This is a genomic window from Nocardioides kribbensis (assembly GCF_015070375.1).
Lineage (GTDB): Bacteria > Actinomycetota > Actinomycetes > Propionibacteriales > Nocardioidaceae > Nocardioides > Nocardioides kribbensis.
The window spans coordinates 1,150,063-1,204,334 of sequence record NZ_JADCLL010000001.1 but is presented as its reverse complement, the minus strand read 5'-3'; the positions used below and the strand labels follow the sequence as shown (position 1 = coordinate 1,204,334).

The 54,272-nt window shown below is 73.9% G+C and carries 63 protein-coding genes and 1 tRNA gene (2 of these 64 only partly in view); 45 read left to right on the top strand and 19 right to left on the bottom strand.

What is annotated here, in order from left to right; genetic code table 11:
* On the top strand, positions 1-121 hold the 3' end of the coding sequence (locus tag IR170_RS05540; protein ID WP_193661472.1) for a cyclase family protein. It extends 839 nt beyond the left edge of the window; the window shows 121 of its 960 coding nt (coding positions 840-960); its start codon lies beyond the left edge, outside the window; it ends in the stop codon at positions 119-121.
* Positions 122-137: 16 nt separating this feature from the next.
* A complete protein-coding gene (locus IR170_RS05535; RefSeq protein WP_193661471.1) occupies positions 138-1,784 on the top strand; it encodes an AMP-binding protein in 1,647 nt (548 codons plus the stop codon).
* Positions 1,785-1,823: 39 nt separating this feature from the next.
* Here IR170_RS05535 and IR170_RS05530 read toward each other — a convergent pair whose 3' ends face one another.
* A complete protein-coding gene (locus IR170_RS05530) occupies positions 1,824-3,071 on the bottom strand; it encodes an acyl-CoA dehydrogenase family protein (RefSeq protein ID WP_251534250.1) in 1,248 nt (415 codons plus the stop codon).
* A gap of 163 nt (positions 3,072-3,234) precedes the next feature.
* Between IR170_RS05530 and IR170_RS05525 the strand changes: the two genes are divergently transcribed.
* The 4 genes from IR170_RS05525 to IR170_RS05510 are packed head-to-tail and all read left to right on the top strand — an operon-like array spanning position 3,235 to position 7,944.
* Positions 3,235-3,915, top strand: coding sequence for an ATP-binding cassette domain-containing protein (locus IR170_RS05525; protein ID WP_319804916.1), 681 nt, complete (start codon positions 3,235-3,237; stop codon positions 3,913-3,915).
* On the top strand, positions 3,912-4,706 hold the full coding sequence (locus IR170_RS05520) for a dipeptide/oligopeptide/nickel ABC transporter ATP-binding protein (RefSeq protein ID WP_319804915.1): 795 nt from the start codon (positions 3,912-3,914) through the stop codon (positions 4,704-4,706). The genes IR170_RS05525 and IR170_RS05520 overlap by 4 nt, the downstream gene beginning before the upstream one ends.
* Positions 4,703-6,223, top strand: coding sequence for an ABC transporter substrate-binding protein (locus tag IR170_RS05515; protein WP_193661468.1), 1,521 nt, complete (start codon positions 4,703-4,705; stop codon positions 6,221-6,223). Before IR170_RS05520 ends, IR170_RS05515 begins: the two co-directional genes overlap by 4 nt.
* Entirely contained in the window at positions 6,220-7,944 is a 1,725-nt protein-coding gene (locus IR170_RS05510; RefSeq protein ID WP_193661467.1) for an ABC transporter permease subunit, read from the top strand. The genes IR170_RS05515 and IR170_RS05510 overlap by 4 nt, the downstream gene beginning before the upstream one ends.
* Here IR170_RS05510 and IR170_RS05505 read toward each other — a convergent pair.
* The 3 genes from IR170_RS05505 to IR170_RS05495 are packed head-to-tail and all read right to left on the bottom strand — an operon-like array spanning position 7,931 to position 9,560.
* Positions 7,931-8,836 carry a WXG100 family type VII secretion target gene (locus IR170_RS05505; protein WP_056903533.1) on the bottom strand — a complete coding sequence of 302 codons (906 nt, stop codon included), beginning with the start codon at positions 8,834-8,836 and terminating at the stop codon, positions 7,931-7,933. The genes IR170_RS05510 and IR170_RS05505 overlap by 14 nt on opposite strands.
* Positions 8,836-9,141: a type VII secretion target gene (locus IR170_RS05500; RefSeq protein ID WP_193661466.1), complete on the bottom strand. Its 306-nt coding sequence runs from the start codon at positions 9,139-9,141 to the stop codon at positions 8,836-8,838. Before IR170_RS05500 ends, IR170_RS05505 begins: the two co-directional genes overlap by 1 nt.
* Positions 9,138-9,560 carry a YbaB/EbfC family nucleoid-associated protein gene (locus tag IR170_RS05495; protein ID WP_193661465.1) on the bottom strand — a complete coding sequence of 141 codons (423 nt, stop codon included), beginning with the start codon at positions 9,558-9,560 and terminating at the stop codon, positions 9,138-9,140. Before IR170_RS05495 ends, IR170_RS05500 begins: the two co-directional genes overlap by 4 nt.
* 165 nt (positions 9,561-9,725) lie before the next feature.
* Between IR170_RS05495 and IR170_RS05490 the strand changes: the two genes are divergently transcribed.
* The 6 genes from IR170_RS05490 to IR170_RS05465 all read left to right on the top strand — a co-directional run bounded on the left by IR170_RS05490 (position 9,726) and on the right by IR170_RS05465 (position 15,489).
* The gene (locus IR170_RS05490) at positions 9,726-10,259 is read left to right on the top strand and encodes a hypothetical protein (RefSeq protein ID WP_193661464.1); all 534 of its coding nucleotides are present in this window, start codon (positions 9,726-9,728) and stop codon (positions 10,257-10,259) included.
* Between the two features lie 85 nt (positions 10,260-10,344).
* Positions 10,345-11,535, top strand: a complete 1,191-nt coding sequence (locus IR170_RS05485; RefSeq protein ID WP_193661463.1) for a glycerophosphodiester phosphodiesterase — start codon at positions 10,345-10,347, stop codon at positions 11,533-11,535.
* An 88-nt stretch (positions 11,536-11,623) separates the two neighbouring features.
* Positions 11,624-13,027, top strand: a complete 1,404-nt coding sequence (locus IR170_RS05480; RefSeq protein WP_193661462.1) for a M15 family metallopeptidase — start codon at positions 11,624-11,626, stop codon at positions 13,025-13,027.
* Entirely contained in the window at positions 13,024-13,440 is a 417-nt protein-coding gene (locus IR170_RS05475) for an HIT family protein (RefSeq protein WP_319804914.1), read from the top strand. The genes IR170_RS05480 and IR170_RS05475 overlap by 4 nt, the downstream gene beginning before the upstream one ends.
* Before the next feature lie 90 nt (positions 13,441-13,530).
* Positions 13,531-14,292 (top strand): SDR family NAD(P)-dependent oxidoreductase, encoded by a 762-nt coding sequence (locus IR170_RS05470; protein WP_056863638.1) that lies wholly within the window; start codon positions 13,531-13,533, stop codon positions 14,290-14,292.
* A 156-nt stretch (positions 14,293-14,448) separates the two neighbouring features.
* A complete protein-coding gene (locus tag IR170_RS05465; RefSeq protein WP_193661460.1) occupies positions 14,449-15,489 on the top strand; it encodes a DUF3048 domain-containing protein in 1,041 nt (346 codons plus the stop codon).
* Between the two features lie 30 nt (positions 15,490-15,519).
* Here IR170_RS05465 and IR170_RS05460 read toward each other — a convergent pair whose 3' ends face one another.
* Complete coding sequence (locus IR170_RS05460; RefSeq protein ID WP_193661459.1) at positions 15,520-16,224, bottom strand: TetR/AcrR family transcriptional regulator; 705 nt, start codon at positions 16,222-16,224, stop codon at positions 15,520-15,522.
* A 166-nt stretch (positions 16,225-16,390) separates the two neighbouring features.
* Here IR170_RS05460 and IR170_RS05455 point away from each other — a divergent pair, with 166 nt between their 5' ends.
* The 5 genes from IR170_RS05455 (at position 16,391) to IR170_RS05435 (ending at position 20,318) form a co-directional block, all read left to right on the top strand.
* Positions 16,391-16,927, top strand: coding sequence for a hypothetical protein (locus IR170_RS05455; RefSeq protein WP_193661458.1), 537 nt, complete (start codon positions 16,391-16,393; stop codon positions 16,925-16,927).
* Positions 16,928-16,960: 33 nt separating this feature from the next.
* On the top strand, positions 16,961-17,515 hold the full coding sequence (locus tag IR170_RS05450) for a YqgE/AlgH family protein (protein WP_193661457.1): 555 nt from the start codon (positions 16,961-16,963) through the stop codon (positions 17,513-17,515).
* A 25-nt stretch (positions 17,516-17,540) separates the two neighbouring features.
* Positions 17,541-17,810: a DUF3039 domain-containing protein gene (locus tag IR170_RS05445; RefSeq protein ID WP_056863643.1), complete on the top strand. Its 270-nt coding sequence runs from the start codon at positions 17,541-17,543 to the stop codon at positions 17,808-17,810.
* 110 nt (positions 17,811-17,920) lie between these two features.
* Positions 17,921-19,618, top strand: a complete 1,698-nt coding sequence (locus IR170_RS05440) for a DEAD/DEAH box helicase (protein ID WP_251534353.1) — start codon at positions 17,921-17,923, stop codon at positions 19,616-19,618.
* A 37-nt stretch (positions 19,619-19,655) separates the two neighbouring features.
* Complete coding sequence (locus IR170_RS05435) at positions 19,656-20,318, top strand: IclR family transcriptional regulator (protein WP_056863645.1); 663 nt, start codon at positions 19,656-19,658, stop codon at positions 20,316-20,318.
* On the opposite strand, the gene IR170_RS05430 is transcribed toward IR170_RS05435, so the two are convergent.
* Positions 20,315-20,803 carry an Lrp/AsnC family transcriptional regulator gene (locus IR170_RS05430; protein ID WP_251534233.1) on the bottom strand — a complete coding sequence of 163 codons (489 nt, stop codon included), beginning with the start codon at positions 20,801-20,803 and terminating at the stop codon, positions 20,315-20,317. The genes IR170_RS05435 and IR170_RS05430 overlap by 4 nt on opposite strands.
* Positions 20,804-20,885: 82 nt before the next feature.
* On the opposite strand from IR170_RS05430, the gene hppD reads away from it, so the two are divergent.
* Together hppD and IR170_RS05420 are read left to right on the top strand one after the other, a co-directional pair.
* Entirely contained in the window at positions 20,886-22,115 is a 1,230-nt protein-coding gene (hppD, locus tag IR170_RS05425) for a 4-hydroxyphenylpyruvate dioxygenase (RefSeq protein WP_193661454.1), read from the top strand.
* 128 nt (positions 22,116-22,243) lie between these two features.
* On the top strand, positions 22,244-22,912 hold the full coding sequence (locus tag IR170_RS05420; RefSeq protein WP_193661453.1) for a hypothetical protein: 669 nt from the start codon (positions 22,244-22,246) through the stop codon (positions 22,910-22,912).
* Between the two features lie 106 nt (positions 22,913-23,018).
* Here IR170_RS05420 and IR170_RS05415 read toward each other — a convergent pair whose 3' ends face one another.
* From IR170_RS05415 to IR170_RS05395, 5 genes are all read right to left on the bottom strand, one after another.
* A complete protein-coding gene (locus tag IR170_RS05415; protein ID WP_082502737.1) occupies positions 23,019-24,227 on the bottom strand; it encodes an MFS transporter in 1,209 nt (402 codons plus the stop codon).
* A 38-nt stretch (positions 24,228-24,265) separates the two neighbouring features.
* Entirely contained in the window at positions 24,266-24,739 is a 474-nt protein-coding gene (locus IR170_RS05410) for a MarR family winged helix-turn-helix transcriptional regulator (RefSeq protein WP_056864533.1), read from the bottom strand.
* A 147-nt stretch (positions 24,740-24,886) separates the two neighbouring features.
* The gene (locus tag IR170_RS05405) at positions 24,887-25,639 is read right to left on the bottom strand and encodes an amino acid ABC transporter ATP-binding protein (protein WP_193661452.1); all 753 of its coding nucleotides are present in this window, start codon (positions 25,637-25,639) and stop codon (positions 24,887-24,889) included.
* Positions 25,639-26,433, bottom strand: a complete 795-nt coding sequence (locus IR170_RS05400; protein WP_193661451.1) for an amino acid ABC transporter permease — start codon at positions 26,431-26,433, stop codon at positions 25,639-25,641. Before IR170_RS05400 ends, IR170_RS05405 begins: the two co-directional genes overlap by 1 nt.
* A gap of 49 nt (positions 26,434-26,482) precedes the next feature.
* Complete coding sequence (locus tag IR170_RS05395; RefSeq protein WP_193661450.1) at positions 26,483-27,292, bottom strand: transporter substrate-binding domain-containing protein; 810 nt, start codon at positions 27,290-27,292, stop codon at positions 26,483-26,485.
* Positions 27,293-27,363: 71 nt separating this feature from the next.
* On the opposite strand from IR170_RS05395, the gene IR170_RS05390 reads away from it, so the two are divergent.
* Positions 27,364-27,897: a DUF1697 domain-containing protein gene (locus tag IR170_RS05390; RefSeq protein ID WP_193661449.1), complete on the top strand. Its 534-nt coding sequence runs from the start codon at positions 27,364-27,366 to the stop codon at positions 27,895-27,897.
* Between the two features lie 150 nt (positions 27,898-28,047).
* Positions 28,048-29,907 carry a bifunctional metallophosphatase/5'-nucleotidase gene (locus tag IR170_RS05385; protein ID WP_193661448.1) on the top strand — a complete coding sequence of 620 codons (1,860 nt, stop codon included), beginning with the start codon at positions 28,048-28,050 and terminating at the stop codon, positions 29,905-29,907.
* A gap of 39 nt (positions 29,908-29,946) precedes the next feature.
* On the opposite strand, the gene IR170_RS05380 is transcribed toward IR170_RS05385, so the two are convergent.
* The 3 genes from IR170_RS05380 to IR170_RS05370 are packed head-to-tail and all read right to left on the bottom strand — an operon-like array spanning position 29,947 to position 32,596.
* Entirely contained in the window at positions 29,947-30,735 is a 789-nt protein-coding gene (locus IR170_RS05380) for an enoyl-CoA hydratase (RefSeq protein WP_193661447.1), read from the bottom strand.
* On the bottom strand, positions 30,728-31,282 hold the full coding sequence (locus IR170_RS05375) for an isochorismatase family protein (protein ID WP_193661446.1): 555 nt from the start codon (positions 31,280-31,282) through the stop codon (positions 30,728-30,730). The genes IR170_RS05380 and IR170_RS05375 overlap by 8 nt, the downstream gene beginning before the upstream one ends.
* Before the next feature lie 9 nt (positions 31,283-31,291).
* Positions 31,292-32,596, bottom strand: a complete 1,305-nt coding sequence (locus tag IR170_RS05370; RefSeq protein WP_319804913.1) for a nicotinate phosphoribosyltransferase — start codon at positions 32,594-32,596, stop codon at positions 31,292-31,294.
* A gap of 34 nt (positions 32,597-32,630) precedes the next feature.
* On the opposite strand from IR170_RS05370, the gene clpS reads away from it, so the two are divergent.
* From clpS to IR170_RS05325, 9 genes are read left to right on the top strand one after another with little or no spacing between them, the layout of a single operon-like run.
* Positions 32,631-32,927 (top strand): ATP-dependent Clp protease adapter ClpS, encoded by a 297-nt coding sequence (gene clpS, locus IR170_RS05365; RefSeq protein WP_082502739.1) that lies wholly within the window; start codon positions 32,631-32,633, stop codon positions 32,925-32,927.
* On the top strand, positions 32,924-33,508 hold the full coding sequence (locus tag IR170_RS05360; RefSeq protein ID WP_056863657.1) for a DUF2017 domain-containing protein: 585 nt from the start codon (positions 32,924-32,926) through the stop codon (positions 33,506-33,508). Before clpS ends, IR170_RS05360 begins: the two co-directional genes overlap by 4 nt.
* Positions 33,509-33,515: 7 nt before the next feature.
* On the top strand, positions 33,516-34,778 hold the full coding sequence (locus IR170_RS05355; RefSeq protein ID WP_193661444.1) for a hypothetical protein: 1,263 nt from the start codon (positions 33,516-33,518) through the stop codon (positions 34,776-34,778).
* A gap of 22 nt (positions 34,779-34,800) precedes the next feature.
* Positions 34,801-35,259: a Mov34/MPN/PAD-1 family protein gene (locus IR170_RS05350; RefSeq protein ID WP_193661443.1), complete on the top strand. Its 459-nt coding sequence runs from the start codon at positions 34,801-34,803 to the stop codon at positions 35,257-35,259.
* Between the two features lie 40 nt (positions 35,260-35,299).
* Complete coding sequence (locus IR170_RS05345) at positions 35,300-35,572, top strand: MoaD/ThiS family protein (protein WP_056863660.1); 273 nt, start codon at positions 35,300-35,302, stop codon at positions 35,570-35,572.
* A 19-nt stretch (positions 35,573-35,591) separates the two neighbouring features.
* Positions 35,592-36,146, top strand: coding sequence for an NYN domain-containing protein (locus IR170_RS05340; protein WP_193661442.1), 555 nt, complete (start codon positions 35,592-35,594; stop codon positions 36,144-36,146).
* Positions 36,147-36,168: 22 nt separating this feature from the next.
* Positions 36,169-37,116: a PLP-dependent cysteine synthase family protein gene (locus IR170_RS05335; protein WP_056863662.1), complete on the top strand. Its 948-nt coding sequence runs from the start codon at positions 36,169-36,171 to the stop codon at positions 37,114-37,116.
* 49 nt (positions 37,117-37,165) lie between these two features.
* Positions 37,166-37,984 carry a glutamate racemase gene (gene murI, locus IR170_RS05330; RefSeq protein ID WP_193661441.1) on the top strand — a complete coding sequence of 273 codons (819 nt, stop codon included), beginning with the start codon at positions 37,166-37,168 and terminating at the stop codon, positions 37,982-37,984.
* Positions 37,985-37,989: 5 nt separating this feature from the next.
* On the top strand, positions 37,990-38,757 hold the full coding sequence (locus IR170_RS05325) for an MBL fold metallo-hydrolase (RefSeq protein WP_193661616.1): 768 nt from the start codon (positions 37,990-37,992) through the stop codon (positions 38,755-38,757).
* A gap of 17 nt (positions 38,758-38,774) precedes the next feature.
* On the opposite strand, the gene IR170_RS05320 is transcribed toward IR170_RS05325, so the two are convergent.
* Both IR170_RS05320 and IR170_RS05315 read right to left on the bottom strand, forming a co-directional pair.
* Positions 38,775-39,449 carry a response regulator transcription factor gene (locus tag IR170_RS05320; protein WP_308196139.1) on the bottom strand — a complete coding sequence of 225 codons (675 nt, stop codon included), beginning with the start codon at positions 39,447-39,449 and terminating at the stop codon, positions 38,775-38,777.
* A complete protein-coding gene (locus IR170_RS05315; RefSeq protein ID WP_193661440.1) occupies positions 39,437-40,609 on the bottom strand; it encodes a sensor histidine kinase in 1,173 nt (390 codons plus the stop codon). The genes IR170_RS05320 and IR170_RS05315 overlap by 13 nt, the downstream gene beginning before the upstream one ends.
* 127 nt (positions 40,610-40,736) lie before the next feature.
* Between IR170_RS05315 and IR170_RS05310 the strand changes: the two genes are divergently transcribed.
* From IR170_RS05310 to IR170_RS05290, 5 genes are read left to right on the top strand one after another with little or no spacing between them, the layout of a single operon-like run.
* Complete coding sequence (locus IR170_RS05310; protein ID WP_193661439.1) at positions 40,737-41,663, top strand: ABC transporter ATP-binding protein; 927 nt, start codon at positions 40,737-40,739, stop codon at positions 41,661-41,663.
* Positions 41,660-42,460, top strand: coding sequence for an ABC transporter permease (locus IR170_RS05305; protein WP_056863667.1), 801 nt, complete (start codon positions 41,660-41,662; stop codon positions 42,458-42,460). The genes IR170_RS05310 and IR170_RS05305 overlap by 4 nt, the downstream gene beginning before the upstream one ends.
* Positions 42,461-42,481: 21 nt before the next feature.
* Complete coding sequence (gene rph, locus IR170_RS05300) at positions 42,482-43,204, top strand: ribonuclease PH (protein WP_193661438.1); 723 nt, start codon at positions 42,482-42,484, stop codon at positions 43,202-43,204.
* Positions 43,201-43,839 (top strand): non-canonical purine NTP pyrophosphatase, encoded by a 639-nt coding sequence (locus tag IR170_RS05295; protein WP_193661437.1) that lies wholly within the window; start codon positions 43,201-43,203, stop codon positions 43,837-43,839. Before rph ends, IR170_RS05295 begins: the two co-directional genes overlap by 4 nt.
* Positions 43,836-44,411, top strand: a complete 576-nt coding sequence (locus IR170_RS05290) for a 1-acyl-sn-glycerol-3-phosphate acyltransferase (protein ID WP_193661436.1) — start codon at positions 43,836-43,838, stop codon at positions 44,409-44,411. Before IR170_RS05295 ends, IR170_RS05290 begins: the two co-directional genes overlap by 4 nt.
* Before the next feature lie 23 nt (positions 44,412-44,434).
* Here IR170_RS05290 and IR170_RS05285 read toward each other — a convergent pair.
* Positions 44,435-44,507 (bottom strand) — tRNA-Leu (locus IR170_RS05285).
* Between the two features lie 31 nt (positions 44,508-44,538).
* Positions 44,539-45,027, bottom strand: a complete 489-nt coding sequence (bcp, locus tag IR170_RS05280; protein WP_056863671.1) for a thioredoxin-dependent thiol peroxidase — start codon at positions 45,025-45,027, stop codon at positions 44,539-44,541.
* 151 nt (positions 45,028-45,178) lie between these two features.
* Here bcp and IR170_RS05275 point away from each other — a divergent pair, with 151 nt between their 5' ends.
* The 6 genes from IR170_RS05275 to IR170_RS05250 are packed head-to-tail and all read left to right on the top strand — an operon-like array spanning position 45,179 to position 48,304.
* Entirely contained in the window at positions 45,179-45,877 is a 699-nt protein-coding gene (locus IR170_RS05275) for an energy-coupling factor ABC transporter permease (RefSeq protein ID WP_193661435.1), read from the top strand.
* Positions 45,874-46,230: a PDGLE domain-containing protein gene (locus tag IR170_RS05270; RefSeq protein ID WP_193661434.1), complete on the top strand. Its 357-nt coding sequence runs from the start codon at positions 45,874-45,876 to the stop codon at positions 46,228-46,230. Before IR170_RS05275 ends, IR170_RS05270 begins: the two co-directional genes overlap by 4 nt.
* 1 nt (position 46,231) lies before the next feature.
* On the top strand, positions 46,232-46,900 hold the full coding sequence (gene cbiQ / locus IR170_RS05265) for a cobalt ECF transporter T component CbiQ (protein ID WP_193661433.1): 669 nt from the start codon (positions 46,232-46,234) through the stop codon (positions 46,898-46,900).
* A gap of 28 nt (positions 46,901-46,928) precedes the next feature.
* Positions 46,929-47,687 (top strand): energy-coupling factor ABC transporter ATP-binding protein, encoded by a 759-nt coding sequence (locus IR170_RS05260; RefSeq protein ID WP_193661432.1) that lies wholly within the window; start codon positions 46,929-46,931, stop codon positions 47,685-47,687.
* 9 nt (positions 47,688-47,696) lie between these two features.
* Positions 47,697-47,954, top strand: a complete 258-nt coding sequence (locus tag IR170_RS05255; protein WP_056863675.1) for a DUF3618 domain-containing protein — start codon at positions 47,697-47,699, stop codon at positions 47,952-47,954.
* A gap of 26 nt (positions 47,955-47,980) precedes the next feature.
* Entirely contained in the window at positions 47,981-48,304 is a 324-nt protein-coding gene (locus tag IR170_RS05250) for a GroES family chaperonin (RefSeq protein WP_425572641.1), read from the top strand.
* Here the strand turns inward: IR170_RS05250 and IR170_RS05245 are convergent.
* Positions 48,301-49,749, bottom strand: coding sequence for an MFS transporter (locus IR170_RS05245; RefSeq protein ID WP_193661431.1), 1,449 nt, complete (start codon positions 49,747-49,749; stop codon positions 48,301-48,303). The two genes, IR170_RS05250 and IR170_RS05245, sit on opposite strands and share 4 nt — an antisense overlap.
* Positions 49,750-49,941: 192 nt before the next feature.
* Between IR170_RS05245 and IR170_RS05240 the strand changes: the two genes are divergently transcribed.
* The 4 genes from IR170_RS05240 to kdpC all read left to right on the top strand — a co-directional run.
* The gene (locus tag IR170_RS05240; protein ID WP_056904218.1) at positions 49,942-50,202 is read left to right on the top strand and encodes a GlsB/YeaQ/YmgE family stress response membrane protein; all 261 of its coding nucleotides are present in this window, start codon (positions 49,942-49,944) and stop codon (positions 50,200-50,202) included.
* Between the two features lie 238 nt (positions 50,203-50,440).
* Complete coding sequence (kdpA, locus tag IR170_RS05235) at positions 50,441-52,105, top strand: potassium-transporting ATPase subunit KdpA (RefSeq protein WP_319804912.1); 1,665 nt, start codon at positions 50,441-50,443, stop codon at positions 52,103-52,105.
* Positions 52,102-54,105 (top strand): potassium-transporting ATPase subunit KdpB, encoded by a 2,004-nt coding sequence (gene kdpB / locus IR170_RS05230; protein ID WP_193661429.1) that lies wholly within the window; start codon positions 52,102-52,104, stop codon positions 54,103-54,105. The genes kdpA and kdpB overlap by 4 nt, the downstream gene beginning before the upstream one ends.
* Before the next feature lie 12 nt (positions 54,106-54,117).
* Positions 54,118-54,272, top strand: partial view of a potassium-transporting ATPase subunit KdpC gene (kdpC, locus tag IR170_RS05225; RefSeq protein WP_193661428.1) — the 5' portion only. The gene runs 481 nt beyond the window's last position; only the first 155 of its 636 coding nucleotides appear in the window; the start codon lies at positions 54,118-54,120; the stop codon falls past the right edge of the window.

Below are 54,272 nucleotides of genomic sequence, written 5' to 3'. Positions count from 1 at the left end.
CCTCGAGGGGCTCGCGGCCGACTGCGCCGAGGACGGTCGCTACGAGTTCTTCTACGCCGCCGCCCCGCTCAAGGTCGCCCAGGGCAGCGGCGCCCCGGTGAACCCGATCGCGATCAAGTGAGGGGCACCGAGACCCGATGAGCGTCTACGACGAGCGCCCGTGGCTCGGGCTCTACGCCGGCGAGCCCGCCGACCTCGAGCCCGAGCACACCGACGGCCTGGCCATGTTCCGCGCCGGTCTCGCCGCCGACCCGACCGGTGACGCCGTGCGGTACTTCGACGGGGTGCTGACCCGCGAGGAGCTCGACGCCCAGAGCGACGCGCTCGCCGTGGCCCTGCTCGACAGCGGCTTCGAGCGCGGCGACCGGCTCGCGGTCTACCTGCAGAACGTGCCGCAGTTCGTGGTGTGCCTGCTGGCGACCTGGAAGGCCGGCGGGGTCATGGTCTCGATCAACCCGATGAGCCGGGCCCGGGAGCTGACCTACCTGCTCCAGGACTCCGGGGCGCGGGTGCTCGTCGCGCTCGAGACGCTCTACGACGAGGTGGCGCGCGACGTCGTGCCGGCATCCTCGGTCGAGCTGGTGCTCACCACCAGCGAGCTCGACTACCAGACCCGTCACGACCCGCGGCTCTTCGCCGGCGTCACCCGCCAGCGCCACGCCGGCACCGACGACCTCGTGGAGTTCCTCGAGGCCCGCCGGGGCCAGCGGCCCCCGCCGGTGGAGCTGGCGCCCGACGACGTGGCCTTCCTGACCTACACCTCGGGCACGACCGGGGTGCCGAAGGGGGCGATGAACACCCACCGCAACGTCGTCTTCACCGCGCGCGTCTACCGCGACCGGGCGCGCTTCGCCCGCGGCGGCTCGGTCTTCGGCATCGCCCCGCTCTTCCACATCACCGGGCTGATCGGCCACATCGCGATCAGCTTCGCCGCGCCCCTGCCGCTGGTGCTGGCCTACCGCTTCGAGCCGCAGGTCGTGCTCGACGCGCTGCTGGAGCACCGGCCGACGTACACGATCGGGGCGATCACGGCCTTCAACGCCCTCTTCAACTCCCCGGACTTCACCGAGGACCACTTCGCCTCCTTCACCTCGGTCTACTCCGGCGGCGCGGCCATCTCGCCGACCGCGGAGCGGGCCTTCAAGGCCCGCACCGGGCTCCAGGTGCACAACGCCTACGGCCTCACCGAGACCACCAGCCCGATGACGCTCACGCCCTTCGGCGCCCCCTCGCCGGTCGACCCGACCTCCGGGGCGCTCTCGGTCGGCGTGCCCGTGCCGAGCACGGTCGTGCGGATCGTGGGGGAGGACGGCGAGGACCTGCCGCTGGGCGAGGTCGGCGAGATCGTGGCCGACGGGCCCCAGGTCGTGGCCGGCTACTGGGGCAAGCCCGAGGAGACCGCGGCCAACCTGCCCGGCGGGGCGCTGCGGTCCGGCGACGTGGGGTTCATGGACCCCGAGGGCTGGATCTTCATCGTCGACCGCAAGAAGGACATGATCAACGCCTCCGGCTACAAGGTCTGGCCGCGCGAGGTCGAGGACGTCCTCGCCGAGCACGAGGCGGTGCGCGAGGCCGCCGTCGTGGGGGTGCCCGACGAGGTGCGGGGGGAGACCGTCAAGGCCTTCGTCAGCCTCAAGGCCGGCGCGAGCGCCACTCCCGAGGAGCTCATCGCGCACTGCAAGGAGCGGATGGCGGCCTACAAGTACCCCCGCCAGGTCGTCGTCATCGACGAGCTGCCCAAGACCGTCACGGGCAAGATCCTGCGCCGCGAGCTGCGGGGCTAGCCGGCGTCGGCCGGCCCCGCGGCCGGCCCCGCAGCCGGCTCAGACCCGGGTGGAGCCCGGCGGCAGGACCGGCTCGCGGCCCAGCTCGGCCTTGGCGATCGAGCGCAGGTGGACCTCGTCGGGCCCGTCGAAGAGCCGCATGGCGCGGTGCCAGCCGTACATCGCGGCCAGCGGCGTGACGTCGGTGACGCCGGCCCCGCCGTGCACCTGGATGGCCCGGTCGATGACGGCGGTGGCGGCACGGGGCACCGCGACCTTGGCCATCGCGACCAGGGAGGCGGCCGCCTTGTTGCCCTGGGTGTCGATGACGTGGCAGGCGCGGTGGCACAGCAGGCGGGCCTGGTCGATCTCCAGGCGCGACTCGGCGATCTGCTGACGCACCACGCCCTGGTCGGCCAGCGGCGAGCCGAAGGCGACGCGCTGCTGGGCGCGGGCGACGAGCAGCGCCAGCGCGCGCTCGGCGGCACCGAGGGCGCGCATGCAGTGGTGGATCCGGCCGGGGCCGAGCCGGGCCTGGGCGGCGGCGAAGCCGCCCCCCTCCTCGCCCACGACGTTCGCGACCGGCACCCGGACGTCCTCGAAGGTGACGACGGCGTGGCCGTGCTGGTCGTGGTGGCCGAAGACGGGCAGGTCGCGCACCACGGTGACCCCGGCGGTCTCCCGCGGCACGATCACCATGGTCTGCTGGCGGTGCCGGACGGCCTCGGGGTCGGTCTTGCCCATGACCACGAAGAGTGCGCAGCGGGGGTCCATGGCCCCCGAGGTCCACCACTTGCGGCCGTTGATGACGTACTCGTCGCCGTCGCGCTCGATGCGGGTGGCGATGTTGGTGGCGTCGCTGCTGGCGACGTCGGGCTCGGTCATGGCGAAGGCCGAGCGGATCTCGCCGTCGAGCAGCGGGCGCAGCCAGCGCTCCTGCTGGGCCTCGGTGCCGAGCAGGTGCAGCAGCTCCATGTTGCCGGTGTCGGGCGCCTGGCAGTTGATGGCCTCGGGGCCGAGGTCGTTGCTCCAGCCGGACAGCTCCGCGATCGGGGCGTACTCCAGCTGGGTGAGCCCGGACTCGTGGGGGAGGAAGAGGTTCCACAGCCCCTGCTCGCGGGCGGTGCGCTTGAGGTCCTCGATGACCGCCGGCACGCGGTGGTCGTCGGGGCCGCCGGCGAAGGCCTGCTCGGCGTAGGTGGTCTCGGCGGGCAGCACGTGGTCGCGCATGAACGCGACCATCCGGTCGTGCAGCTCGACGGCGCGGGCCGAGGGGGCGGGCAGGACGAGGTCGGGGTGATCGGACACGAGGCTCCTGAACGTGGGCCGAGCGATCGCTCGGGGCTGCTTCACCATGCCACCCGCCCCGGGGCGGCGCAAGGCCCGATGTGACGGGTGGGGGCGCGGTCTGGCAGGCTTGTTGAGAACGATAATCATTGCGCCTGGTGGCGCCGAAGGGCCGGGGGGCGCCGTGCTGGAGCTGGAGGGACTCGACGTGCGCGTCGGGACGCGCACGCTGGTGTCGGGCGTCGACCTCGCCGTGGCGGCCGGCGAGCGCGTCGGGCTGGTCGGCCCGTCGGGCTCGGGCAAGAGCCTCACCGCCGCCGCGGTACTCGGCACGCTCGGCCCCGCGTACGCCGCCTCCGGGCGGCTGCTGCTCGAGGGGCGCCCGGTCGACCTGCGCCGCCGCCTCGGCCGCACCCGCCGCGAGCGCGCCGGCCTGGCCGCGGTGCACCAGGCCTCGGCGACCGCGCTGAACCCGTTGGTGCGCGTCGGGGCGCAGCTCGTCGAGGCCGCCCGGGCCCGCCGTGGCCTGACCCGCGCCGCCGCCCGCGACCTCGTGCTCGACCTGCTGGGCCAGGCCGACCTGGCCGACCCCGCGGCGCTGCTCGGGCGCCACCCCGCCGAGCTCTCGGGCGGACAGCTCCAGCGGGTCTGCACCGTGCTCGCGCTGGTCTGCGCGCCCCGCCTGCTGGTGGCCGACGAGCCCACCACCGCCCTCGACGCGGTGGCCCGGGCCCGCGTCGTCGACCTGCTCGAGCGCCACTGCGCGGACACCGGCGCCGCCCTGCTGCTGGTCACCCACGACCGCGAGGTCGCCGCGCGGCTCTGCTCGCGCACGGTGGCCCTGGCCGAGGGGCGCGTGGCGTGAGCGGCCTGGAGCTGCGCGGGGTCACCCACCACCACGCGGGCCACCACCGCGGCGCGAGTGCGCCGGCGCTCGACGACGTCACGCTCCGGCTCGCTCCGGGGGAGCGGGTGGGCCTGGTCGGCCGCTCGGGGGCGGGCAAGACCACGCTGCTCCAGGTCGCGCTGGCGCTGCTGGCCCCCGGGCGCGGCGAGGTCTGCCTCGACGGGCGCGCCGTGCGACCGGGGTCCCTGCGCTCGCTGCGGTGGTACCGCCGCGCGGTGCAGTACGTGCCCCAGCACCCGGCCGCCTCCCTCGACCCCCGCCACCGCGTGGAGCGCCTGGTCGCCGAGCCGGCGCGCCGCCTGGGCGTGCCCGGCGACCCGGTGGGCACCGCGCGGGCCGCCCTGGCCCGCGTCGGCCTCGACGAGGACCTCTGGCGCCGACGCCCCGGCGAGCTCAGTGGCGGCCAGGCCCAGCGGGTCGCCGTGGCCCGCGCCCTGGCCTGCGGGGCACGCCTGCTGCTGGCCGACGAGCCGGTCAGCGGCCTCGACCACGACCTGCGCGACCACGTGCTCGACGTGGTCGCCGGGCTCGACGGGATCGGGCTGCTGCTGGTCTGCCACGACCTCGAGGCCGTCGAGCGGACCTGCGAGCGCGTCGTCGTGCTCGACGCCGGCCGCGTCGTCGAGGAGGGCCCGACCACCCGCCTCCTCGCCAGGCCCACCCACCCCGCCACCCGCGCCCTCGTCGGCGCCCGCGACCTGTCCTCACCCACCACCCGAGAAGCCACCCGAGAAGAGAGCACCGCATGATCCGCACGCCCCGTCCTTCCCACCTCGCCGCCGCAGCGGTGCTGCTGGCCTCCGTCACCGCCTGCGGCGGAGCCCCGGGCGCCCAGGACGCCGGGGCCGGCGGGGGCGCCGACGACCGGATCCGCCTAGCCATGCTGCAGCCGCCGCGCTCGGGGCTGAGCCCGCTGTCCGACGACGCCTTCAAGCTCTCGCGCTGGAGCACCGCCGAGACGCTGGTGACCCTCGACGACGAGGGCGGCGCCCTCCCGGGCCTGGCCACCTCCTGGGAGCAGGCCGACGACCTCACCTGGCGCTTCGCGGTGCGCGACGGCGTCACCTTCCACGACGGCACGGAGCTGACCGCCGAGCAGGCGGCCGCCTCGCTCACCGCCGCGGCCGAGGCCAGCCCGCCGCCGCGGATCCTCGACGGGGTCACCCTCACCGCCGAGGCCGACGGCGACACGCTGGTGGTGACCACCGGCGAGCCCGACCCGCTGGTGCCGCAGCGGCTCTCGAGCCCGCAGCTGGCGGTGCTGGCGGCCTCGGCGTACGCCCCGGACGGGACGGTGTCGCCCGTGGGCACCGGCACCGGGCCCTACGAGCTGACCGAGGTGGCCGGCACGGCGGGCGCGACGCTGGAGCGCTTCGACGACTACTGGGGCGAGCCGGCGCAGGCCGCGGGCCTCGACGTCTCCTACGTGCCCGACGGCACCGCGCGCGCCGCGGCGCTGCGCACCGGGGAGGCCGACGTGGTGGAGGCCGTGCCGGTGGGCCAGCTGACGCAGATCGACCCCGCGCTCATCCACGAGGTGCCGATGCCGCGCACCAACACGCTCTACCTCAACACCTCCGAGGGCCCCTTCGCCGACCCGGCCGTGCGGGCCGCGGCCCGCGAGGCCATCGACCGGGCCCGGCTCGTCGCCGACGTCTACGAGGGCCGGGCCGACGAGGCCGAGGGCCTGCTCGGCCCCGCGATCCCGTGGGCCGCCGACCTGCGCGACGACACCTACGCCGAGCTGCTCGGCGAGCGCCCCGAGCCGGCGCAGGTCGACGGGGTGGAGATCAGCCTGGGCACCTTCACCGACCGCGCCGAGCTGCCCGAGGTGGCGGTGCTGCTCGAGCAGGAGCTGGAGGCGGCGGGCTTCGAGGTCGAGCAGGACGTGCGGGAGTACCAGTTCATCGAGGCCGACGCCCTCGACGGCGCCTTCGACGCCTTCATCCTCTCCCGCGCCACCGTGCTCGACTCGGGCGACCCGGTGGCCTACCTCTACAGCGACTTCGCCTGCGAGGGCTCCTTCAACATCGCCCAGCTCTGCGACGAGGACGTCGACGCCGCTCTCGAGGAGGCCGCGGCGCTGCCGGTCGGCCCCGAGCGGCAGGCCGCCACCATGGCCGTCGAGGCCCTGGTGCTCGGCGCCGACGCCGTCGTGCCGCTGCTGCACGAGCGGGTGGTCCAGGGCGAGTCGGAGCGCGTCGAGGACGCCCTGCGCGACCCCCGCGAGCGCGCCCTGGTGGACGCCTCGACCTCCGTCGGATGACGCGCGCGGCGGCCCTGGTCACCGCCTCGCGCCTGGGCGCCGGGCTGGGCGTGCTCGTGCTCGTGGGTCTGCTGCCCTGGCTCTCGGGGCGCTCGGCGGAGTACACCGTCCTGCGCGCGCGGTACGCCGAGCTCGAGGCGACGCCCGCGGCGCTGGCCGCGGTGCGCGCCGAGCTCGGCCTCGACCGTGGACCGCTCGCGGTGCTGGGCGACTGGGTGGCGGGCCTGGCGCGCGGCGACCTCGGCACGTCGTGGATCTCCGGGCGCCCGGTCGGCCCCGGGCTGCTGTCGGCGGCCGGCGTCTCGCTGACGCTCATGCTCGCCGCGCTCGTGGTGGCGCTGGTCGTCGCGGCCGTCGTGGCGGTGCCCGCGCTGGTCGGCGGGCTGCGCGGCGACCGCGGGGCGGGCGCCGGCGTCGGCGCGGTGGCGCTCACCGCGCTCCCGGAGTTCGTGCTCAGCGCCGTGCTGCTGCTGGTGGGCGCGGTGTGGCTGGGCTGGCTGCCGCCCTACGGCTGGCAGGGCCCCGAGCACCTCGTGCTGCCGGCGCTCGCGCTGGGGCTGCCCGGCGGGGGACTGGTCGGCCGCCTGCTGGCCGACGCGGTGGGCGCGGTGGTGGGGGAGCCGTGGGTGCACACCTGGTTGCTGGTCGGGCGCTCCCGGGCCCGGCTGGCCCTCGCCGTGCTGCGCCGTGCCCTGCCGTCGGTCGTGGGCCAGGTCGGCCTCGTCGTGGTCGGGCTGCTCGGGGGCGCGGTCGCGGTGGAGGAGGTCTTCGCCGTGCCGGGGCTGGGCCGGGCGGTGCTGGGCGCGGCGAGCGCGCAGGACGTGCCGGCGCTCCAGGCCGGCGTGCTGCTGCTGGTCGTCGTGGCCGTCGCGGTCGGCCTCGTCGTGACGCTGCTGCGGCGCGCCCTGCTCGGACCGGCCCTGCGGCTGGCCAGCGTGCCGAGCGCCGCGCCCGCCCCGCGGGCGGGCCGGCGCGCCCTCGGCGTACCGCTCCTGGCCGGGGGGCTGCTGCTGGTCATGGTGCTCGCCGGGCTGCCGGGCGATCCCTACGCGTCGGCCCACGAGCGGCTCGAGGCGCCGCGACCGGGGCTGTGGCTCGGTGCCGACGCCAGCGGACGCGACCTGCTCGCCCGCCTGGCCCACGGGGCGCTCAGCACGGTCGGCACCGCCCTCGCCGTGGTGGCGGTGTGCCTCGTGGTGGGCCTCGTGGTCGGGCTGGCGCCCCGCCTCTCCGCGGGCCCGGTCGAGGTCACCAACGCCGCCCCGCCCATCGTGGCCGGACTGCTCGTGGCCGCCCTCGCCGGACCCTCGACGCTCGGTGCGGCGGTGGCGGTGGCGGCCGTGAGCTGGGCGCCCCTGGCCGCGCACACCTCGGCCCTCGTCACCGAGGCCCGCGGCCGCCCCCACGTCGCGGTGCTCCCCGTGCTGGGGGTCGGGCCGCTGCGACGCACCTGGTGCCACTTGCTGCCGGGCGCCGTCGGCCCCGTCGTGCGCCACGCCGCGCTGCGCGTGCCGGGGGTGACCCTGGCGCTGGCCTCGCTCGGCTTCCTGGGGCTCGGCCCGGGCCAGCCCTCGCCCGAGTGGGGCCTGCTGCTCGCCGAGGGCATCGGCTACGCCGAACGGGCCTGGTGGGTCGTCGCCGCGCCCACCCTGGCCCTCGTGCTCGTCTCCGTGCTCGCGGTGTCGGTGGCCTCCGCGAGCCGGGGCCTCACTCGTCGCTGACGTACTTGGTGGACTCCGTCAGACCGTCGTAGGTGACCTTCGCGAGGGTCGGGATCCCGCTGCTGAGGCCACCGCCCCCGGGTGACACCGAGCTCACCAGTCGGTCCATGTCGAACCCGGGCTCGACGACCGAGAGCTGACCCCACCGCCCCAGCACCTCCGACACCTTGGCGCCGCCGTCGCCCATCGAGGCGATCAGGTCGTTCATGCGGGTGCCGAGCTGGCTGACGGTCGACACCAGGTCGTCGAGGAAGCGCCGGACCTTCGCGACCCACTCCACGACGGTGGAAGCCAGCTCCTGCAGGCCCTTGGGGAGGTACGGGGTGGTGAACTTCCAGATCGCCCCGAGGATCCAGCTGACCACCTCGACGATGGCGTCGCGCACGAGGGCGCGCACGCCGGCGACGATGCCGCCGGCGAGCTCGGTGGCGCCGCCCACCCCGCGGATCGCGGTGGCGAAGGCCTTGAGGATGTCCTCGAGCGCGTCCGCGGCGGCGGTGTAGGCGTCGACGGCGAGGCCCTCCCACCGACCGGCGTCGCGTCGGACGGTGGCGAGGAAGTCGTCGGCGTTGCTGTCGAGGTGGTCGGCGACGTTCATCCACGTGGTGGCGAAGGAACGGATCTCGTCGGGGTTGCCGGCGAGCTGGTCCAGCCACTCGGGGAAGGGGGCGACGTGCTCCATGATGAAGCCGCCGATCATGCCGACGACGGCGCCGAAGGGGTCGGTCATGTCGGCGAGCGTCTCGAGGCCGCCGAAGACGCCGTTGACCGCGCCCTCGACCCAGTCGCCCTCCGAGAGCGCCACCCCGCTGGCCGCCAGGCTCTCCACCGGCCCGGCGCCGGTGTACCACGCCGTCGAGTCGACCTCGGGGGCCACGAGCGGATCGGTCATCACTGCCCCTTGAAGACGTTGAAGAGGTCGTTCACGACGTCGTCGGTCCAGCCGAAGATGTCGGCCAGGCCACGGACGGCGTCGGCGGTGCCGGACACGCCGGCGACCGCCGCCTTGGCCGAGTCGACGCCCACCGCCTGCACCGGCTCCAGCGCCTCGCCGATGAAGGCGCAGAGCAGGCCGAACGCGTCGCCGTGGATGGAGACGGCGCGACCGGCGTCGACACCCTCGGTGGCGGTCTCCGCGATGTCGTCGAGGTGCGAGGCGTGGGCCCTCATCTCACCCAGGGTGACGTCGATGCTCATCGCAGCACCCCACTGCCCGCCGAGCCCCGCGGCCCGTCCTCCGGCGGGGTCGCGGCCTGGTCGAGCATCGAGCCGAAGTGCCGGTCCATCTCCGCGGCCGACTCGCTGCGCTCACCCAGCCAACGACCGGAGACCTCGCGCACCTGCTGCTGGGCCTGCGCGCAGGCCTCGGCGTTGGCCTGCAGGATGGCGGCGCGGATCTCCTCGGCGGGGCGCTGCGCGAGCTTCGCGGTGACGTGCAGGTCGACCAGCACGCCCGAGGCGCTGACGGTGACCTCGGCCCCGCCGTCGCGGGAATGGCCCACCGACCTCACCTCGGCCAGCTCGCCGTTCATCCGCTGGGCCCGTCGCAAGTTGTCCTCCGCCTGGGCGGCGGCGCGCTCGATGCGGGCTCTCGCCTCGGATTCTCCGGTCAGCATGGCGGGTTCCTCTCGTCCGGCGTGGGGGTGGCGTCGACGGCACACTGCCCCCCGGCGCGCACCGCGAAACACCGCTGCCGAGCAGCGGCTAGGGTCGGGGAGCAGTCACCACCCGACCCTCCCGCCCCTCCCCGCCGTCGCGGGCGGTCACCCCTCGGAGGCACCATGAGCGACCAGACGATGCGGCCCTCGATCCTGTGGCGGCTGCTGATGACCGCCGTCGCCGCGCTCGTGGTCGCGGGCTTCGGGTGGAACCTGCTGCGCGTGGTGCGGGGCACCATGGACTGGACGCCGCTGACCGTCGTGGTCGTGCCCCTGCTCGGGCTCCTCTCGCTCGCGCTCCTGCTGGGCATCGGCATCGTGTGGACCTCGCGGGTCTGGATCGACCAGACCACCGGGACCTTCCACCAGCGGGCACTCTGGCAGCGGCGCGAGGCCCCGCTGGCTCCGCCGACGACCGTGCGGATCCACCGCTTCGTGTCGTCGTCGGCGCCCGGCAACACGGGGCGCTGGTTCCTCGACGTACGGCGGCCGGGCCAGGCCGACATCGGCGTCTCCACCCCGTTCGTGCCCCGCATGGACGTCCTGGCCGCCCAGCTGCAGCCCGCCCTGGCCGCGCACCCGGAGCTCGCCGCCGACGACGAGACCCGCCTGTGCATCGAGCGACCCGAGGTGATCTACGCCCCCGGGGTGCGCTGAGGGTCCCGCGCTGGACCGCTGCGCGTCGCCCGCCGTTCACGGCCGCCTCCCCGACCGGCCACCGGCGTCGTCCTACGGTGCGCCCATGACCTCTCGGAAGACCTCCCCCCGCACCCTGCTGCCCGTCGCCGGGCTCACCGCCCTGGCCCTCCTGGCCGGGCCCGGCCTCCTCGCCCCCGCCGGGGCCCGCCCCGCCGGCGGCGCCGGCGCGCTCGAGCAGGAGCGCGCCGCCCAGGCCCCTGCCGCCGAGCGGCCCGTCACCCAGCTGCGCACCCCGGTCGTCGTCGGCCACCGCGGCGCCTCGGGCTACCGCCCCGAGCACACGCTCGCCTCCTACCGCCTGGCCGTCCAGCTCGGCGCCGACTACATCGAGCCCGACCTGGTCCCGACCAAGGACGGCGTGCTCGTGGCCCGCCACGAGAACGAGATCAGCGGCACCACCGACGTCGCCGAGCACCCCGAGTTCGCGGACCGCCGCACCACCAAGACCATCGACGGCCGCGAGGTCACCGGGTGGTTCACCGAGGACTTCACGCTGCGCGAGCTGCGCACCCTGCGGGCCGTGGAGCGGCTGCCGCAGGTGCGCCCCGACAACACCCGCTACGACGGCCGCTTCCGGGTGCCGACCTTCACCGAGGTGCTGCGCCTGGCCCGCCAGGCCTCCCGGGAGACCGGCCGCAGGATCGGCGTCGCGCCGGAGACCAAGCACCCCACCTACTTCGACTCCATCGGGCTGTCCCTGGAGGAGCCGATGCTGCGCGAGCTCAAGCGCTTCGGCCTGGACGAGAAGCGCAGCAAGGTGCTCATCCAGTCCTTCGAGACCACCAACCTCAAGCAGATCGACCGCCTCACCGAGGCGCCCGTCGAGCAGCTGGTCGACGCCACCGGCGCGCCCTACGACCTCGTCGCGGCCGGCAAGGACACGACGTACGCCGACCTCGTGACGCCGGCGGGGCTCGCGAAGGTGGCGCGCTACGCCGACTGGCTGGGCCCCAACAAGGACGTCGTGCTGCCGCGCGACGCCTCCGGGGCGCTGACCGGGCCCAGCGACGTCGTCGACGACGCCCACGCGGCGGGCCTGCGGGTCGTGGTGTTCACCGTGCGCGACGAGAACCAGTTCATGGCCACCGACTTCCGCACCGGCACCGACCCCGACGCCAAGGGCGACGTCTTCGCCGAGGTGCAGGCCTTCCTCGACGCCGGGGTCGACGGGGTCTTCGCCGACCACCCCGACTCCGCGGTCTACGCGCGCGACACCTGGGTCGCGGGGCGGTAGCCGGCGGCCGGGACCGGGGCGGGCCCCGCGCGTGCCTCGCCCGCGTGGGGGCTGCCCATCGGCGCGGGGGATCGGCACACTGAGCGCCATGCCGTCCCTGCTGCAGACCCCTCTGCGCCTGCTCGTCCTGCTCGTCTGCGCCGCCCTCGCGGGCGCGGCCCTGACGGTCGTGCCCGCGGGTGCGGCCCCCGCACCGGGGCTGAGCCTCGAGGCGCCCGCGCGGTACGCCGACACCGCCACGCCGCTCACGGCGACGCTGCGCGACGACGCCGGCGCCCCGGTCACCGGGGCGGAGGTCGTCGTCGAGCGGCGCCGGGGAGGGGAGTGGGCCGAGGTCGCCCGCGCCCTGACCGACGAGGCCGGCGCGGTGGTCGTCGACGTCGTGGTCGCCCGCGCGCCGAAGGACAACGTCGTGCGCGCGTCCTTCGCCGGCGACGCGGCCCACCCGGCGGCCGAGGTCACCACGGTGCTGCCGCTGCGCAAGCGCGGCTCCGACCTGCGCCTGGGCGGGCCCGGGAAGGTCGTCGACGAGCGGTCGGTGGACCTCGCGGTGCGGTGGACCACCGGCAGCGGCACGCCGGTGGCGGGGCGCGTCACGGTGCAGAGCAAGCCGCGAGGCGCGAAGGCGTGGAGCGACCCGGTCCGGGTGCGCACCGACGACCAGGGCCGCGCCTCGCTGACGGTGCGCCCCCGCGTCGACACCGTCTACCGCGCCCTCGCCCCCGCCAAGGCCTGGCTCGAGCGCTCGGTCAGCGGCACGCACCTGGTCGACAACCGCCCGCCGGGCACCCCGGTCGCACTGCCCGCCGGCGCCCCGCGGCCCCGCATCTCCCTGCCCCGCCAGCCCCGCGCCACCGGCGAGGGCGCCCGCCCGGTCGTCACCACCATCCCCGACGGGGTCTGGAAGCAGATGACCGGCCGCAGCTGGCACGCCGGCTGCCCCGTGGGCCGCTCCGGCCTGCGGCTGCTGCGCATCAACTACTGGGGCTTCGACGGCTACCGCTACCGCGGTGAGCTGGTGGCCGCCACCGGCGCCGTCGGCCAGATGGCGGGCGCGCTGGGCCAGATGTACCGCGAGCAGCTGCCGATCCGCGCGATGTACCGCGTGGACCGCTTCGGCTGGTCGAAGCGCCTCGGTGGCGCCGACGACTACGCCTCGATGGCCGCCGACAACACCTCGGCCTTCAACTGCCGCGACGTCGTCGGGCGCCCGGGCGTGCGCTCCCCGCACTCCTACGGCCGCTCCCTCGACGTCAACCCGTGGGAGAACCCCTACCGCTCCCAGCAGGGCACGGTGCCCAACACCTGGTGGCCCTCCCGCTCGCACCCGAGGGTCGCGTGGCGCTCCTCGGCCCACGCCGTGGTCAGCGCCATGCGGGCCCACGGCCTGCGCTGGACCTACGGCGTGCAGGACGCCCACCACTTCGACGCCAGCGCGGGCGCCGGCCGCGTCGTGCTCGACCCGCGCTGCGCCGGGGTCGTGTGCGAGTGAGCGAGGCCGGCTGCGTCTTCTGCGCGATCGTGGCGGGGGAGACCCCGGCCGACCTCGTGCTGGAGACCGACGACCTCGTCGCCTTCCTCGACCAGCGACCGGTCTTCCGCGGCCACGTGCTGCTCGTGCCGCGCACCCACGTCGTGACCCTGCCCGACCTGCCCGGCGAGCTGCGCGACCCGTTCCTGGCCGCGGCCCAGCGGCTCTGCACCGCGGTGGTCGAGGCGCTGGGCGCGCAGGGCAGCTGGGTCTCGATCAACAACACCGTCAGCCAGTCGGTGCCCCACCTGCACCTGCACGTCGTGCCGCGCACCAAGGGCGACGGCCTGCGGGGCTTCTTCTGGCCGCGGCAGCGCTACGACGACGGCGAGCGTGCGTCGTACGCCGCGCGGCTGCGGTCGGCGCTGGACTGACGTCACCGCCCCCGGGCCGGTGACCTAGGGTGACCGGCGTCTCGACGTACACCACCGGCCGCGCCCGCGGCCACTGAGGAGGACAGCAGCATGGGTCGTTTCGACGGACGCGTGGCCGTGATCACCGGAGCCGCTCGCGGCATCGGGCTCGGCACCGCCCAGCGCTTCGCTCAGGAGGGGGCCGCGGTCGCGATCGTGGACCTCGACGAGTCCGCCGCCGCGGAGTCGGCGGCCACCCTGGGCACCCAGGCGGTCGGCATCGGCTGCGACGTCAGCGACAAGGCCTCGGTCGAGGCGGCCGTGGCCCGCGTGGTCGAGGAGCTCGGCGGCCTGCACATCCTGGTCAACAACGCCGGCGTGACCCGCGACAACCTGCTGTTCAAGATGACCGAGCTCGACTGGGACCTCGTCATGGGCGTGCACCTCAAGGGCGCCTTCCTGATGAGCCAGGCCGCGCAGAAGCACTTCGTGGAGCAGCGCTACGGCAAGATCGTCAACACCTCCAGCACCTCGGCGCTGGGCAACCGCGGCCAGGCCAACTACTCCGCGGCCAAGATGGGCCTGCAGGGCTTCACCAAGACCCTCGCCCTCGAGCTGGGCGCCTTCGGCGTCAACGTCAACGCCGTCGCGCCGGGCTTCATCGCCACCGACATGACCGACCAGACCGCCGCGCGGCTCAAGATGGACGTCGAGGAGTTCCGCCGCCTCAGCGGCGAGGCCAACCCCGTGAAGCGCGTCGGCCACCCCGAGGACATCGCCGCCGCGGTGACCTTCCTGGCCAGCGACGAGGCCTCCTACATCACCGGTCAGACCCTCTACGTCGACGGTGGGGCCACCATCTCCCGCGGCTGATCCCGCACCGCGCAGCCGACCGCCGTCGGTGCTGCGGCCCGCGCGCCTCCGTCCACGGAGCGCGTCCGGGTCGCACACTGGGGGCGGTCGCTGGTTTTGTCGATCGACTCAGTAGCCTTTCCGTCCTTCCGCACCTCCCACCGATCGGAGCCCGACGTGCTCATCCGTCCCGTCCCGACCCGCCGGCGCGCCGCGCGCGCCACCGCCCTGCTCGCCGCCGCCGCCCTGGTGCTCGCCGGGTGCGGCGGGGGCGAGGAGTCCTCCGACGGCTCCGGGGGCGGCGCCGAGGCCCAGGACGTCGCCGCGGGGGAGCGGCTCGAGGCGACGTGGCCGCTGACCGGCCTGCCGGTGGGCAAGGGGGAGTCGGCCGCCCAGCGCCACCCGGTCATGGTGCTGAAGATGGACAACACCTCCTCCGCGGCCCCGCAGCTGGGCCTGGGCGAGGCCGACCTGGTGGTCGAGGAGCTGGTGGAGGGCGGGATGACCCGCCTGGCCGCCTTCTTCTACTCCGAGATCCCCGGCACGGTGGGTCCGGTGCGCTCGATGCGGGCCAGCGACATCGGGATCGTGTCCCCCGCCGACGCCGCCGTGGTGACCAGCGGCGCCGCCGCGGTCACGATCGGGCGGATCAAGCAGGCCGGGATCACCTTCTTCGCCGAGGGCGCCAAGGGCTTCTTCCGCGACTCCTCGCGCAGCGCGCCCTACAACCTCTTCACCGACCTCGCGGCGACCACGACGCTGACCGACGGCGCCGCCGAGCGGCCCAGCGACTACCTGCCCTGGGGCGAGGAGTCCGACCTGCCCACGGGCCAGCCGGCGCGGTCGCTGGCCGCGAGCTTCTCCGGCAGCCACACCACGAGCTGGACCTACGCCGACGGCGGCTACACCAACACCGACACCTTCGCCGCGCAGGGCGACGAGTTCCCCGCCGACACGGTGCTCGTGCTGCGCGTGCCGGTCGGCGACGCGGGCTACCTCGACCCGGCCGGCAACCCCGTGCCCGAGACGACCCTCGAGGGCAAGGGCGAGGCGATGCTCTTCCACGGCGGCACGCTCGTGCGCGGCACCTGGACCAAGCCGGGACTCGACCAGCCGCTCGAGCTGTCCACCAAGGCGGGCGCGCTGAGCGTGCCGGCCGGACGCACCTGGATCGAGCTGGTGCCCACCGACGGCGGCTCGGTCACCTTCGCCAAGTAGCCCGGCCCGGGACCACTGGTCCGGTCGGCGTCAGTCGGTGGTGGTGATCGGCCCCAGCGGACCGGTCGGCAGCATCACGCCGGCGTCGGCGAGGGCCTGGAAGCCGGCGATCATGAAGCCGATGGCGGCCTCGACCCGGGCGGCGGCCGCGATCGGGTCGTCGGAGCCGGCCACGGACTCCCCGGCCGAGGCCATGGCGCCGAAGAAGATGCGGGAGAAGGTCTGCAGCATCTCGTCCTCGAGCTCCCACGGCCCGGCGCCGAGCACCGAGCGCATGATCTCCAGGACGTTGGCGTAGGTGGAGCGCTCCTCCTGCTCGCGGTAGCGCTCGTAGCCCAGCACGGCCGGGCCCTCCTGCACGACGATGCGGCGGTAGCCCGGCTCCTGGACCACCTCGAGGAAGGTGCGCAGCCCGGCCCGGGCCTTCTCCCAGGGGTCCTTCTTGCCCCGCAGCACCTTCTGGATCGCACGCGCCGCGTCGGACTCCACCCGCTCGAAGACGGCCTCGAAGAGGGCCTGCTTGCCGCTGAAGTGGTGGTAGAGGGCGCCCTTGGTGACGTCGGCCCCGGCCACGATCGAGTCCAGCGAGGTGGAGGCGTAGCCGTGCTCGGTGAACATCTGCTCGGCCACGTCGACGAGGGCCCGCTTGGTCGACGCGGAGTACTGCTGGCGACGGCTGACGCCCGGCACCGCGGGCACCTTGGGGACCAGCTTGGAGACCGAGGACTTCGCCATGGGCCCACCCTATGTGGCCGCCGCCACGGGCCGGTGGCGCCGGGTGGGCGGGATCACGCCGGATCGGGCCCAGGTCACCCCTGTGGTGCTTGGATACCGCCGGTATGCCGCCCTACCATCGGTACGTACTCACGGTACGTGAACCGTGAACGACCGAGGAGTGACCATGACCTGGAACAGCCACCGCAACCGCGGGGAGATCCTCCGCGCCGTGATCGCCGCCGCCGACGCCCGCGTCGACGGCCTGCTCCCGCTCGACGTCGAGGGCGCCACGAGCGCCTTCCACGACGAGCTCGACCTGCTCGGCGCCCTCCAGCTGCGCTGGCACACCCGCCTGTCGGGCCGCATCGAGCGCGAGCTGGTCCACCAGCCGATGGCGCTCGAGGACGCCGTCGTCGCCGCCTGGCGCGGCACGGCCGACGAGATGCCCGGGGTGCGCGCCGTGCTCGACCACTACCGCGCCGAGCCCCGTGACGAGGTGATGGCCGCCGCGCTGCGCAAGGCGTCGGCCAAGGAGCACCACCTGCTGGCCGTGATGGCCGGACAGGCCGGCACCCACGCCACCGCCGCAGCGGCCCGTGCCGGGGCCCGTATCGAGGCGCGGGCGCGCGCCGGCTGGCGGCCGGGCGCGAGCCTCGAGCCCGCGGTGGCCCACCGGTCCGCCGGCCTGCTCGGGCGCCTGCGCGCGGCCCTCGCGGCCTGATCGCACCCACCGCCCCGGTGCCATGATGGCTCCATGAGCGAGGTCGGTGCGGGCATGCTGCTGGTGGCGGGGCCGGGCCTGCTCGACCCCCACTTCGCCGACACCGTCGTGCTGCTGCTCGACGCCGACGCCGAGGGCGCGGTCGGCGTCGTGCTCAACCGGCCCACCCCGGTGAGCGTCGAGCAGGTGCTCGAGGGCTGGGACCGCCTGGTCGTCGAGCCCGACGTGCTCTTCCAGGGCGGCCCGGTCTCCGCCGACGGGGCGATCGCGCTCGCGCTGCTGGGGCCGGGGGAGCCGCCCGCGGGCTTCCGCGCCGTCGTCGACCGGCTCGGGCTGGTCGACCTCGGCACGCCCGTGGAGCAGGTGGCCGACGCGCTCCTCGGCGTACGGGTCTTCGCGGGGTACGCCGGATGGGGCGCCGGACAGCTCGAGGGCGAGATCGCCGGGGGCGACTGGCTGGTGGTGCCCGGCACCGCCGACGACGTCTTCCGCGACGACGTCACCGACCTGCGTCGCGACGTCGTGCGGCGCCAGCCGGGGGAGCTGGCCTGGCACGCCACCCGGCCCGCCGACCCCGAGCTCAACTGAGGTCCGGCTCGCCTACACTGGCCGGGTGAGCTTCGGATTCGGAACCGGCACCGCGGTCGACGAGAAGGTCCGCGAGGACCAGCGCACCGTCCCGACCGACGACGGTGACCACGAGCGCTTCTCCCACTACGTCGAGAAGGACAAGCTGACCGAGGCGATGGTCATGGGCACCCCGGTCGTCGCCCTGTGCGGCAAGGTCTGGGTGCCGAGCCGTGCGCCGGAGAAGTACCCCGTGTGCCCCGAGTGCAAGGACGCCTGGGAGAACATGAAGGACGACGCGGGCGACGACGCGTGACGGGCGGCTCCGAGCCCGCACCCCACCTCGTCCCCGCGCTCAGTCCCGCCTTCCCGCAGCGCGCCGCCTGGGGCACGGCCCCGTCGCTGCGCGCCTGGCAGCAGGCGGCGATGGAGAAGTACTTCGACGGGCCCTCCCGCGACTTCCTCGCCGTGGCGACGCCCGGCGCGGGCAAGACGACCTTCGCGCTGTCGGTGGCCGCCGAGCTGCTGGGGCGCCGGATGATCGACCGCATCACCGTGGTCGCCCCCACCGAGCACCTCAAGCTCCAGTGGGCCGAGGCCGCCGCGCGCGCGGGCATCCCGATCGACCCGGCCTACTCGGCCGGCAAGGGCCGCACGTCGGAGGACTACGTCGGCATCGCGGTGACCTACGCCGGCGTCGCGGTCAACCCGCTGGCCATGCGGATCCGCACGGAGCGCTTCAAGACGCTGGTGATCCTCGACGAGGTGCACCACGCCGGTGACGCGCTGTCGTGGGGCGAGGGCGTGCGCGAGGCCTTCGAGCCCGCCGCGCGCAGGCTGGCCCTCACCGGCACGCCCTTCCGCTCCGACGTCAACCCGATCCCGTTCGTCACCTACGCGCCGGGCGGCGACGGCATCCCGCGGTCGGTGGCCGACTACACCTACGGCTACGCCCACGCGCTGGCCGACCACGTCGTGCGCCCCGTGCTCTTCCTGGCCTACTCCGGGGAGATGACCTGGCGCACCCGCGCCGGCGACGAGGTGGCCGCCCGCCTCGGGGAGCCGCTGACCAAGGACCTCACCAACCAGGCCCTGCGCACCGCGCTGGACCCCGGCGGCTCCTGGATCCCCTCGGTGCTGGCCGCCGCCGACAGCCGGCTGACCGAGGTGCGCCGTCACGTGCCCGACGCCGGGGGCCTGGTCATCGCCACCGACCAGGACTCCGCGCGCTCCTACGCCAAGACCCTGCGCCAGATCACCGGGCAGTCGGCCACCGTGGTCCTCTCCGACGAGAAGGCGGCCTCCAAGAAGATCACCGCCTTCGCCGAGGACGACTCGCGGTGGATGGTCGCGGTGCGCATGGTCTCCGAGGGCGTCGACGTGCCGCGCCTGGCCGTGGGGGTCTACGCCACGACCACCTCCACGCCGCTGTTCTTCGCCCAGGCGGTGGGCCGCTTCGTGCGTGCGCGCACCCGCGGCGAGGTGGCGTCGGTCTTCGTGCCGTCGGTGCCGCGCCTGCTCGGCTTCGCCTCGGAGATGGAGGTCGAGCGCGACCACGTGCTCGGGCGCACGGTCACCGACGAGGACGACATCTTCGCCGCCGAGAACGACCTGCTCGCCGAGGCGCAGCAGGGGGAGTCGGCCTCCGCGGAGGAGGACAAGCTGCCCTTCGAGGCGCTCGGCTCCGAGGCGCGCTTCGACCGGGTGCTCTACGACGGTGGCGAGTTCGGCCACGAGGGCGAGGTGCACGTCGGCTCGGAGGAGGAGATGGACTTCCTCGGCATCCCCGGCCTGCTCGAGCCCTCCCAGATGCGCGAGCTGCTCCAGCAGCGCCAGAGCGACCGGGCGCGCAAGCAGAAGGCGGCGGCGCCCCCGAGCGCGGCGCAGACGCGCCCGGCCGACTCGGTGACCCAGGTCAGCACCCACGAGCAGCTGGCGGTGCTGCGGCGCGAGCTCAACGGGCTCGTGGCCGCGTGGCACCACCGCACCGGCCAGGCCCACGGGATCACCCACGCCGCGCTGCGCAAGGAGTGCGGCGGCCCGGCGGCGGCCATCGCCAACGCCGAGCAGCTGCGGGCCCGCATCGACCGCATCCGCGACTGGGCGGCGCGCAAGTCGGGCTGAGCCCGACCCCGGGCGAGGGCCGTCCTAGACTCGCCCCATGTCGGCCGAGACGTCCCAGACCCTGGACCGGGGCCTGCGCGTCCTCGACGTGCTGGCCGCCTCGGCGGGCGGGCTCACGGTCACCGAGCTCGCGGCGGCCCTCGAGGTCAACCGCACGGTCGTCTACCGCCTGGTCAGCACGCTGGAGCAGCACTCGATGGTGCGGCGCGACGCACGGGGGCGGCTCCACGTCGGGCTCGGCGTGCTCCACATCGCCTCGGCCGTCCACCCCGTGCTGCGCGACGTCGCCGGGCCGGTGCTGCGCACCCTGGCCGAGGCCGTGGGCCACACCGCCCACCTGACCGTGGCCGAGGGCAACGAGGCGCTCGCCGTCGCGGTGGTGGAGCCCTCGTGGACCGACTTCCACGTCTCCTACCGGGTCGGCACGCGCCACCCCCTCCTCCAGGGCGCGGCGGGCAAGGCGATCCTCGCCGGCCGGGCCCAGGGGCCGCGCCCGCCCTACGTCGTGACGCTCGGCGAGCTCCAGACCGGCGCCCAGGGCCTGGCCGCCCCCATCGACGTCGACGGCCTCGAGGGCAGCGTGGGCATCGTCAGCATGGGCGACGTCGACGAGCGCACGGTCGCCGAGCACGTCATGCGCGCCGCCCGGGAGGTCACGGCCGCCCTCGCCCCCGCGCCCCCGCCGCCCGACGAGGTCTAGCCCGGGGGCCGGCCCGCCGCCAGGCGGGCGAGGGGCAGCACCCGGTGGGGCACCGGCGTGGCCAGGGCGATCGTGGTCGAGGACCGCAGGATCGCGGGGTGGGCCAGCGCCCGGTCGATGACGTGCTGCAGGTCGGTGTTGGAGCGGGCCACGACCCGCGCGAGCAGGTCGCCGGAGCCGGTGGTGGTGTGCACCTCGAGCACCTGGGGGATGCCGGCGAGGTGCTCGCCCACCACGTCGTGGGCGCCGCCGTCGGGGGAGAAGTCCTGACGGATCTCCAGGGTCAGGAACGCCGTGACCGGCCAGCCGAGCGCCTCGGGCGACAGGTCGGGGCCCCACCCGGTGACGACACCGCGGGCGGCGAGGCGGTCGAGCCTGGCCTGCACGGTGCCGCGGGCCACCCCGAGGCGTCGGGAGGCCTCCAGCACGCCGAGGCGGGGCTGCTCGGCGAAGAGCTCGAGCACCCTGCGGTCGAGATCGTCCACGTGCGCCTCCTCGACCGTGCAGGTTGTCCGGTGATCCGGAGAACTGTTGCACATCCTGACCGCCCCTCACCATCCTGAGGCCATGACCGCCACCCCCGAGACCACGACCGCTGCGCACCGTGCCCTCACTCCCGAGGAGCTGCGTGCCGACCTCACCCTCGAGCAGCTCCAGCAGCTGGTGGGCCTGGTCGAGCACGACCCGAGCCGCGACCCCTTCCCGGTCAACGCCCTCGACGCCGTGGGGTTCGTGGTCGGCAACGCCACCATGGCCGCGGGGTGGTACCAGCTGGCGATGGGCATGGAGCTGGTCGCCTACCGCGGCCCCGAGACCGGCCACCGCGAGGCGGTCTCCTTCGTGCTGCGCTCGGGCAGCGCGCGCTTCGTGCTCACCGGCGCCGTCGACCCCGCCAGCCCGCTGGCCGACCACCACCGCCGCCACGGCGACGGCGTGGTCGACCTGGCCCTGGAGGTGCCCGACGTGGACCGCTGCGTCGCCCACGCCCGCGCCTGCGGGGCCACGGTGCTGGTGGAGCCCCACGACGAGAGCGACGAGCACGGCACCGTGCGGACCGCAGCGATCGCGACGTACGGCGAGACGCGCCACACCCTCGTCGACCGCAGCCGCTACGACGGCCCCTACCTGCCCGGCTACGTGGCCCGCACGGGCACCGTGGAGCGGCGCGCCGGCGACCCGGCCCGCCTCTTCCAGGCCGTCGACCACTGCGTGGGCAACGTCGAGCTCGGCCGGATGGACGAGTGGGTCGACTTCTACCACCGGGTCATGGGCTTCACCGACATGGCGGAGTTCGTCGGCGACGACATCGCCACCGACTACTCCGCGCTGATGAGCAAGGTCGTGGCGAGCGGCAACCACCGCGTGAAGTTCCCGCTCAACGAGCCGGCCGTGGCCAAGAAGCGCTCGCAGATCGACGAGTACCTGGACTTCTACGCCGGCCCCGGCTGCCAGCACCTCGCGCTGGCCACCGGCGACATCCTGCGCAGCGTCGACGTCATGCGCGCCCGCGGCGTGCAGTTCCTCGCCACGCCCGACTCCTACTACGACGACCCCGAGCTGCGCGCGCGCATCGGCGAGGTGCGGGTGCCGATCGAGGAGCTGAAGGCGCGCGGCATCCTCGTCGACCGCGACGAGGACGGCTACCTGCTCCAGATCTTCACCCAGCCCGTCGGCGACCGCCCGACGGTGTTCTTCGAGCTCATCGAGCGCCACGGGTCGCTGGGCTTCGGGAAGGGCAACTTCAAGGCGCTCTTCGAGGCCATCGAGCGCGAGCAGGACCGCCGCGGCAACCTCTGAGCGCGCCCGCCGCCGGCGGCGCGGAGCCCCGGTGGACCAGACCGCGGCGGCGCGGGACCAATCCGGGTGAGCCAGGTCACCGAATCGCCTGACGTCAGCTCCTCCCTCCGCGCCTCCTAGGACGCTCCATGCCGCTCCTCGCCCCCTCGCGCCGCCGCGTCGCCGCGCTCGCAGGCCTCGCCCTGCTCACCCTGCCCCTGGCCGCCTGCGGCGACGACGACGGTGGCGGCGCCGGGAGCGCGCCGGCGGCGGTCGCCTCGATCGACGCGCTGCGGGGCAAGACGACCGCGGTCAAGCTCGACAAGGGCTTCACCGACGCGCTGTCCTCCCTCGGCGTGACGCCCGGCGTGGTCGGCACGGCCAAGCTGGTCAAGGGCTCGCTGGTCTTCCCCATCACCGGCGGCAACGTGACGGTCTTCGAGCCCGGCGAGGTCTCGCCCTACGTGATCGGCCAGGTCCAGCACGAGGGCTCGGGGCTGACCCTCAGTGCCGGCGGCACGACGGTGCGGCTGTCGAACCTCAACGTCGACCCGGGCGTCTCGCGCGTCTACGGCGACGTCGCGGTCAACGGCCAGACCGCGGTGAGCAGCGCGTTCCTCTTCCAGCTCGACGGGCGCACGCTCAACCCGCTCAAGACCACCGACTCCACCGCGACGCTGCAGGGCACGAAGGTGCTCGTCTCGCCCGTGGCGGCCAAGCTGCTCAACTCCACCTACGGCCTGAGCGGGAAGAAGGCCATCCCCGGCGACTTCCTGGTCGGCGTCGCCACGATCACGGTGGCCCTGCCCCAGGGCTGAGCCACCGCCGGACCCGCTGGACGGCCTTCCGTGGGGGAGCAGGCGCCCGGAGCCCTCGGGCTCCGGGCGCTGCTTCGTCCAGACGGTCGGCGGTCAGGGTCCCGGGTCAGTCGACGTCGCCCACCAGGACGGCCTCGGCCTCCGCGCGGCTGCCCACCTCGGCGTGAGGCGTGCGCCCCGCCACCACGTGGCGCCCGGCCGCCAGCACGACCACGCCGACCAGCACCGCGGCGGCGCCGAAGACGAAGGGCGCGTGCTCGTCGACGCTCTCGCCGAGCTTGAGCGCCACGAACGGGCCCACGGCGCCGCCGCAGAAGCGCAGGAAGGAGTACGCCGCCGACGCGACGGGCCGCTCCACCGGGGCCGCGCCCATGACCGCCTCGGTGATGAGGGTGTTGTTGATGCCGATGAAGGCGCCCGAGGCGACGATGCCCGCGACGACCACCGGCACGTGGGTGGTGAAGACGGCCATCATGGCCAGGTCGAGTGCGAAGAGCGCCAGCATGGCGATGATCGCGGGCACGGTGCCGATCGCGCGCTGCACGAGCGGGGCCACGAAGACCGAGGTGAAGGCCAGCAGCAGGCCCCAGGCGAAGAAGATCCAGCCGATCTCGAGGATGCCGGCCTCCGGCAGGGCGAAGGGGCCCGCGGCCAGGATGGTGAAGAAGCCGATGTTGTAGAAGATCGCGGTGACACCGAGCAGCAGCAGGGGGCGGTGGCGCAGCGCGCGGAAGGGGTCGGCCAGCGAGGTGCGGCGTCCGGTCGGCGGCGTGGCCGGCAGCAGCACGGCCGTCGCGACCAGGGCGAGGAGCATGAGCACCGAGACGCCGAAGAACGGCGCCCGCCACGACTGCTCGCCGAGCAGCCCGCCCACGAGCGGGCCGGAGGCGATCCCGATGCCCAGGGCGGCCTCGAAGAGGATGATCGCCTGCGCGGTCGAGCCGGCCGCGGCCGAGACGATCGTGGAGAGCGCGGTGGCCACGAAGAGTGCGTTGCCCAGGCCCCAGCCCGCGCGGAAGCCGACGATCTGGCCCACGGTGTCGGAGGCTCCGGCGAGGCCGGCGAAGACGATGATGAGGGCGAGGCCCGCGAGCAGCGTGCGCTTGGGGCCGATGCGGCTGCTGACCACGCCGGTGACCAGCATCGCCACGCCCATGATCGCCATGTAGCTGGTGAACATCAGCGAGACCTGGCTCGGCGTCGCCTGCAGCTGGGCGGCGATGTCCTTGAGGATCGGGTCGACCAGGCCGATGCCCATGAAGGCGATGACGCAGGCGAAGGCCACGGCCCAGACGGCCCGGGGCTGACGCAGCATGGAGGTCCCCTGCGCTGGTGCGTGCGAGGTGGTCACGTTCAGATTCCCTTCTCGGTGTCGAGGAGGTCGCGCAGGACGGCGACGGCCGTGGCGAGGTCCTCGGTGGTGTGCGGGCCGGCGGCGACGCGCTCGGCCACGACGGAGGCGTTGAGGTCGCGGGTGCGGCGCAGCTCCTGGCGGCCCGCCTCGGACAGGGCCACCAGCGTGGATCGGCCGTCGTCGGGGGAGGGCTGCTTGCCGACCCAGCCGCGCTCGACGAGCTGGCTCACGGCGTTGGACATCGTGGGCTGCGAGCAGCGGTCGAGGGCGGCGAGGGCGCTGACGCCGGTGGCGCCGTGCTCGTCGAGCAGCGAGAGCACCCGGATCCCCGCGGGGAAGGGGTGCTGGCGGCGCACGGCGCGCACCAGGCGGGCGGCGTGGACGACGAGGTCGTTGCTCAGCGCGCGCAGCTCGTCGTTCTCCCGCTCGCGTGTCCCGGTGCCGGGGGCTGGTGCAGCGGTCTCGTCGTCCACGTCCTCCACTGTTGCATAGGAAGGCTATGCAATCCAGCGGACGTGTGCCGGCTCACGTACGCCGGACGGCGCCGGCCCCCGCGGGGGACCGGCGCCGTCCGGCGTACGTGGTTACGTGGTGCGGTGCGGTGCGGTGGGCGGCTGGGCTCAGAGCACCTTGGAGAGGAACGACTGCGTGCGCTCGTGCTGGGGGTCGCCGAGCACGGCGACGGGGTCGCCCTCCTCGACGATCACGCCGCCGTCCATGAAGACCAGCTTGTCGCCGACCTCGCGGGCGAAGCCCATCTCGTGGGTCACGACCATCATGGTCATGCCCTCGGAGGCGAGGTCCTTCATGACGCCCAGGACGTCACCGACCAGCTCGGGGTCGAGCGCGGAGGTCGGCTCGTCGAAGAGCATCATGTCGGGGTCCATCGACAGCGCCCGCGCGATCGCGATGCGCTGCTGCTGACCGCCCGACAGGTGCGCGGGGTAGGCGTCCTCGCGCTCGGCCAGCCCCACCTTGGCCAGGTTGCGGCGGGCGCACTCGACCGCCTCGTCCTTGCCGCGTCCCTTCACCTTCTGCTGGGCGACGGTGAGGTTCTTCAGCACGGTCATGTGCGGGAAGAGGTTGAACTGTTGGAAGACCATGCCGATGCGGCTGCGCACCGCGTCGACGTCGACGTCGGGGTCGGTGATCTCGGTGTCCTCGATGAAGATCTTGCCCGAGGTGGGCGTCTCCAGCAGGTTGACGCAGCGCAGCAGCGTCGACTTGCCCGAGCCCGAGGGGCCGATGACGCAGACGACCTGGCCGTTGCCGACGTGGAAGTCGATGCCCTGGAGCACCTCGTTGTCGCCGAAGTACTTGTGCAGCTGCAGGACGTCGATCGCCGCCCCGGACTCGCGGGTGCGCTCGGTCATCAGCGGGCCCTCTCGGATCGGGCTTCCATGCGTCGCACGACGATGGACAGCGGGACGGTGATCAGCAGGTAGCACAGCGCCGCCAGGAACAGCGGCGTGAGGTTGGCGTTGTCGTTGAGGCCCTCGCGCCCGAACTTGGTCAGCTCGTAGTCGGCGAAGGTCAGCCCGACGACGTAGACCAGCGAGGAGTCCTTGGTGAGCAGGATCAGCTCGTTGGTCAGCGGCGGCAGGATGATGCGGAAGGCTTGGGGCACGATGATCGTGACCATGGCGCGCGAGTGCGACATGCCCAGCGACCGGGCGGCCTCCATCTGCCCCTTCGGCACCGCCTGGATGCCGGCGCGGATGGTCTCGGCCATGTAGGCCGCCCCCACCAGGCCGAGGGCGATGACGACGACGCCGAAGGTGCCGCCGGGGATCTGGCGGCCCGGGAAGGCGATCGGCAGGCCGAAGTAGAAGCCGATGAAGACGATCAGCGCCGGCACGCCGCGGAAGAACTCGATGAACGTCGTGGCCAGCCAGCGGTAGGGCCCCACCGACGACAGCCGCATCAGGGCCAGCACGAGGCCGAGCGCGAGACCGAAGACGAACGCACCGATCGTGTAGAGGATCGTGTTCTTCAGCGCCACCGAGATGATGTCGGGGAACTGCTCGCGCGCCAGGTCGGGGTCGAGGAAGGTCGAGCCGAGGGTCTTCCAGTCGGCCACGAGGGCGACGGCGACCACGAGGACGGCCAGGACGACGTACTGGACCGCGCGACTGACGCGCGCGCGCTTGCGGGGACTCATGGCCATGTCGGTCTCCTGACGTCGGCCGGGACGGGGGCGGTCGTGCCGGGCGACGTCACCGGGCGTCGGTGGGGGCCTGGCCGAACCACTTCTCGTAGATCTCGTCGTAGGAGCCGTCGTCGCGGGCGTCGGAGACCACGGTGTCGATGCTCTCCAGGAGCGGGTCGTTCTGGTCCTTGCGGACCGCGAAGCCGTAGGACTCGCCGGTGTCGAACTCGGCGGTCACGAAGAGGTCGTCGTTCTCCTTGGCCAGGTCGAGGAGGGGGCCGTTGTCCTGGATGATCGCGTCGACCTGCCCGCCCTGCACGGCGCGGGTCTGCAGGCCGAGGTCCTCGAAGGACTTGATCTCGACGCCCTCGGGGGCGTTGTCCTCGGCGTAGAGCTCGCCGGTCGTGCCGCTCATGACGCCGAGGGTCATGCCGTCGAGGGCCTCGAGGGAGTCGATGGACTCGTCGGTGGTGAGCAGGGCCTGGGTGGCGTCGAAGTACGGCTCGGAGAAGTCCACCGCCTCCTCGCGCTCGGGGGTGATCGTCATGCCGGCGGCGGCGACGTCGCACGTGCCGGAGTTGAGGGCCTGGCCGGACTGGATGCCCTCGAAGCCGGTCACCTCGACGCTCAGGTCGAGGTCGTTGGCCTCGGCGACGCGCTGCATGAGGTCCATGTCGAAGCCGACGACCTCGTCGCCCTGGCGGTACTCGAAGGGCTTGTAGGGCAGCGAGGTGCACACGGTGAGCTCGCCCTCCGAGACGACCTGGACGCCGCTCTCGGTCGTGGTGGTCTCGGTCGCGCAGGCCGTGGCGGTGAGGCCGAGGGCGCCGGCGAGGGCCAGGGTGGACAGGACGCGCTTGCTGGATCGCGGGGTCATGGGCCGACACGTTAACGATCCAAGGTCACAGCGAGGCAACGGGACCACGGCGAGAGGGCCAGGATGGAGCGGTGAGCACCTGGATCGCCTTCCTGCGCGCCATCAACCTCGGAGCGCGGCGCACGTTCCCCAAGGACGACGTGCTCGCCGCCGTGGTCGCCGCCGGCGGGCGCGACGCGGTCAGTCACCTCGGCACCGGCAACGTGCGGCTGACGCTGGAGGCCGCCTCGCGCCGCGAGGTCGAGACGGCGCTCGAGGCGGCGTTCCTGGCCGACCGGGGCTTCGAGGTGCCCACGGTGGCCCTGTCGGTCGAGGAGCTGCGCGACCTGGTCGCCGACGCCGACCGGATCGGCGCCGGCCACGCCGGCGTCCACACGGTGTCGCTGCTCAAGGCCGATCCCGACCCCGAGGCCGTGCACCGGCTGGAGGCGCCGGGGCGTGCGGGTGAGACGGCCCGCGTGGTGGGTCGGGCGGTGCACCTGCTGCTGCCCGTCGACGTGCACACCGCCCGGCTGGGCAACGCCGTCGTGGAGCGCCACCTCGGCGTCGCCACCAACCGCAACGTGCGCGTGCTGCGCACCGTGCGCGAGCGGTGGTGCGGCTGAGGCGGGGCCGGCCGGGCGCTCGCGGCGTACGGCGGGGTGTCGGTGAGGTGACGACTCGGTCGCAGGGCTCGACCGGTGTCGGTGCGCTCGGGTAGAACCGTCCCGCGCGGTGATCCCGCCGCGCGCCCACGTCTCGGGAGGACCCCCTCGATGTCGCACGCCCTGCCCGCCTCGCGCCGCACCGTCCTGACCGGTGCCGCCGCCCTCGCCGCCGCCGGCTACGTCGCCACCCCGGCCGACGCCGCCCCCGGCCTCGCCGCCAAGCCGCGCGGCGACAACCACGTCCGCCTCACCGTGCTCGGCACCACCGACCTGCACGGCAACGTCCTCAACTGGGACTACTTCAAGGACGCGGAGTTCACCAACGCCGCCGGTGACGACATCGGGCTGGCCAAGGCCCGCACCCTCATCGAGGCGGTGCGCGAGAAGCGGCGCGGCCAGGGGCCGGTCATCACCCTCGACGCCGGCGACACCCTCCAGGGCACGCCGCTGGCCTACTACTACGCACGCATCGAGAAGATCTCCCGCGACGTGGTCCACCCGATGGCCGCTGCGATGAACCTCGTCGGCTACGACGCTGCCGCCCTGGGCAACCACGAGTTCAACTACGGCATCGACACGCTGCGCACCTTCGAGAGCCAGCTCGACTTCCCGCTGCTCGGCGCCAACGTCGTCGACCCGGTCACCCAGCGCCCGGTCTTCGCGCCCTACGTCATCAAGACCGTCGCCACCGGCACCGGTCGCCGGCTCCGGGTCGGCATCCTCGGCCTCACCAACCCCGGCGTCGCGATCTGGGACAAGGCCAACGTCGAGGGGCGCATGGAGTTCCCCGGCCTGGTCGAGCAGGCCAGGAAGTTCGTGCCCGAGATGCGCCGCAAGGGCTGCGACGTCGTGATCGTCTCGGCCCACTCCGGTGCCGACACGTCCTCCTCCTACGGCGACGCGCTGCCCTACCCCGAGAACGCCTCCTCGCTGCTGGCCCAGCAGGTGCCCGGCATCGACGCGATCCTCGTGGGCCACGCTCACAAGGAGATCGCCCAGCGCTACGTCGAGAACGAGCGCACCGGCCAGCAGGTGCTGCTGTGCGAGCCGCTCTACTGGGGCATGCGGGTCGCGGTGATGGACCTCGAGCTGCGGCTGGTGCGCGACCGCAACGGTCGCGCCAAGCGCTGGAAGCTGCTCGGCGCCCGCTCGCAGACGCTCAACTCCAACACCGTCGACGCCGACGAGGAGGTCGTGGCGGCCGTGGCCGAGGCCCACCAGACCGTGCGCGACTACGTCAACTCCGTCGTCGGCACCTCGGTGGAGCGGCTGCCCGCGGCGCGCGGCGTCGTCGAGGACGTGCCGATCATCGACTTCGTCCAGTACGTCCAGGCCGACGCGGTCAAGCGGGGGCTCACCGGCGCTGACGCCGCGCTGCCGGTGCTCTCGATCGCCGCGCCCTTCAGCCGCTCGGCGGTCTTCCCGGCCGGTGAGATCACCGTGCGCGACGTCGCCGGGCTCTACGTCTTCGACAACACGCTGCTCGGGGTGCGGATCACCGGGGCCCAGCTGCGCGACTACCTCGAGTTCTCCGCCCGCTACTTCCAGCAGCTGGCCGCCGGCGACACCACCGCGAGCGTCGCCGAGCTGACCAACGCCGTCACCGCGACGGCACCGGGCGGCACCCCCGACTACAACTTCGACTCCGTGTTCGGCCTCGACGAGCCGCTGACCTACGACATCGACGTCGCCGCGGCGCCGGGCTCGCGCATCCGCGACCTCGCCTACGGCGGGGTCCCCGTCGCCGACGCCCAGGAGTTCGTGCTCGCGGTCAACAACTACCGCCAGTCCGGTGGCGGCGGCTTCCCCGCCGTCTCCACCGCGCCCGTCGTCGTCAACGGCCAGCAGGAGATCCGCCAGCTGCTCATCGACTGGGTGATCGCCAACGAGACGATCGACCCCGCCCTCTTCGCCTCCGTCGACTGGCGCCTGGTCTCCGGCGACCAGCCGGTGACCATCACCGGCTGAGCCGGGTCACCCGGCAGCTCGCGCGCCCCGCCTCCCGCGTCACTCGCCGCGGAAGGCGGGGCGACGCTTCTCGGTGAAGGCGCGCATGCCCTCGGCGGCGTCGGCGGTGCGCATCAGGGTCGACTGGCCCAGGCGCTCGCGCTCGAGGGCGGCGTCGAGCTCGGTGAGGGTGGCGGCGTTGACCGCCTTCTTGGTCGCGGCCATCGCCAGCGGCGGGCCGGCGGCCAGGCGCGCGGCGAGGGTGTCGACGAGGGCGGGGAACTCCTCGGCCGGGGCGAGGTGGCTGACCAGCCCGGCGTCGGAGGCCTCCTGGGCGCTGAGGGGGTCGGCGAGCAGGGCCATCCGCATGGCCCGGGCCCGTCCGATCGAGGCGGCGACGGAGGCCGAGGTGCCGCCGTCGGGCATGAAGCCGATCCGGGCGAAGGCCAGCAGGAAGGAGGCCTGCGAGGAGGCGACGACCAGGTCGGCGGCCAGGGCGAGGGAGCAGCCGACGCCGGCGGCCACGCCGTTGACCGCGGCGAGGACCGGCTTGTCGAGGCCGACGACGGCGCGCACGAGACGGTTGGCGCGGTCCATGGAGGTGATGTCGAAGCCCGCGATCGGGTCCTCGCCGGCGAGCTCGGCGCCGGTGGAGAACGCCGCCCCCGCGCCCGTGACGACCAGGACGCGCACGTCGTCGCGGGCCGTGGCGCCCTCGATCTCGGCGGTCAGCGCCTCGACCAGGGCGGGGGAGAGGGCGTTGTAGACCCGGGGTCGGTTCAGGGTCAGCCGCAGCACCCCGTCGGCGAGGTCGACGAGCAGGTCCTGCTCGGAGGTCTGGTCAGGCAATCTCGACACCGGCCTCGCGCAGGGCCGCGAGCGCGGCCTCGGTGGTGGCGGGGGCGACCCCGACGACCAGGTCGGTGAGCACGCGGGTGGCGAAGCCCTCGGCCACCGCGTCGAGCGCGGTGGCGCGCACGCAGTGGTCGGTGGCGATCCCGCACAGGTCGACCCGGTCCACGCCGCGCTCGCGCAGCCAGTCGGCCAGCGAGGCGCCGGTCGCGGAGCGGCCCTCGAAGCCGGAGTAGGCCGCGACGTGCTCGCCCTTGCGGAAGAGCTCCTCGAGCGGGGCCGGGTCGAGGTCGGGGTGGAGCTCGACACCGGCCGTGCCGACCTCGCAGTGCACCGGCCAGGAGTCGACGTAGTCGGGGTCGCTGGACCAGTGGGCGCCGGGGTCGACGTGGTGGTCCTGCGTGGCCACGACGTGGTCGTAGCCGTGGTCGCCGCGCAGCAGCGCGGTCACGTCGGCCGCGACCCGCGCGCCGCCGGCCACGGCCAGCGAGCCGCCCTCGCAGAAGTCGTTCTGGACGTCGACGACGATCAGTGCACGCGTCATGGTGCGAGCCTAGGCGTTGGCGGCGGCGTCCTGGACCAGGGTCGGGATCACGGCCTCGCCGCGGGTCATCGACTGCGCGGCCTCCGGCAGCTCGGCCCGCGAGCGCTCGTGCCGCCGGCGGGCGGCCTCGAGCGGCTCACGGCCCACCACCTCGCCGTCGCGCACCAGCGGCACGAGCAGCGCGCGGTCGTCGCCGTCGTCGGTGGGCGGCGCGCCGATGCCGACGACCTCGGCCTCGGCCACGCCGCCCGGCGTACGACGACGCAGCGCCCACTTGCGACCGCCCACCGAGGCCTTGTCGGGGGAGCGCTTGGCCACCGGCTCCAGCTCGCCCGACGCGCCCTCGCGCGCCACCAGCTTGTAGACGAAGCCGCAGGTGGGGTGCCCGCTGCCGGTGACCAGCTGCGTGCCGACGCCGTAGCCGTCCACGGGGGCGGAGGCCAGCGAGGCGATGGCGTACTCGTCGAGGTCGGAGGTCACCACGATGCGGGTGTCGTGGGCGCCGAGGTCGTCGAGCTGCGCGCGCACCCGGTGGGCCAGCACGCCCAGGTCGCCGGAGTCGAGGCGCACCGCGCCGAGCCCCGGGCCGGCGACCTCGACCCCGAGGCGCACGGCCTCGGCCACGTCGTAGGTGTCGACGAGCAGGGTGGTGCCGACGCCGAGGGAGTCCACCTGGGCGCGGAAGGCGTCGCGCTCGGAGTCGTGCAGCAGTGTGAAGCTGTGGGCGCTGGTGCCGGTGGAGGGCACGCCGTAGCGCTGGCGGGCGGCGAGGTTGGAGGTGGCGGCGAAGCCGGCGACGTGGGCGGCCCGGGCCGCGGCGACCGCTGCCTCCTCGTGGGTGCGGCGCGAGCCCATCTCGATGCAGGGCCGGCCCCGGGCGGCCAGCGTCATCCGCGAGGCGGCGGAGGCGATGGCGGAGTCGTGGTTGTAGATCGACAGCAGGAGCGTCTCGAGCAGCACCGCCTCGGCGAAGGAGGCCTCCACCACCATCAGCGGGGAGTGGGGGAGGTAGACCTCGCCCTCGGGGTAGCCCCAGGCGTCGCCGGTGAAGCGGTAGCCGGCCAGCCACGCCCGTGTCGGCTCGTCGACGACGCCGTCGAGGGCGCCCAGCACGTCGTCGTCGAAGCGGAAGTCCTCGAGCGCGTCGAGGGCCCGCCCGACGCCGGCGACCACGCCGTAGCGCCGGCCCTCCGGGAGGCGCCGCGGGAAGAGCTCGAAGACCGCCCGCCGGTGCGCCGTGCCCGAGGCGAGGGCCGCCTGGAGCATGGTCAGCTCGTAGTGGTCGGTCATCAGCGCCGTCGAGGAGCGGGTCACGGGGGCCAGCGTAGGCGTGTGCGAGCATGGAGACGTGTCCGCGCCCAGCCCTGTCGAGGTCGAGCCGACCCTCACCCCCGACGAGATGGTCCTCCCCGCGACCCCGTGGGTGACGATCGTGTGGAACGACCCGGTCAACCTCATGTCCTACGTCTCCTACGTGTTCCAGAAGCACTTCGGCTACTCGAGGAAGAAGGCCGAGAAGCTGATGATGGAGGTGCACGAGGACGGCAAGTCGGCGGTCTCCTCGGGCAGCCGCGAGGAGATGGAGCGCGACGTGCAGGCCATGCACGAGTACGGCCTGTGGGCCACGATGGAGAAGCAGGAATGAGCGGCTTCGCCCGCCACCGCCGCAGCCGCCGCGTCATCGCCACCTTCACCGGCTTCGAGGCCGACCTGCTGCGCTCCCTGGCCTCCCAGCTCGTGGAGCTGCTGCGCAACGAGGCCGCGGTGCCCCGCGAGGACCAGGACCCCTTCGAGGCGATGATGGACTTCTCGGGCCCGGAGACCGAGCCCGAGGACCCGGTGCTGGCGCGGCTCTTCCCCACCGCCTACCGCGAGGACCCCGAGGCGGCCGCGGAGTTCCGCCGCTTCACCGAGGGCGGTCTGCGCGACGGCAAGGCGGCCGCCGCGGTCGCGATCATCGACGGTCTCGAGGAGGCCGGGCTGCCGCCCGAGCTCAGCGAGGACGGCCTGATGATCGACGTCGAGCTCGACGAGCCGACCGCCGAGACCTGGATGCGCTCCTTCACCGACCTGCGCCTGGCCCTGGCCACCCGGCTGGGGATCGAGGACGACGACGAGGACTACTGGGCCTCGCTGCCCGACGACGACCCGCGCTCGCAGGCCCACGACATCTACGACTGGGTCGGCTACCTGCAGGAGACCCTCGTCGGGGCGCTGTCGCGGTGACCGGACGGTGAGGTCCCGCACGCGGCCCGGGTCGGCCGTCGCCGCCGGGCTCGCCACGCTGGTCGTGCTGGCCGTGCTCGCCTCCGGGTGCTCCGCGGGCGAGGAGGCCGCGTCGACCGCGCAGCCCACGTCGCCCGCCGTCGCGGAGGCCGTCGCCGCGCCCTCCGTGGTCGTCGGCGAGCCGCAGTGGACCACCCTCGACTCCAGCCTGGGCGCTGCCGTGCCGGCCGGGGTGGGGGAGCGCTCGATCCTGGTGCGCGGCGACGCCTCCGACGGGTCGGGCCCCGCGCTGCAGGTCGTGGACCGCGCCACCGGGGAGACCCGCTGGGAGCGCACCGGCGCGCAGCCGCTGGTGGTGGGCGACGGGGCCGACCGCGTCACCCTCGACCTCTCCGACGCCCGCCTCGGCCGCGACGCCGGCCTCCCCGTGATCGTGCCGTACGCCGAGGGGCGCCGACGCGGTCTCGTGGCGCTGTCGCAGGGCGACGGGTCCTACCGGTGGCGCTGGTCGCCGCCGGCCGGGCTGGCGGCGCGCACCGCCGGCGTCGGGTCGGACGTCGTCGTGGTGCGGGTGGCGCCACCCGGGCGCGTCGACGACCCGACCGGCCGCCCCGACGACGTGAGCACCCTCGGCCTCGACCTGACCACCGGCGAGGTGCGCTGGCGGGTCGACGGCGTGGCGGGCGCCGCGGCCACCGGCGGCGTGGTCGTGGCATCGGTGCCCTCGACCGCGTCCGGTGCCCAGACGGTCGTGCTGCTCGACGACGCGACGGGGGAGGAGACCTGGCGCTCCCCGCAGCCGGGCTACTTCGCCGGCGGCACCGACGACGTCTACGCCCTCACCGTGCCCGGTCAGGCCGGCGCCGTGCTCGTCGACGCCGCGACCGAGCGCGTGGAGCAGCTCCAGACCGGCGTCGCCGCGGGCTCCGGGGTCGGCGGCGACGCGCTGCTGGCCTGGGTGGAGGCCGACCACGAGAGCGGGGCGGTCGAGCTGGCCACGCTGGCCTCCGGCGAGGACCGGCCGGTGACCGCGCCCCTGCCGGCGACGGTGCTGACCGACGCCTCGCCGCGGCTGCTCGGCACGACGCTGGGCCACGTGGTCGTGCAGGGCGCCGACGGCGTCTGGCTGCTCGACCGGGCCGGGCGCCTCGCCGGCGAGCAGGTGCCGGGCCGCCTCGACCGGGTCCTGGCCGACGGGCTGGTGCTGGTGACCGGCACCGTCGACGGCGCCCCGGCGTACGAGGTGCTGGGCCTGGAGACCGGGCCCTGACCCGGGGCCCTAGGCTGGGCGCGTGCTGACCATCGACCGGGCGACCTACGACGCCATCGTGGCCCACGCCAAGCGCGACCACCCCGACGAGGCCTGCGGCGTCGTCGCCGGCCCCGAGGGCAGCGACCGCCCCGAGCGGCTGGTCGAGATGGTCAACGCCGCGGGGAGCCCGACGTTCTACGAGTTCGACTCCACCGACCTCTTCCAGCTCTACAAGGAGATGGACGCGCGCGACGAGGAGCCGGTGGTCGTCTACCACTCCCACACCGCCACCGAGGCCTACCCCAGCCGCACCGACGTGGGCCTGGCCAGCGAGCCGAACGCCCACTACGTGCTGGTCAGCACCCGGGACTGCTTCACCGACGACGGGAATAACGACGGTCCCGTGGAGTTCAGGTCCTACAGGATCGTCGACGGCGAGGTGACCGAGGAAGAGGTCGCGGTCGTCGACGCCCTGCCCCGCACGAGCCAGCCCGCCTGACCCCGCTGCACCGCACCCCACCACCGAGGAGTCACCACCCATGGCCATCGAGGTCCGCATCCCGACCATCCTGCGCACCTACACCGGCGGCGAGAAGGCCGTCCACGGTGAGGGAGCCAGCCTGACCGCGCTGATCGACGACCTCGAGGCCCACCACCCCGGCATCAAGGACCGCCTCATCGACGACGGCGACCTGCGCCGCTTCGTCAACGTCTACATCAACGACGAGGACGTCCGCTTCATCGGCGGCCTCGAGGCGCCCCTCAGCGACGGCGACCAGGTCGTCGTGCTGCCGGCCGTCGCCGGCGGCTGACGCACGGAGCGTGGAGCCGATGACCGAGCGTCGCACCTACGTCCTCGTCGACGGCGAGAACATCGACGCCACGCTCGGCAACTCCCTGCTGGGGCGTCGGCCCACGCCCGAGGAGCGGCCGCGATGGGAGCGCGTGACCGCCTTCGCCGAGGAGCAGTGGGGCCAGCCGGTCACCGGCCTGTTCTTCCTCAACGCCAGCAACGGCCACCTGCCGGCCAGCTTCGTGCAGGCCCTGCTGGCCCTCGACTACCGCCCGGTGCCGCTGGCCGGCCGCGCTGACGAGAAGGTCGTCGACATCGGCATCCAGCGCACGCTGGACGCGCTGCTCTCACGCGACGCCGACGTGATGCTGGTCAGCCACGACAGCGACTTCGCGCCGCACGTCCAGCGGCTGCTCACCGGCCCCCGCCGCGTCGGGCTCATGGCGCTGCGGGAGTACACCTCCACGCACCTCAGCGCCCTCGACGTCGAGCTCTACGACCTCGAGGACGACGTGGCCGCCTTCAACGTCCCCCTGCCCCGGGTCCGCATCATCGACCTGGACGCCTTCGACCCCGAGACCTTCCTGCGGTAGCCGCCGCGGGCCTGGAGCCACCATGCGCTACGACAACCTGCTCGCCTCCGTCGGCGGCACCCCGCTCGTCGGGCTGCCGCGGCTCTCGCCGAGCGCCGACGTCCGGCTGTGGGCCAAGCTCGAGGACCGCAACCCCACCGGCTCGGTCAAGGACCGCCCGGCGCTGAAGATGATCGAGGAGGCGGAGAAGGACGGCACGCTGCGCCCCGGCTGCACGATCCTCGAGCCGACCTCGGGCAACACCGGCATCTCGCTGGCCATGGCGGCGAAGCTCAAGGGCTACCGCATCGTGTGCGTCATGCCGGAGAACACCTCCGAGGAGCGCCGCCAGCTGCTGCGCATGTGGGGCGCGGAGATCATCTCCTCCCCGGCCGCCGGCGGCTCCAACGAGGCCGTGCGCGTGGCCAAGCGCGTCGCCGAGGAGCACCCCGACTGGGTGATGCTCTACCAGTACGGCAACGCCGCCAACGCCCTCGCCCACGAGGAGGGCACCGGCCCCGAGCTGCTGGCCGACCTGCCCTCGATCACCCACTTCGTGGCCGGGCTGGGCACCACCGGCACGCTCATGGGCACCAGCCGCTTCTTCCGCCGCGCCAAGCCCGACGTGCGCATCGTCGCCGCGGAGCCCCGCTACGGCGAGCTGGTCTACGGCCTGCGCAACCTCGACGAGGGCTTCGTGCCCGAGCTCTACGACGCCGACCTCATCGACTCCCGCTTCTCAGTGGGCCCGCGCGACGCCGTGCGCCGGGTGCGCGAGCTGCTCGAGCTCGAGGGCATCTTCGCCGGCATCTCCACCGGCGCGATCCTCCACGCCGCGCTGGGTCAGGCCGCGAAGGCGGTCAAGGCCGGCGAGAGCGCCGACATCGCCTTCATCGTCTGCGACGGCGGCTGGAAGTACCTCTCCACCGGCGCCTACGAGGGCACGATCGACGAGGCCGAGGACAAGCTCGAGGGCCAGCTCTGGGCCTAGGGCGAGCCGGGTCGTGCGATGCGTGCGCGCAGGACATAACCTTCACGACGTGCCGCCCCTCGCCCCCGACCCGGACGCCCCCGTCGGGATCTTCGACTCCGGGTTCGGCGGGCTGACCGTGGCCCGCTCGGTCATCGACCAGCTGCCCCACGAGTCGGTGCTCTACGTCGGCGACACCGCACGCCAGCCCTACGGCCCCAAGCCCATCGGCGAGGTGCGCGAGTACGCCCTGGAGTGCCTCGACCACCTCGTGGCCCAGGGCGTCAAGGCGCTCGTCATCGCCTGCAACTCCGCCAGCGCCGCGATGCTGCGCGACGCACGCGAGCGCTACGACGTGCCGGTGGTCGAGGTGATCCTGCCCGCCACCCGCCGCGCCGTCGCCGCCAGCCGCACCGGCCGCATCGGCGTGATCTGCACCCGTGCGACCGCGGAGTCCCAGGCCTACGACGACGCCTTCGCCGCCGCGCCGCACGTGGAGCTCACCACCCGGGCCTGCCCGCGCTTCGTCGACTTCGTCGAGGCCGGGGTCACCGGGGGCGAGGAGCTGCTGGCGGTGGCCCACGAGTACCTCGACCCGCTCACCTCCGCCGGCGTCGACACCCTCATCCTCGGCTGCACCCACTACCCCCTGCTCACCGGCGTCATCTCCTACGTCATGGGCGACCAGGTCACCCTCGTCAGCAGCGCCGAGGAGTGCGGCAAGGACGTCTACAAGATGCTGCTGCGCACCGGTCTGGCCCGCGCCGGCGGGGAGCCCTCCCACCGCTTCCTCACCACCGGCTCGCCCACGGAGTTCGAGTCGATCGGGCGGCGCTTCCTGGGCCCGGAGATGCACGCCGCCAGCCAGTTCGCCGGAGGGCTGGCGTGAGCGCGATGCGGCTCACCGTCGTGGGGTGCTCGGGCTCCTACCCCGGCCCCGACTCGCCGGCCAGCTGCTACCTGCTCGAGGCCGAGCACGACGACGGCACGGGCGCGCGCACCTGGCGCGTGCTGCTCGACCTCGGCAGCGGCGCGCTCGGGGCCCTGCACCGCTACGCCGACCCGCTCGCCGTCGACGCGGTGCTGCTCAGCCACCTGCACGCCGACCACTGCCTGGACCTGTCGGGCTACTACGTGATGCGCAAGTACCACCCCACCGGCCCGCAGCCGCGGATCCCCGTGTGGGGTCCCTCCGACACCGCCGACCGGATGGCCCGGGCCTACGACCTGCCCGTCGACCCCGGCATGCACGAGGAGTTCGACTTCCGCACCTGGGAGCCGGTCGTGCAGGTGGGCCCCTTCACGGTGCGCGCGGTGCCTGTGGACCACCCGGTCGAGGCCTTCGGCCTGCGGGTCGAGGTGGCCGGCGCCACCCTGGCCTACAGCGGCGACACCGGCCCCTGCGCGGGGCTCGACGAGATCAGCGTCGACGCCGACCTGCTGCTGGCCGAGGCGTCCTTCCGCTCCTGCGACGACAACCCCGCCTCGCTGCACCTCACCGGCACCGACTGCGGCGAGGTGGCCACGCGCAGCCGCGCCCGCCGCCTCGTGCTCACCCACGTGCCGCCGTGGTTCGACCCCGCCGACATGCTCGCCGAGGCCGTCGCCGCCTACGACGGGCCCGTGGAGCTGGCGGCCGCGGGCACGACGTACGAGATCTGAGGCGGGCCCGACCGGACCTAGAGGAGGCCGGCGTCGTGCACGCAGATGGCGATCTGCACCCGGTTGGTGGCGCCGAGCTTGTCGAAGAGCCGCGAGACGTGGGCCTTGACCGTCGGCACCGACAGGTGCAGGGCCGCCGCGATCTCGGCGTTGCTGTGGCCCCGGCCCACGCACAGCGCCACCTCGAGCTCGCGCTCGGTGAGGGCGCGCAGGCGCCGCGTGGCCGCGGCCTCCCGGTCGTCGGGCGCCTGCTCGCGCAGCCGGTCGATGAGGGTGCGGGTCACCGACGGCGAGAGCATCGGGTCGCCGGCCGCGACGCAGCGCACGGCGGCCACGATCTGCGCCGGCGGGGTGTCCTTGAGCAGGAAGCCGTCGGCGCCGGCGCCCAGCGCCCCCACGACGTGCTCGTCGGCGTCGAAGGTGGTGAGCACGATGACCCGCGGTGGGTGAGGGGCGCGGTGCAGCTCGCGGGTGGCGTCGAGGCCGTTGAGGCGCGGCATGCGGATGTCCATGAGCACGACGTCGGGGGAGAGGTCGGCCACGCGGGCCAGCGCCTCGCGGCCGTCGACGGCCTCGCCGACGACCTCGAGGTCCTCCTGGCCGCCCAGCATCAGCACCAGCGCCGAGCGCACCAGGGGGTCGTCGTCGACCACCAGCACCCGCACCGCGGTCTCGCCGGTCAGGCCGCCCACGGCAGCCACCCCCGCAGCACGAAGGCGTCGGCGTCGCGGCGGTGCTCCAGGCGCCCACCGCGCAGCGCGGCCCGCTCCGAGAGCCCGACCAGGCCCAGGCCCGCCCCGGGAGGCGCGGCCGCGGCGGCGAAGCCGAGGCGGTTGCGCAGCTCCACGGCGATCCCGTCGTCGGGCGAGCCGCTGAGGCTGATCAGCAGCGTCGCGCCGGGGGCGTGCTTGCGGGCGTTGGTGATGCCCTCCTGCACGATGCGGTAGAGCGCCCGGCCGAGCGCGTCGGGCACCCCGTCGGCCCCGTCGGCGGCGCGCACGTCGTCGGCGTACTCCACGCGCAGGCCGGCCGCCTCGGCGTCGGCCACCAGGGCGCGCAGGTCGGCGTAGGTGGGCTGGGGGGCGTCGAGGGCGTTGCCCTCGTCGTCGCGCAGCACGCCCAGCACGGTCCGCAGGTCGGTGAGGGCCTGGTGGGCCGTGGTCTGGATGACCTCGGCGCTGGCGCGCATGTCGGCGGCGGTGAGGTCGTCGCGGAAGGTGAGGGCGCCGGCGTGCAGCGAGATCTGCGAGATCCGGTGGGCCAGCACGTCGTGCATCTCGCGGGCGATGCGCGAGCGCTCCTGGCCGCGGGCCTGGCCCACCCGCAGCTCCTGCTCGGCCTCGGCCCGCTCGGCGCGGTGGCGCAGGGTCCACAGCAGCTCGCGGCGCGAGCCGATGTACATGCCCCAGCCCATGCTGGCCGCCACCGCGATGACCGTGGCGGTCAGCGAGATCCAGAACGGGTCGTCGACCGCCGAGGGCTCGAGCTCGGTGTAGAGCATCGAGGCCACCACGGCGACCAGCGAGGTCGCGACGATCGGCACCAGGCGGCGGCGGGTGGCCATCGAGACCGCCGCGAGCGTGGCGGGTCCGGCGGCCACGCCGGAGACCACCGCCATCGCGTTGGTCGCCACCGCCACCGTCACCGGCCACCGGCGGCGCCCCACCACCACGACGTAGGACGCCAGGCCGACGCCGAGGTCGAGCCAGAACAGCACCGGCATGACGTCGAGCTGCTCGGGGGCGAACTGCGGCCACACGATGGCACTGATCACCACGCACAGCAGCAGCCGCCACCCGTGGCGCCACCACGACAGCGGCGGCTGGTAGTCCTCGGGGTTCGGCCGCTGCACGTCACCAGGCTAGGGCGTCGCGACCCCGCCGGGCAGCGCCCCCGGTCGCGCCCACCCCCTACTTTGGTCACGCCACCGCAGCCCGGGGTCCGGTGTGCGCCCGCGCCGTGGCGGGCAGGGTGGTCGCATGATCTCAGTCGAAGGACTCACCAGGACGTACGGCGCGTTCACCGCCGTCGACGACGTCAGCTTCACCTGCCAGCCCGGCCGGGTCACCGGCTTCCTCGGGCCCAACGGCGCGGGCAAGACCACCACCATGCGGGTCATGGTCGGCCTCACCCCGCCCACCCACGGGCGCGTCACCATCGGCGGCCACCTCTACCGCGACATCCCCAACCCCGGCCGCCACGTCGGGGTGCTCCTCGACGCCTCGGCCCAGCACGCGGGCCGCACCGGGCGCGAGATCCTCACGATCGGTGCCCGGACGATGGGGCTGCCCGCCTCGCGCGTCGACGAGATGCTCGCCCTGGTCTCCCTCGACGACAAGGAGGCCGGTCGCCGCCTGCGCAACTACTCCCTCGGCATGAAGCAGCGCCTCGGCATCGCCCACGCGCTGCTCGGCGACCCGTCGGTGCTGATCCTCGACGAGCCCGCCAACGGCCTCGACCCCGCCGGCATCCGCTGGATGCGCGGCCTGCTCAAGGGCTACGCCGAGCGCGGCGGCACGGTGCTGCTCTCCAGCCACCTGCTGCACGAGGTCGAGATCATCGCCGACGAGATGATCCTCATCGGGCGCGGCAGGATCGTGGCCCAGGGCGACAAGAAGACCCTGCTGGCCGGCGAGCACGCCTCCACCCTCGTCACCTCGCTCGACAACCGGGCCCTGGCCGACGCCCTCGTCGCTCGCCGGGTCGAGGTCACGCCCGCCGGCGACGGCCTGCGCGCGGAGTGCGAGGCCGTCGAGGTCGGCCGCGCCGCCCTCGAGGCCGGCGTCGTGCTCACCGACCTGCGCACCGGCTCCGCCGGCCTGGAGGACCTCTTCCTCCAGCTCACCTCCGACACCCAGCGTGACGCCGTCGCGCCCGCCCCCGCCACGGAAGGACACCTGGCATGAGCGCCACCTCCGCCCCGCTCCCCACCCTCGACGTCTCGCAGACCCCCGCGGTGCCCTTCGGGCGCCTGGTCTCGGTGGAGCTGCGCAAGAGCTTCGACACCCGAGCCGGTCGCGCCTACAGCCTCAGCGTCGTCGGGCTGTGCGTCGTCGTGATGCTGGTCATCGCCCTGCTCTTCGACGAGGGCTTCCAGGACTTCAGCGACTTCCTGCTCGCCATGGGCGGCACGCTGGGGTTCTTCCTGCCGATCATCCCGATCCTGCTGGTCACCGGTGAGTTCGGCCAGCGCACCGGCCTGGTGACCTTCACCCTCGAGCCCCGACGGCCCCGGATCGTCGCGGCCAAGCTGAGCGCCGGGCTGATCATCTCCCTGGGCGTGCTGGTGCTCGCGGCCGTGATCGCCGCGGTCGGGGCGGTGCTGGCCTCGCTGCGAGGCTTCGAGGTGTCCTGGTCGCTGGAGTACAGCCAGGTGCAGAACTTCGTGCTCGCCAACCTCATCGGCGTGCTGATCGGCTTCGCGCTGGCGATGCTGCTGATGAACACCCCGGCGGCGATCGTCGGCTACTTCGTCTACTCCCTCATCATCCCCACCGTCGTGGGCATCATCGGCGCCTTCGTCGGCTGGTTCCAGGACCTCACGCCCTGGATCGAGCTCAACACCGCCCAGACCCCGCTCTTCACCGGCGACTTCCGGCCCTCGGGCGAGGAGTGGGCGCAGCTGGCCACGGCCAGCATCATCTGGCTGGTCGTGCCGCTGACCTTCGGCATCCTGCGCCTGCTGCGCGCCGAGATGAAGTGAGGCGCCGTTAGGGTCGCGGTCATGACTGCACGCGAGGACGGCCGCGCCGACGACGAGCTCCGCCCGATCACGATCACCCGCCACTGGCTCGACCACGCCGCCGGGTCGGTGCTGGTGGAGTTCGGCCGCACGAAGGTGCTCTGCGCCGCGTCGGCCTCCGAGGGGGTGCCGCGCTGGCGCAAGGGCTCGGGCAAGGGCTGGGTCACCGCGGAGTACGCCATGCTCCCCGCGGCCACCAACACCCGCTCCGACCGCGAGTCGGTCAAGGGCCGCATCGGCGGGCGCACCCACGAGATCAGCCGGCTCATCGGCCGCTCGCTGCGCGCCGTCATCGACTACGACGCGCTGGGCGAGAACACCATCCAGCTCGACTGCGACGTGCTGCAGGCCGACGGCGGCACCCGCACGGCCGCCATCACGGGTGCCTACGTCGCCCTGGTCGACGCGGTCGCCCACCTGCGCCAGACCGGGGCGCTCAAGGGCGCCCCGCTCACCGGCTCGGTCGCGGCGGTCAGCGTCGGCATCATCGACGGCGTGCCCCGCCTCGACCTGCCCTACGTCGAGGACGTGCGCGCCGAGACCGACATGAACGTCGTGATGACCGGCACGGGCAGCTTCGTGGAGGTGCAGGGCACCGCCGAGGGCGCGCCCCTCGACCGCCGCGAACTCGACGCGCTGCTGGGCCTGGCCGAGAAGGGCTGCGCCGATCTGACGCGCCTGCAGCAGGAGGCGCTCGGCTCGTGAGCACCCGGATCTTCCTCGCCTCGCGCAACCGCAAGAAGATCGAGGAGATGGAGCGCATCCTGCGCGAGCACGTGCCCGGGGTGGAGGTGGTCGGGCTCGACGACCTGCCCGCCCTCGGGGTCGACTACGACGAGCCGGTCGAGGACCAGCCCACCTTCCAGGGCAACGCCCTGCTCAAGGCGCGCGCGGGCCTGGCCGCCACGGGCCTGCCGTCGGTCGCCGACGACTCCGGGCTCTGCGTCGACGCGCTCAACGGCATGCCGGGTGTCCTCAGCGCCCGGTGGTCGGGCCCCCGCGACGGGGTCGCCCGCGAGGAGGTCGACGCCCGCAACAACGCGCTGCTGCTCGCCCAGCTCTCCGACGTGCCCGACGAGCGTCGCGCGGCCCGCTTCGCGTGCGCCGTGGCGCTGTGCCACCCCGGCGGCGAGCAGGTCGTGCTCGGCGAGATGACCGGCCGCGTGCTGCGCGAGGTCAGGGGCGAGGGCGGCTTCGGCTACGACGGTCTCTTCGAGGCCGACGACGAGCCGGGCCGCAGCACCGCCGAGCTGAGCCGCGAGGAGAAGGACGCCATCTCCCACCGCGGCCACGCGCTGCGCGCGCTCGGACCGGTCCTCGCCGCTACGGTCGTGCGATGAGCCGGCACTTCTTCGTCCGCAGGAACCTCGCCCGACTGCTCCTGCGCCTCGCGCGCTGGCGCACCGTCGGCACCGTGCCGACCAAGGGGGTGCTGGTCGGCGCCCCCCACACCTCCAACTGGGACTGGGTGCTGACCATGCTGCTGGCGTGGGACAGCGACGTGCAGATCCGGCTGCTGGTGAAGAAGGAGTTCTTCAAGGGTCCGCTGGCCCCGCTGCTGCGGGCGACCGGCGCGGTGGCCCTCGACCGGCGCGACCCCGGCGGCACCATCCGGGCCCTGGTCGCCGACGCCGCCGTCGACGAGACCTTCCTGCTGGGGATCGCCGCCGAGGGCACGCGCAGCCGCGGCGAGCTGTGGAAGTCGGGCTTCTACCGGATCTCCCAGCAGACCGGGCTGCCGATCACCCTGGCCTTCCTCGACGCCCCGAGCCGCACCGTCGGCTGGGGTCCGACCTTCCCCACGACCGGCGACGTGGTGGCCGACATGGACCGGGTGCGGGCGTTCTACGCCGACAAGCGCGGATTCCACCCCGACCAGTTCACCCCGCCCCGGCTGCGCGAGGAGGGCTGAGCCGCCCGGTCCCCGGACCGGAGTGCGCCCGGAGAGATTCGAACTCTCACTGGACAGGACCTAAACCTGTTGCCTCTGCCGTTGGGCTACGGGCGCCGGGCCCCAGTATCGCGTGCCCGACCCGGGCTCAGGCGTCGAGGCCCAGGTCACGGCGCAGCTTGGCGACGTGGCCGGTGGCCTTGACGTTGTACTGCGCGAGCTCGATCGTGCCCTGCTCGTCGACGACGAACGTGGAGCGGATGACGCCCTGGACGACCTTGCCGTACATCTTCTTCTCCCCGAAGGTGCCCCACGCCGCCATGGCGCTCTTGTCGGGGTCGGAGAGCAGGGTGATGCCCAGGCCGTCGCGCTCGCGGAAGCTGGCCAGCTTGGCCGGCTTGTCGGGGGAGACGCCGAGCACCTCGTAGCCGGAGGCGCGCAGCGACTCCAGCGAGTCGGTGAAGTCGCAGGCCTGCTTGGTGCAGCCCGGGGTCATCGCCGCGGGGTAGAAGTACACGATCACCTTGCGCCCGCGCAGGTCGGCCAGCGAGACCGTGGCGCCGGTGTCGTCGCCCAGGGTCAGGTCGGGGGCCGGGTCGCCGGGGGAGAGGCGGGTGGGGGCTGCGGTCTCGCTCATCGGGCTGGTCCTGTCCGGTCGGGTAGTGTTGTCGCACACGGTGTGCAATAACGTCACGAGGGCAACGACCCATCCGTGGCACTCGTCGGTGTCGAACCGTAACCGACCACGCCCGGCCGCCCCTCGCCACGCCCGACCGCAGGAGACCCGCATGCACGTGCCCGACGGATTCCTCGACGCACCGACGTCGGTCGGCACCGGCGTGGTGGCCGCCGCCGCTGTCGGCCTGGCCCTGCGCGGTGCGCGCCGTGAGCTCGACGACCGCACGGCGCCGCTGGCCGGCCTCGTCGCGGCCTTCGTCTTCGCCACCCAGATGCTCAACTTTCCCGTCGCGGCGGGCACGACCGGCCACCTCATGGGCGGGGCGATCGCCGCGGTGCTCGTGGGGCCGTGGACCGGGGTGCTCTGCACCAGCGTGGTCTTCGTCGTGCAGGCCCTGCTCTTCGCCGACGGCGGCATCACGGCGCTGGGCACCAACATCGTGCTGATGGGCGTCGTGACCTGCGCCGTCGGCTGGGGCGTCTTCCGGCTGCTCCAGGCGGTGCTGCCCAAGCGGGTGTCGATGGTGCCGCTCGCCGCCGGGATCGGGGCCTTCGTGTCGGTGCCGGCCGCGGCGCTGGTCTTCGTCGGCCTCTACGCCGTGGGCGGCGTCGCGCCGCTCCCGCTCGACAACCTCACCACCGCGATGCTGGGGGTGCACCTGCTCATCGGCGTCGGCGAGGGGGTCATCACCTTCCTCGCGGTCGGCTCGATCATCGCCGTGCGCCCCGACCTCGTCCACGGGGCACGCCGGGTCCTGGCCCAGCGCACCCTCGAGGTCCGCACCTCCCCGACGGCGAGCGCGGCATGAGGCGCCCCGGCACCCGCACGGTGCTCCTCGGGGTGCTCGTCGTCTCGCTGCTGCTCGCGGGCGTCGTGAGCTTCTACGCCGCCAGCGCCCCCGACGGGCTGACCAAGGTCTCCCAGGACCAGGGCTTCGCCGACACCGAGACCGACCACGCGGCCGGCGACGGACCCTTCGCCGGCTACGGCAGCAGCTTCATCTCCGACGAGCGGCTCTCCGGAGGAGTGGCCGGCGTCGTGGGCGTGCTCGTGGTGCTCGCGCTGGCCGGGGGGCTGACCCTGCTGGTGCGCCGCAGGGGCGAGCCCGCCGACCAGCCGGTCGACCAGCCCGCCGACGAGCCCGTCGACCAGGACCGCTGACGTGGGCGCCGGTCACGGCCACACGCTGCACTTCCACGGCCACTCCGCGGTCCACCGGGCCCCGGCCCACCTGAAGATCGTCGCGCTCGTCGCGTTCATGGTGGTCGTGGTGGCCACGCCGCGTGAGTGGTTCGCGGCCTACGCCGGCTTCCTGGTCGTGCTGCTCGGGGTCGTCGCGCTCTCGCGGGTGCCCCCGACGTACCTGCTCAAGCGCATGGTGGTCGAGGTGCCCTTCGTGCTCTTCGCGCTGCTGCTGCCCTTCGTGGCCCACGGCGAGCGGGTCGAGGTGCTCGGGGTCTCGGTCAGCGGCCCGGGGCTGCTGGCCGCCTGGGCGCTGCTGGCCAAGGGCACCCTCGGGGTGCTGGCCAGCCTGACGCTGGCCGCCACCACGGAGCCGCAGGCCCTGCTGCGCGGCCTGGAGCGCCTGCGCCTGCCCAGCCTGCTGGTGCAGATCATGGGCTTCATGATCCGCTACCTCGAGGTCGTCACCACCGAGCTGCAGCGGATGAGGGTCGCCCGGGAGTCGCGGGGCTTCTCCGCGCGCAACCCCCGGCACTGGCCGGTGCTCGCGCGCTCCATGGGGTCGCTCTTCATCCGCTCCTACGAGCGCGGCGAGCGGGTGCACCTCGCGATGCTCTCGCGGGGCTACACCGGCACCATGCCGCGATGAGCGCGGGCGCCGGCGCGATGATGTGCCCATGACCACGCCCGTGCTCGACGTCCGCGGCCTCGCCTACGCCTACCCCGACGGCCACCAGGCCCTCTACGGCGTCGACCTGCACGTGCATCGCGGCGAGCGCGTCGCGCTGCTGGGCCCCAACGGCGCCGGCAAGACCACCCTCGTGCTCCACCTCAACGGCATCCACACCGCCGGGGCCGGCAGCGTGAGCGTCAGCGGGCTGCCGGTGACCAAGGAGAACCTCGCCGAGGTCAGGCGACGCGTGGGCATCGTGTTCCAGGACCCCGACGACCAGCTCTTCATGGGCTCGGTGCGTGCCGACGTCGGCTTCGGGCCCGCCAACCTCGGGGTCAGGGGCGCCGAGCTCGACCGTCGTGTCATGGCCGCGCTCGAGCAGGTCGGCATGGCCGACTACGCCGACCGGCCGCCGCACCACCTGTCCTTCGGCCAGCGCCGCCGCGTCGCGGTGGCGACCGTGCTGGTCATGGAGCCGGAGGTGCTCGTGCTCGACGAGCCCTCCTCCAACCTCGACCCCGCCTCGCGACGCGAGCTCGCCGACATCCTGCGCTCGCTCGACGTCACCGTGCTCATGGTGACCCACGACCTGCCCTACGCCCTGGAGCTCTGCCCGCGGTCGGTGGTGCTCCACGACGGCACGGTCGTGGCCGACGGCGCGACCTACGACGTGCTGACCGACGACGACCTGATGCGCCGCCACCGCCTCGAGCTGCCCTTCGGCTTCGACCCGCGCGGCCTCGGCCGCGGCGCGGGTTGGTAGCGTGGGCGGGTGACCAACGAGCCCAAGCAGCCCAGCGCCCTCGAGCGTGAGATCGAGGAGACCCGCGAGCGTCTGGCCGGCACCATCGACCAGCTGCTGCACCGGGCCAGCCCCAAGACCATCGCGGGGCGCCAGGCCTACTCGCTGAAGGCCCACTACGTCGACGTCGACTCCGGTGAGCCGCGCACCGACAACATCCTCAAGACCGTCGGTGTGGTCGTCGGCGTCGTGGTGACGCTCGTCGTCGTGCGCCGCGTCGTGCGCTGACGCCGCCCCCCGGACAGGCCGAGCCCGTGTCGGACAAGCTGCCGATCAAGATGCTGCACGACCGCGTGCTCGTCGAGATCGACGCCGAGGCCGGCGAGCGCCGCTCGTCGGGAGGCATCGTGATCCCGGCGACCGCGGCCATGGGCGCGCGCCGGCTCTCGTGGGCCCGCGTCGTGGCCACCGGGCCCAGCGCCCGCTCGGTCGAGACCGGCGACCGCGTGCTCTTCGACGCCGACGACAAGTCCGAGGTCGAGGTGCACGGCGAGCTCTACGTCGTCATGCGCGAGCGCGACGTGCACGCCGTGGCCGCCGAGCGGCTGGGCGACGAGGCCACCGGGCTCTACCTCTAGCCGTTGACCGGCTGCGGCGAGGGGACCTCCGGCTCGAGCTCGACCGCGTCGTCGGTCTGCTCGGTCGCGGGGTCGTGGATGTCGGGGATCCGCATCGCGGCGGCCGCGGCCACCAGCATGCCGACGGCCAGGATCGCGAAGCCGATCGTGTAGCCGCTCTCCTCGGGGAAGCCGGCCGGGTTCATCCGGGCGGTCACGATGCCGGCCATGACGGCCGAGCCGATGGAGCCGCCGATGGTGCGGATGTTGGCGTTCATGCCGCTGGCCACGCCGGTCTGCTCGCGCGGCACGCTGGCGATGACCACGCCGGCCAGGCTGGAGAAGACCAGGCCCGAGCCGAGGCCCTGGGCCGTGGTGGCGGCGTAGAGCTGGGCGGTGGTGTCGTGGAAGAGCGCCATCGAGGCGAAGGCCGCACCGCTGATCAGGGTGCCGGTGACGATGACCAGGCGGGCGCCGAAGCGGCCGATGAGGCGGGCGGTGAGGAAGCCGACCACGAAGCTGGCCACGGCGCTGGGCAGCAGCAGGTGGCCCGACTCGGTGATGGTGGCGTCGAAGCCGTAGCCGGCCGCCGACGGGGTCTGGAGGAACTGCGGCAGGAAGCCGAAGGAGGCGAACATGCCGAAGCCGACGAAGGCGCCGACGACGTTGGTCGTCCAGACCCCGCGCAGGCGCATCATCTGCATGTCGATGAGCGGCACCGGCACCCGCGTCTCGACGCGCACCCACAGGGCGGCGAGGACGGCGGCGGCCGCGAGCAGGCCCAGCACCTCGATCGAGGCCCAGCCCCACTTGTTGCCCTGGCTCACGGCCAGCAGCAGGGCGACCAGCCAGCCGGCGAGCAGCACGGCGGGCAGGGCGGGCAGGCGCCCGGGGGTGCGCACGGGCGACTCGGGCACCAGCACGAGCGCGGCGAGGGCGGCGACGGCGGTGGCGATCATCGGCAGCCAGAACAGCCAGTGGTAGCCCAGCGAGTCGACGATCGGGCCGGCCACCACGATGCCGGCGCCGAAGCCGACCGCGGTGAGCGAGGCGATCACGCTGAGCGCGCCGGTGACCCGGCCGGTGAACTCGTCGCGGATGATGCCGAACGACAGCGGCAGCACGCCGCCGCCGAGGCCCTGCACCACCCGGGCGACGATCAGCCAGCCGATGCTCGGCGCCAGCGCGGCCATGAGCGAGCCCACGGCCAGGGCGCTCAGGGTGACCACGAGCATCTTCTTCTTGCCCACGGCGTCGCCGATCCGGCCCAGCAGCGGGGTCGCGATCGACGCCGAGAGCAGGTAGGCGGTCAGCACCCACGTCACGGTGGTCTGGTCGGTGTCGTACTCGAGCTGGATCTGCGCCAGCACCGGCACGATGAGCGACTGCAGCAGCGCGAAGGACGAGACCGCGACGGTGAGGACGGCGAAGGTGAGGCTCTGGTTGCCACGGATCGCTGGTGACACGGGGAGGGGCTCCTGGGTGGGGCTCGTGGGGCGGTCCGCGCGGTTGGTTGCGCGGGTCAACCGTGACTCAACCACGACCCGGGGTGCGGCATTCCCACCGGCGCCCGCCCCGGCGCGGGAGCACGCCTGTGCCCCGACGTGTCACCTCCACGGGTGATGGGTCGGGCCGCCCCCGTGCGTAGCGTCTGCTCCATGATCGGATTCCTTGTGGCAGGCCTCATCATCGGCGCGCTCGCGCGCCTCATCAAGCCCGGCAAGCAGAACCTGGGGCTGCTCGCGACCCTCGGTCTCGGCCTCGTCGGCTCCCTCATCGGAGGGCTCATCGCGCAGCTCTTCGGCACCGGCGGCATCTTCGAGCTGAACGTCATCGGCTTCGTGCTCGCCGTCATCGCCGCCGTGCTCCTCATCGGCGTCGCCGAGAGCGTCGCGGGCAAGAACAAGACCCGCGTCTGACGCTCTCCCACCGCACGACCTCCCGCCCCGCCGCGCACCCGCGCGGCGGGGCGGTCTGCGTCCCGGGGTCCACGCGCCAGGGATGCGTCAACGGCGGCCGGCAGGGCGTCAGGGAAGCGTCAAGACCCGGCGGCGGCGCCAGGCGGCGGCCCTAGACAAGGGGGGTGCCCGATCTCGCCTTCCTCCTGCTGACCCTGGTCTCCTTCCTCCTGCTGACGCTGCTCGTCGGCGCGCTGCGGTGAGCGCGCTCGGCCCCGCGCTCGGCCAGGTCCTCCTCCTCGCCGCGCTGCTCGCGCTCACCGTGCCCGTCCTCGGGCGCCGGCTGGCGCTGATGTACCTCTCCCCGCGCCACCTGCGCGTCGAGTCGGCGGCCTACCGCCTGCTGCGCCTCGACCCCGACGCCGACCAGCACTGGCGCACCTACGCCCTGTCGGTGCTCGGCTTCTCGATGGTCGGGGTGCTCGGGCTCTACGCCCTCGGGCGCCTCCAGCAGCACCTGCCGCTGTCCCTCGGCTTCCCGGCGCTGCCCGCCGACGGTGCCTGGAACACCGCGGTCAGCTTCGTGACCAACACCAACTGGCAGTGGTACTCCGGCGAGGCCGCCCTGGGCCACACGATGCAGATGGCCGGTCTGACGGTGCAGAACTTCGTCTCGGCCGGGGTCGGCATGGCCGTCGCGGCGGCCCTGGCGCGTGGCCTGGCCCGCAGCGGCCGCGACGGTCGGGTCGGCAACTTCTGGACCGACCTCGTGCGCGGCGTCGTGCGGGTGCTGCTGCCGATCGCGCTGCTCTCCGCGCTGCTGCTGGTGGCGCTCGGGGCGGTGCAGAACCTCGCCGAGCCCCACGCCGTGACCACGCTGAGCGGCGCCACCCAGGAGATCACCGGCGGACCGGTGGCCAGCCAGGAGGCGATCAAGCAGCTCGGCACCAACGGCGGCGGCTTCTACAACGTCAACTCCGCCCACCCCTTCGAGAACCCGTCGCCGGCCAGCAACCTGCTCGAGACGTACCTGATGCTGCTGGTGCCCTTCGCGATGGCCTGGGCCTTCGGCCACCTCGTGCGCGACCGCCGTCAGGGCGGCGCCGTGGTGGCGGTCATGGCCCTGCTGCTCACGACCTCGGTGGCCCTGCTGACCTGGGCCGAGATGGCCGGGCCCGGCTCCGCGCCCGAGCTCGCCGGCGGAGCGCTGGAGGGCAAGGAGGTCCGCTTCGGCACCGCCGGGTCGGCCCTGTGGGCGGCGGTCACGACCGGCACCTCGACCGGTGCGGTCAACGCCATGCACGACTCGCTCACCGCCCCCGGCGGGGGCATCGCCCTCTTCAACATGATGCTCGGCGAGATCTCGCCCGGCGGTGTCGGGTCGGGGCTCTACGGCATGCTGATGCTCGCCGTCGTGACCGTCTTCCTCAGCGGTCTGATGGTGGGTCGCACACCGGAGTACGTCGGCAAGCGCATCGGCCAGCGCGAGATCGTGCTGGTGGCGGGCTACGTGCTCACCACCCCCGTGCTCGTCCTCGTCGGCAGCGCCGTGGCCCTCACCGCTCCGGCCGGTCTGGCCGGGCTGCAGGAGGGCGGCCCCCACGGGCTGACGGAGGCGGTCTACGCCGTGACGTCGGCGAGCAACAACAACGGCAGCGCCTTCGGTGGGCTGACGTCGGGCACGCCGTTCTGGAACACCCTGCTCGGCCTGTGCATGCTGCTGGGCCGCTTCGTGCCGATGGTGCTGGTGCTCGCCCTCGCCGGGCGCTTCGCCGAGCAGCACCCACGACCGCCCGGGGCCGGCACGCTGCCGACCCACCGTCCCCTCTTCGTCACCCTGCTCGCCGGCGTCGCCCTGGTCCTGGTCGGTCTGACCTACGTGCCCGTGCTCGTGCTCGGCCCGATCGTGGAGTCCCTCTCGTGACCACCTCTCTGCTGACGACCGTCAGCGCGGCGCTGCCCGGCGCCCTGCGCAAGCTCGACCCGCGCCTCCTCCTCGCCACCCCGGTCATGCTCGTCGTCGAGGTCGGGGCCGTGACGACCACCGTGCTCAGCGTCCTCGACCCCAGCGCACTGGCGGTCCTCGTCTCGCTCTGGCTGTGGCTCACCGTGCTCTTCGGCAACCTCGCCGAGTCGGTGGCCGAGGGCCGGGGCAAGGCCCAGGCCGCGAGCCTGCGGGCGCTGCAGCAGGAGACCACCGCACGTCGCCTGGACCGCCGCGGCGAGGAGGAGCAGGTGTCGAGCACCTCGCTGCGCGTCGGCGACCTCGTCGTGGTGGAGGCGGGGGAGCGGATCCCCGGTGACGGCGACGTCGTCGAGGGCGTCGCCTCGGTCGACGAGTCGGCCGTGACCGGGGAGTCGGCCCCGGTGATCCGGGAGTCCGGGGGCGACCGGTGCGCCGTCACCGGCGGCACCACGGTGCTCTCCGACCGCATCGTCGTGCGCATCACCTCCGCGCCGGGGCAGTCGTTCGTCGACCGGATGATCGCCCTGGTCGAGGGCTCGCAGCGCCAGCGCACCCCCAACGAGATCGCGCTCGGCGTGCTGCTGGGGGCGCTGACCATCGTCTTCGTCGTCGTCTGCGCGACGCTCTACCTCATCGCCGACCACAGCGACGCCGACCAGTCGGTGGTGGTGCTCGTGGCGCTCCTGGTGTGCCTGATCCCCACGACGATCGGGGCCCTGCTCTCGGCCATCGGCATCGCCGGCATGGACCGGCTCGTGCGACGCAACGTGCTGGCCATGAGCGGGCGTGCCGTGGAGGCGGCCGGGGACGTCGACGTGCTGCTGCTCGACAAGACCGGCACCATCACCCACGGCAACCGGCGCGCCAGCGCGCTGCTCCCGGCCGGCGGCGTCCCGGAGGCGGAGCTGGCCGAGGCCGCGCTCCTCGCCTCCCTGGCCGACGAGACCCCCGAGGGGCGCAGCATCGTCGACCTCGTGGGCTCGACGTACGACGGGGTGCCGGCGGGGGCGTCGCTGGTGGAGTTCAGCGCCACGACCCGGATGAGCGGGCTGGACCTCGACGGTCGCAGCGTGCGCAAGGGAGCCGCCTCGGCCACGTCGCGGTGGGTGCTCGACGGCGGGGGCGTGGCCTCCCCGGAGGTCGACGCCGCCGTGCAGGAGGTGAGCGCGAGCGGCGGCACGCCGCTGGTGGTCGCCGAGCGCGTCGGCGACGGGCCGGCCCGCCTGCTCGGGGTGGTGCACCTCAAGGACGTCGTCAAGGACGGCATGCGCGAGCGCTTCGCGGAGCTGCGCGCCATGGGCATCCGCACGGTGATGGTGACCGGCGACAACGCGGTGACCGCCCACGCGATCGCCCAGGAGGCCGGCGTCGACGACGTGCTCGCCGAGGCCACGCCCGAGGAGAAGCTCGCGCTCATCCGCCGCGAGCAGCAGGGCGGCCGGATGGTCGCGATGTGCGGCGACGGCACCAACGACGCACCTGCGCTGGCCCAGGCCGACGTCGGGGTGGCGATGAACACCGGCACGACCGCGGCCAAGGAGGCCGGCAACATGGTCGACCTCGACTCCGACCCCACCAAGCTGATCGAGGTCGTGGAGATCGGCAAGCAGCTGCTCATCACCCGCGGGGCGCTGACAACCTTCTCGATCGCCAACGACGTCGCGAAGTACTTCGCGATCCTGCCGGCCATGTTCGTGGTCGCCTTCCCGCAGCTGGAGGTGCTCAACGTGATGCGCCTGAGCAGCCCGGAGTCGGCGATCGTGTCGGCCGTCGTGTTCAACGCCCTGGTCATCGTCGCGCTGGTGCCGCTGGCGCTGCGCGGCGTCGCCTACCGGCCGTCGTCGGCCGCCGACCTGCTGCGGCGCAACCTGCTGCTCTACGGCGTCGGCGGCCTGGTCGCCCCCTTCGTCGGGATCAAGCTGCTCGACCTCCTCGTCTCCCTCGTCCCCGGTCTCTGAGAGGACCCCCGCGTGAAGACCCTGCTCGCCTTCTCCCGCCAGAGCCTCGCCGGCCTGCGCGTGCTGCTGGCCGCCACGCTGCTGCTCGGCGTGGCCTACCCCCTGCTGGTCACCGGCGTCGCCCAGGTCGCCTTCCCCTGGCGGGCCGACGGCTCGCTGGTGACCGT

Coding starts and splice junctions, on each gene's coding strand:
- IR170_RS05535 (WP_193661471.1), top strand. CDS start 138: ATGAGCGTCTACGACGAGCGCCCGTGGCTCGGGCTCTACGCCGGCGAG.
- IR170_RS05515 (WP_193661468.1), top strand. CDS start 4,703: ATGATCCGCACGCCCCGTCCTTCCCACCTCGCCGCCGCAGCGGTGCTG.
- IR170_RS05510 (WP_193661467.1), top strand. CDS start 6,220: ATGACGCGCGCGGCGGCCCTGGTCACCGCCTCGCGCCTGGGCGCCGGG.
- IR170_RS05505 (WP_056903533.1), bottom strand. CDS start 8,836: ATGACCGATCCGCTCGTGGCCCCCGAGGTCGACTCGACGGCGTGGTAC.
- IR170_RS05500 (WP_193661466.1), bottom strand. CDS start 9,141: ATGAGCATCGACGTCACCCTGGGTGAGATGAGGGCCCACGCCTCGCAC.
- IR170_RS05495 (WP_193661465.1), bottom strand. CDS start 9,560: ATGCTGACCGGAGAATCCGAGGCGAGAGCCCGCATCGAGCGCGCCGCC.
- IR170_RS05490 (WP_193661464.1), top strand. CDS start 9,726: ATGAGCGACCAGACGATGCGGCCCTCGATCCTGTGGCGGCTGCTGATG.
- IR170_RS05485 (WP_193661463.1), top strand. CDS start 10,345: ATGACCTCTCGGAAGACCTCCCCCCGCACCCTGCTGCCCGTCGCCGGG.
- IR170_RS05480 (WP_193661462.1), top strand. CDS start 11,624: ATGCCGTCCCTGCTGCAGACCCCTCTGCGCCTGCTCGTCCTGCTCGTC.
- IR170_RS05470 (WP_056863638.1), top strand. CDS start 13,531: ATGGGTCGTTTCGACGGACGCGTGGCCGTGATCACCGGAGCCGCTCGC.
- IR170_RS05460 (WP_193661459.1), bottom strand. CDS start 16,224: ATGGCGAAGTCCTCGGTCTCCAAGCTGGTCCCCAAGGTGCCCGCGGTG.
- IR170_RS05455 (WP_193661458.1), top strand. CDS start 16,391: ATGACCTGGAACAGCCACCGCAACCGCGGGGAGATCCTCCGCGCCGTG.
- IR170_RS05450 (WP_193661457.1), top strand. CDS start 16,961: ATGAGCGAGGTCGGTGCGGGCATGCTGCTGGTGGCGGGGCCGGGCCTG.
- IR170_RS05440 (WP_251534353.1), top strand. CDS start 17,921: ATGGAGAAGTACTTCGACGGGCCCTCCCGCGACTTCCTCGCCGTGGCG.
- IR170_RS05435 (WP_056863645.1), top strand. CDS start 19,656: ATGTCGGCCGAGACGTCCCAGACCCTGGACCGGGGCCTGCGCGTCCTC.
- hppD (WP_193661454.1), top strand. CDS start 20,886: ATGACCGCCACCCCCGAGACCACGACCGCTGCGCACCGTGCCCTCACT.
- IR170_RS05420 (WP_193661453.1), top strand. CDS start 22,244: ATGCCGCTCCTCGCCCCCTCGCGCCGCCGCGTCGCCGCGCTCGCAGGC.
- IR170_RS05415 (WP_082502737.1), bottom strand. CDS start 24,227: ATGCTGCGTCAGCCCCGGGCCGTCTGGGCCGTGGCCTTCGCCTGCGTC.
- IR170_RS05405 (WP_193661452.1), bottom strand. CDS start 25,639: ATGACCGAGCGCACCCGCGAGTCCGGGGCGGCGATCGACGTCCTGCAG.
- IR170_RS05400 (WP_193661451.1), bottom strand. CDS start 26,433: ATGGCCATGAGTCCCCGCAAGCGCGCGCGCGTCAGTCGCGCGGTCCAG.
- IR170_RS05395 (WP_193661450.1), bottom strand. CDS start 27,292: ATGACCCCGCGATCCAGCAAGCGCGTCCTGTCCACCCTGGCCCTCGCC.
- IR170_RS05385 (WP_193661448.1), top strand. CDS start 28,048: ATGTCGCACGCCCTGCCCGCCTCGCGCCGCACCGTCCTGACCGGTGCC.
- IR170_RS05375 (WP_193661446.1), bottom strand. CDS start 31,282: ATGACGCGTGCACTGATCGTCGTCGACGTCCAGAACGACTTCTGCGAG.
- IR170_RS05360 (WP_056863657.1), top strand. CDS start 32,924: ATGAGCGGCTTCGCCCGCCACCGCCGCAGCCGCCGCGTCATCGCCACC.
- IR170_RS05345 (WP_056863660.1), top strand. CDS start 35,300: ATGGCCATCGAGGTCCGCATCCCGACCATCCTGCGCACCTACACCGGC.
- IR170_RS05340 (WP_193661442.1), top strand. CDS start 35,592: ATGACCGAGCGTCGCACCTACGTCCTCGTCGACGGCGAGAACATCGAC.
- IR170_RS05335 (WP_056863662.1), top strand. CDS start 36,169: ATGCGCTACGACAACCTGCTCGCCTCCGTCGGCGGCACCCCGCTCGTC.
- IR170_RS05325 (WP_193661616.1), top strand. CDS start 37,990: ATGCGGCTCACCGTCGTGGGGTGCTCGGGCTCCTACCCCGGCCCCGAC.
- IR170_RS05310 (WP_193661439.1), top strand. CDS start 40,737: ATGATCTCAGTCGAAGGACTCACCAGGACGTACGGCGCGTTCACCGCC.
- IR170_RS05305 (WP_056863667.1), top strand. CDS start 41,660: ATGAGCGCCACCTCCGCCCCGCTCCCCACCCTCGACGTCTCGCAGACC.
- rph (WP_193661438.1), top strand. CDS start 42,482: ATGACTGCACGCGAGGACGGCCGCGCCGACGACGAGCTCCGCCCGATC.
- IR170_RS05290 (WP_193661436.1), top strand. CDS start 43,836: ATGAGCCGGCACTTCTTCGTCCGCAGGAACCTCGCCCGACTGCTCCTG.
- bcp (WP_056863671.1), bottom strand. CDS start 45,027: ATGAGCGAGACCGCAGCCCCCACCCGCCTCTCCCCCGGCGACCCGGCC.
- IR170_RS05275 (WP_193661435.1), top strand. CDS start 45,179: ATGCACGTGCCCGACGGATTCCTCGACGCACCGACGTCGGTCGGCACC.
- IR170_RS05270 (WP_193661434.1), top strand. CDS start 45,874: ATGAGGCGCCCCGGCACCCGCACGGTGCTCCTCGGGGTGCTCGTCGTC.
- IR170_RS05260 (WP_193661432.1), top strand. CDS start 46,929: ATGACCACGCCCGTGCTCGACGTCCGCGGCCTCGCCTACGCCTACCCC.
- IR170_RS05240 (WP_056904218.1), top strand. CDS start 49,942: ATGATCGGATTCCTTGTGGCAGGCCTCATCATCGGCGCGCTCGCGCGC.